Annotated in this window: 53 protein-coding genes and 1 pseudogene; 26 read left to right on the top strand and 28 right to left on the bottom strand. The window is 67.9% G+C overall.

The window, feature by feature from the left end:
• From E1J50_RS09755 to E1J50_RS09745, 3 genes are all read left to right on the top strand, one after another.
• Positions 1–1,054: divergent polysaccharide deacetylase family protein (locus E1J50_RS09755; RefSeq protein ID WP_132253014.1), on the top strand; the 1,054-nt coding region annotated here is incomplete at its 5' end.
• A gap of 60 nt (positions 1,055–1,114) precedes the next feature.
• Positions 1,115–1,672 (top strand): RNA pyrophosphohydrolase, encoded by a 558-nt coding sequence (locus E1J50_RS09750; RefSeq protein WP_132253011.1) that lies wholly within the window; start codon positions 1,115–1,117, stop codon positions 1,670–1,672.
• Positions 1,673–1,701: 29 nt separating this feature from the next.
• Entirely contained in the window at positions 1,702–2,373 is a 672-nt protein-coding gene (locus E1J50_RS09745) for a DUF2939 domain-containing protein (protein WP_132253010.1), read from the top strand.
• Between the two features lie 60 nt (positions 2,374–2,433).
• On the opposite strand, the gene E1J50_RS09740 is transcribed toward E1J50_RS09745, so the two are convergent.
• Positions 2,434–2,805, bottom strand: coding sequence for a photosystem reaction center subunit H (locus E1J50_RS09740; protein WP_132253008.1), 372 nt, complete (start codon positions 2,803–2,805; stop codon positions 2,434–2,436).
• 36 nt (positions 2,806–2,841) lie between these two features.
• On the bottom strand, positions 2,842–3,270 hold the full coding sequence (locus tag E1J50_RS09735) for a response regulator (protein WP_132253006.1): 429 nt from the start codon (positions 3,268–3,270) through the stop codon (positions 2,842–2,844).
• A gap of 205 nt (positions 3,271–3,475) precedes the next feature.
• On the opposite strand from E1J50_RS09735, the gene E1J50_RS09730 reads away from it, so the two are divergent.
• The 4 genes from E1J50_RS09730 to E1J50_RS09715 all read left to right on the top strand — a co-directional run bounded on the left by E1J50_RS09730 (position 3,476) and on the right by E1J50_RS09715 (position 7,201).
• Entirely contained in the window at positions 3,476–4,138 is a 663-nt protein-coding gene (locus E1J50_RS09730) for a YoaK family protein (protein ID WP_132253004.1), read from the top strand.
• A gap of 37 nt (positions 4,139–4,175) precedes the next feature.
• Positions 4,176–5,186: a WD40 repeat domain-containing protein gene (locus tag E1J50_RS09725; RefSeq protein WP_132253001.1), complete on the top strand. Its 1,011-nt coding sequence runs from the start codon at positions 4,176–4,178 to the stop codon at positions 5,184–5,186.
• A gap of 72 nt (positions 5,187–5,258) precedes the next feature.
• Entirely contained in the window at positions 5,259–5,783 is a 525-nt protein-coding gene (locus E1J50_RS09720) for a DUF2937 family protein (protein ID WP_132252999.1), read from the top strand.
• A 170-nt stretch (positions 5,784–5,953) separates the two neighbouring features.
• Positions 5,954–7,201: a peptide ABC transporter permease gene (locus tag E1J50_RS09715; RefSeq protein WP_132252997.1), complete on the top strand. Its 1,248-nt coding sequence runs from the start codon at positions 5,954–5,956 to the stop codon at positions 7,199–7,201.
• 3 nt (positions 7,202–7,204) lie between these two features.
• On the opposite strand, the gene E1J50_RS09710 is transcribed toward E1J50_RS09715, so the two are convergent.
• The 3 genes from E1J50_RS09710 to argB all read right to left on the bottom strand — a co-directional run bounded on the left by E1J50_RS09710 (position 7,205) and on the right by argB (position 9,370).
• The gene (locus tag E1J50_RS09710) at positions 7,205–7,615 is read right to left on the bottom strand and encodes a metallopeptidase family protein (protein ID WP_132252995.1); all 411 of its coding nucleotides are present in this window, start codon (positions 7,613–7,615) and stop codon (positions 7,205–7,207) included.
• On the bottom strand, positions 7,612–8,355 hold the full coding sequence (locus tag E1J50_RS09705) for a pyrimidine 5'-nucleotidase (RefSeq protein WP_132252993.1): 744 nt from the start codon (positions 8,353–8,355) through the stop codon (positions 7,612–7,614). The genes E1J50_RS09710 and E1J50_RS09705 overlap by 4 nt, the downstream gene beginning before the upstream one ends.
• A 121-nt stretch (positions 8,356–8,476) precedes the next feature.
• Positions 8,477–9,370 carry an acetylglutamate kinase gene (argB, locus tag E1J50_RS09700; RefSeq protein ID WP_132252991.1) on the bottom strand — a complete coding sequence of 298 codons (894 nt, stop codon included), beginning with the start codon at positions 9,368–9,370 and terminating at the stop codon, positions 8,477–8,479.
• Between the two features lie 365 nt (positions 9,371–9,735).
• On the opposite strand from argB, the gene E1J50_RS09695 reads away from it, so the two are divergent.
• Positions 9,736–9,945: a hypothetical protein gene (locus tag E1J50_RS09695; protein ID WP_132252988.1), complete on the top strand. Its 210-nt coding sequence runs from the start codon at positions 9,736–9,738 to the stop codon at positions 9,943–9,945.
• Positions 9,946–10,129: 184 nt separating this feature from the next.
• On the top strand, positions 10,130–10,369 hold the full coding sequence (locus E1J50_RS09690; RefSeq protein ID WP_132252985.1) for a hypothetical protein: 240 nt from the start codon (positions 10,130–10,132) through the stop codon (positions 10,367–10,369).
• Positions 10,370–10,396: 27 nt separating this feature from the next.
• On the opposite strand, the gene E1J50_RS09685 is transcribed toward E1J50_RS09690, so the two are convergent.
• A complete protein-coding gene (locus tag E1J50_RS09685) occupies positions 10,397–11,173 on the bottom strand; it encodes an MOSC domain-containing protein (RefSeq protein WP_132252983.1) in 777 nt (258 codons plus the stop codon).
• A 199-nt stretch (positions 11,174–11,372) separates the two neighbouring features.
• Here E1J50_RS09685 and clpB point away from each other — a divergent pair, with 199 nt between their 5' ends.
• From clpB to E1J50_RS09670, 3 genes are all read left to right on the top strand, one after another.
• Positions 11,373–14,003 carry an ATP-dependent chaperone ClpB gene (clpB, locus tag E1J50_RS09680; RefSeq protein WP_132252980.1) on the top strand — a complete coding sequence of 877 codons (2,631 nt, stop codon included), beginning with the start codon at positions 11,373–11,375 and terminating at the stop codon, positions 14,001–14,003.
• Positions 14,004–14,082: 79 nt separating this feature from the next.
• Positions 14,083–14,766: a metallophosphoesterase family protein gene (locus E1J50_RS09675; protein ID WP_132252977.1), complete on the top strand. Its 684-nt coding sequence runs from the start codon at positions 14,083–14,085 to the stop codon at positions 14,764–14,766.
• A gap of 233 nt (positions 14,767–14,999) precedes the next feature.
• Positions 15,000–16,145: a glycoside hydrolase family 191 protein gene (locus E1J50_RS09670; protein WP_132252974.1), complete on the top strand. Its 1,146-nt coding sequence runs from the start codon at positions 15,000–15,002 to the stop codon at positions 16,143–16,145.
• A gap of 25 nt (positions 16,146–16,170) precedes the next feature.
• Here the strand turns inward: E1J50_RS09670 and E1J50_RS09665 are convergent, their stop codons facing one another.
• Positions 16,171–16,734 carry a sugar O-acetyltransferase gene (locus tag E1J50_RS09665; protein ID WP_132252971.1) on the bottom strand — a complete coding sequence of 188 codons (564 nt, stop codon included), beginning with the start codon at positions 16,732–16,734 and terminating at the stop codon, positions 16,171–16,173.
• Positions 16,735–17,101: 367 nt separating this feature from the next.
• Here E1J50_RS09665 and E1J50_RS09660 point away from each other — a divergent pair, with 367 nt between their 5' ends.
• The 3 genes from E1J50_RS09660 to E1J50_RS09650 all read left to right on the top strand — a co-directional run bounded on the left by E1J50_RS09660 (position 17,102) and on the right by E1J50_RS09650 (position 22,908).
• Positions 17,102–19,057, top strand: a complete 1,956-nt coding sequence (locus E1J50_RS09660) for a putative bifunctional diguanylate cyclase/phosphodiesterase (RefSeq protein ID WP_132252968.1) — start codon at positions 17,102–17,104, stop codon at positions 19,055–19,057.
• Positions 19,058–19,176: 119 nt separating this feature from the next.
• Positions 19,177–20,652 (top strand): short-chain fatty acid transporter, encoded by a 1,476-nt coding sequence (locus tag E1J50_RS09655; protein WP_132252965.1) that lies wholly within the window; start codon positions 19,177–19,179, stop codon positions 20,650–20,652.
• 285 nt (positions 20,653–20,937) lie between these two features.
• Positions 20,938–22,908, top strand: coding sequence for a putative bifunctional diguanylate cyclase/phosphodiesterase (locus E1J50_RS09650; protein ID WP_132252962.1), 1,971 nt, complete (start codon positions 20,938–20,940; stop codon positions 22,906–22,908).
• 3 nt (positions 22,909–22,911) lie between these two features.
• Here the strand turns inward: E1J50_RS09650 and E1J50_RS09645 are convergent, their stop codons facing one another.
• The 10 genes from E1J50_RS09645 to E1J50_RS09605 all read right to left on the bottom strand — a co-directional run bounded on the left by E1J50_RS09645 (position 22,912) and on the right by E1J50_RS09605 (position 30,656).
• Positions 22,912–23,295: a DUF423 domain-containing protein gene (locus E1J50_RS09645; RefSeq protein WP_132252958.1), complete on the bottom strand. Its 384-nt coding sequence runs from the start codon at positions 23,293–23,295 to the stop codon at positions 22,912–22,914.
• A 12-nt stretch (positions 23,296–23,307) separates the two neighbouring features.
• Positions 23,308–23,961 (bottom strand): ribosome biogenesis GTP-binding protein YihA/YsxC, encoded by a 654-nt coding sequence (yihA, locus tag E1J50_RS09640; RefSeq protein WP_132252954.1) that lies wholly within the window; start codon positions 23,959–23,961, stop codon positions 23,308–23,310.
• A 49-nt stretch (positions 23,962–24,010) separates the two neighbouring features.
• The gene (gene yidC, locus E1J50_RS09635; protein ID WP_132252950.1) at positions 24,011–25,855 is read right to left on the bottom strand and encodes a membrane protein insertase YidC; all 1,845 of its coding nucleotides are present in this window, start codon (positions 25,853–25,855) and stop codon (positions 24,011–24,013) included.
• The gene (gene rnpA / locus E1J50_RS09630; RefSeq protein WP_132252946.1) at positions 25,845–26,375 is read right to left on the bottom strand and encodes a ribonuclease P protein component; all 531 of its coding nucleotides are present in this window, start codon (positions 26,373–26,375) and stop codon (positions 25,845–25,847) included. Before rnpA ends, yidC begins: the two co-directional genes overlap by 11 nt.
• A gap of 45 nt (positions 26,376–26,420) precedes the next feature.
• Positions 26,421–26,555 (bottom strand): 50S ribosomal protein L34, encoded by a 135-nt coding sequence (gene rpmH, locus E1J50_RS09625; RefSeq protein ID WP_012253788.1) that lies wholly within the window; start codon positions 26,553–26,555, stop codon positions 26,421–26,423.
• Between the two features lie 214 nt (positions 26,556–26,769).
• Positions 26,770–27,315, bottom strand: a complete 546-nt coding sequence (locus E1J50_RS09620) for an adenine phosphoribosyltransferase (protein ID WP_132252943.1) — start codon at positions 27,313–27,315, stop codon at positions 26,770–26,772.
• A 204-nt stretch (positions 27,316–27,519) separates the two neighbouring features.
• Positions 27,520–28,317, bottom strand: coding sequence for an inositol monophosphatase family protein (locus E1J50_RS09615; RefSeq protein WP_132252940.1), 798 nt, complete (start codon positions 28,315–28,317; stop codon positions 27,520–27,522).
• Between the two features lie 170 nt (positions 28,318–28,487).
• Positions 28,488–29,702 (bottom strand): NADP-dependent isocitrate dehydrogenase, encoded by a 1,215-nt coding sequence (locus tag E1J50_RS09610; RefSeq protein WP_132252937.1) that lies wholly within the window; start codon positions 29,700–29,702, stop codon positions 28,488–28,490.
• Positions 29,703–29,903: 201 nt separating this feature from the next.
• Positions 29,904–30,053: a hypothetical protein gene (locus E1J50_RS27220; RefSeq protein ID WP_165937825.1), complete on the bottom strand. Its 150-nt coding sequence runs from the start codon at positions 30,051–30,053 to the stop codon at positions 29,904–29,906.
• Positions 30,054–30,167: 114 nt separating this feature from the next.
• Positions 30,168–30,656, bottom strand: coding sequence for a hypothetical protein (locus E1J50_RS09605; protein ID WP_132252934.1), 489 nt, complete (start codon positions 30,654–30,656; stop codon positions 30,168–30,170).
• A gap of 626 nt (positions 30,657–31,282) precedes the next feature.
• Between E1J50_RS09605 and E1J50_RS09600 the strand changes: the two genes are divergently transcribed.
• Both E1J50_RS09600 and E1J50_RS09595 read left to right on the top strand, forming a co-directional pair.
• Positions 31,283–32,068 carry an RNA methyltransferase gene (locus E1J50_RS09600; RefSeq protein WP_132252931.1) on the top strand — a complete coding sequence of 262 codons (786 nt, stop codon included), beginning with the start codon at positions 31,283–31,285 and terminating at the stop codon, positions 32,066–32,068.
• A 52-nt stretch (positions 32,069–32,120) separates the two neighbouring features.
• Positions 32,121–34,454, top strand: a complete 2,334-nt coding sequence (locus E1J50_RS09595; protein WP_132252928.1) for a putative bifunctional diguanylate cyclase/phosphodiesterase — start codon at positions 32,121–32,123, stop codon at positions 34,452–34,454.
• Positions 34,455–34,463: 9 nt separating this feature from the next.
• Here E1J50_RS09595 and E1J50_RS09590 read toward each other — a convergent pair whose 3' ends face one another.
• The 4 genes from E1J50_RS09590 to E1J50_RS09575 all read right to left on the bottom strand — a co-directional run bounded on the left by E1J50_RS09590 (position 34,464) and on the right by E1J50_RS09575 (position 39,110).
• Positions 34,464–35,756, bottom strand: coding sequence for an O-acetylhomoserine aminocarboxypropyltransferase/cysteine synthase family protein (locus E1J50_RS09590; RefSeq protein ID WP_132252924.1), 1,293 nt, complete (start codon positions 35,754–35,756; stop codon positions 34,464–34,466).
• A gap of 34 nt (positions 35,757–35,790) precedes the next feature.
• A complete protein-coding gene (locus E1J50_RS09585; protein WP_132252921.1) occupies positions 35,791–36,174 on the bottom strand; it encodes a response regulator in 384 nt (127 codons plus the stop codon).
• Positions 36,175–36,300: 126 nt separating this feature from the next.
• Positions 36,301–37,188, bottom strand: coding sequence for a sensor histidine kinase (locus E1J50_RS09580; protein WP_245516504.1), 888 nt, complete (start codon positions 37,186–37,188; stop codon positions 36,301–36,303).
• A gap of 290 nt (positions 37,189–37,478) precedes the next feature.
• Positions 37,479–39,110: an ABC1 kinase family protein gene (locus E1J50_RS09575; RefSeq protein ID WP_132252918.1), complete on the bottom strand. Its 1,632-nt coding sequence runs from the start codon at positions 39,108–39,110 to the stop codon at positions 37,479–37,481.
• Between the two features lie 248 nt (positions 39,111–39,358).
• Between E1J50_RS09575 and E1J50_RS09570 the strand changes: the two genes are divergently transcribed.
• A complete protein-coding gene (locus tag E1J50_RS09570; RefSeq protein WP_132252915.1) occupies positions 39,359–40,639 on the top strand; it encodes an O-acetylhomoserine aminocarboxypropyltransferase in 1,281 nt (426 codons plus the stop codon).
• A gap of 87 nt (positions 40,640–40,726) precedes the next feature.
• On the opposite strand, the gene E1J50_RS09565 is transcribed toward E1J50_RS09570, so the two are convergent.
• The 6 genes from E1J50_RS09565 to E1J50_RS09540 form a co-directional block, all read right to left on the bottom strand.
• On the bottom strand, positions 40,727–41,662 hold the full coding sequence (locus tag E1J50_RS09565; RefSeq protein ID WP_132252911.1) for a GAF domain-containing protein: 936 nt from the start codon (positions 41,660–41,662) through the stop codon (positions 40,727–40,729).
• Positions 41,663–41,680: 18 nt separating this feature from the next.
• The gene (locus E1J50_RS09560) at positions 41,681–42,475 is read right to left on the bottom strand and encodes an ABC transporter ATP-binding protein (protein ID WP_132252907.1); all 795 of its coding nucleotides are present in this window, start codon (positions 42,473–42,475) and stop codon (positions 41,681–41,683) included.
• A 10-nt stretch (positions 42,476–42,485) separates the two neighbouring features.
• Positions 42,486–43,370: a nitrate ABC transporter permease gene (gene ntrB, locus E1J50_RS09555; RefSeq protein ID WP_132252903.1), complete on the bottom strand. Its 885-nt coding sequence runs from the start codon at positions 43,368–43,370 to the stop codon at positions 42,486–42,488.
• Positions 43,370–44,659 (bottom strand): CmpA/NrtA family ABC transporter substrate-binding protein, encoded by a 1,290-nt coding sequence (locus E1J50_RS09550; protein ID WP_132252899.1) that lies wholly within the window; start codon positions 44,657–44,659, stop codon positions 43,370–43,372. Before E1J50_RS09550 ends, ntrB begins: the two co-directional genes overlap by 1 nt.
• A 564-nt stretch (positions 44,660–45,223) precedes the next feature.
• On the bottom strand, positions 45,224–45,766 hold the full coding sequence (locus tag E1J50_RS09545; RefSeq protein ID WP_132252895.1) for a cyclase dehydrase: 543 nt from the start codon (positions 45,764–45,766) through the stop codon (positions 45,224–45,226).
• Positions 45,767–45,776: 10 nt separating this feature from the next.
• Positions 45,777–46,949 carry a zinc-dependent alcohol dehydrogenase gene (locus E1J50_RS09540; RefSeq protein ID WP_132252891.1) on the bottom strand — a complete coding sequence of 391 codons (1,173 nt, stop codon included), beginning with the start codon at positions 46,947–46,949 and terminating at the stop codon, positions 45,777–45,779.
• 199 nt (positions 46,950–47,148) lie between these two features.
• On the opposite strand from E1J50_RS09540, the gene E1J50_RS09535 reads away from it, so the two are divergent.
• Positions 47,149–48,423, top strand: coding sequence for an MFS transporter (locus E1J50_RS09535; RefSeq protein ID WP_132252888.1), 1,275 nt, complete (start codon positions 47,149–47,151; stop codon positions 48,421–48,423).
• A 66-nt stretch (positions 48,424–48,489) separates the two neighbouring features.
• On the opposite strand, the gene E1J50_RS09530 is transcribed toward E1J50_RS09535, so the two are convergent.
• The gene (locus E1J50_RS09530; protein WP_132252885.1) at positions 48,490–49,749 is read right to left on the bottom strand and encodes a TadE family protein; all 1,260 of its coding nucleotides are present in this window, start codon (positions 49,747–49,749) and stop codon (positions 48,490–48,492) included.
• 225 nt (positions 49,750–49,974) lie between these two features.
• Here E1J50_RS09530 and flgB point away from each other — a divergent pair, with 225 nt between their 5' ends.
• From flgB to E1J50_RS09495, 7 genes and pseudogenes are all read left to right on the top strand, one after another.
• On the top strand, positions 49,975–50,379 hold the full coding sequence (gene flgB / locus E1J50_RS09525) for a flagellar basal body rod protein FlgB (RefSeq protein ID WP_132252883.1): 405 nt from the start codon (positions 49,975–49,977) through the stop codon (positions 50,377–50,379).
• Between the two features lie 31 nt (positions 50,380–50,410).
• Positions 50,411–50,818, top strand: a complete 408-nt coding sequence (gene flgC, locus E1J50_RS09520; protein ID WP_132252879.1) for a flagellar basal body rod protein FlgC — start codon at positions 50,411–50,413, stop codon at positions 50,816–50,818.
• Positions 50,819–50,828: 10 nt separating this feature from the next.
• Positions 50,829–51,140: a flagellar hook-basal body complex protein FliE gene (gene fliE, locus E1J50_RS09515; RefSeq protein ID WP_132252876.1), complete on the top strand. Its 312-nt coding sequence runs from the start codon at positions 50,829–50,831 to the stop codon at positions 51,138–51,140.
• A gap of 30 nt (positions 51,141–51,170) precedes the next feature.
• Positions 51,171–51,437 (top strand): flagellar biosynthesis protein FliQ, encoded by a 267-nt coding sequence (gene fliQ, locus E1J50_RS09510; RefSeq protein WP_132252873.1) that lies wholly within the window; start codon positions 51,171–51,173, stop codon positions 51,435–51,437.
• Between the two features lie 32 nt (positions 51,438–51,469).
• Entirely contained in the window at positions 51,470–52,234 is a 765-nt protein-coding gene (gene fliR, locus E1J50_RS09505) for a flagellar biosynthetic protein FliR (protein WP_132252869.1), read from the top strand.
• 29 nt (positions 52,235–52,263) lie between these two features.
• Positions 52,264–53,329: pseudogene (gene flhB / locus E1J50_RS09500) on the top strand (flagellar biosynthesis protein FlhB).
• A 171-nt stretch (positions 53,330–53,500) separates the two neighbouring features.
• Positions 53,501–54,002: PAS domain-containing protein (locus tag E1J50_RS09495; RefSeq protein ID WP_132252866.1), on the top strand; the 502-nt coding region annotated here is incomplete at its 3' end.

Below are 54,002 nucleotides of genomic sequence, written 5' to 3'. Positions count from 1 at the left end.
GCGCGGCGGGGAGCCCCGAACGCATGCGGAGATCGCCCTACGCGAGGCGCCCGCCGACCAGCCGCGCCCGGCATCCATGGAGCAGCCGCGGATGGCGGAGGCCGAACCGGCTCCGCCGTTGCAGCGCAGCGCGGAGGAGGTCGAGAGCGCTTCCGGCGTCACGGTCTTCCGGCCCTCGGGGAGTGCCGCGCCGAGCGAGGCGGTGGTGATCCGCGTGCCGACAGTTTCGGTGAAGCTCGCGCCCGCGCCGGATGCCCGCCTCGTCGAGCGCGGTCGCCACGGCGCTATGCCGAAGGTCGGGGAGGGGCGGCTGCGCCCACTCGACCTGTACGCGCGGCCGGAGGAGCCCGGCTCGGGCCCGCGCATCGCGATCCTCCTCACCGGCCTCGGTACGGGGCAGGCAGCGACAGCCAGCGCCATCGTGAAGTTGCCGCCGCAGGTCAGCCTCGCGTTCTCGCCCTACGGTGAGGTCGAGCGCAGCGCCGCTCGCGCCCGCGATTTCGGGCACGAGGTGATGGTCCAGGTGCCGATGGAGCCGTTCGACTATCCCGACAGCGATCCCGGCCCACAGACCCTGCTGACCGGCGCGCGTCCTGCGGAGAATGCCGACCGTCTGGCCTGGGTGATGAGCCGCGTACCCGGCGCGATCGGTCTCGCGAACCTGATGGGCTCGAAGCTGATCACCGATGCGACGGCCCTGGAGCCGCTGCTACGCGAAGTCGCCGCCCGCGGCCTCGGCTTCGTCGACGACGGCACCGCTCAGCGCTCGCTCGTCGCGAGCCTCGCCGCCAAGACGAAGGCCCCGGCCGCACGGGCCGAGATCGTTCTCGATGCCGCCCCGCGGGCCGAGGCGATCGACGCGGAACTGGCTCGCCTCGAGGCCCAGGCGCGGGCGAAGGGCTTCGTGCTCGCCTCGGCGGGCGCCCAGCCGCTCACCATCGAGCGCGTCGCGCGCTGGGCGAAGGATCTCGATGCGCGCGGCATCCGCCTGGTGCCGGTCAGCGCGGCCCTCCGCACGCCGGCTGCGGGAACCCGGCTGTCCCGAGCTGAATAGGCGCGGCACGGATACTCGTGGACGTTGCCGCCGCGGGGCCGGCTGCTATGGTCGCCGGCGATGACGATTGAGCCTCCCGCCGGCCAACACCCGGCTCCGCCCGACCTTCCCTACCGGCCCTGCGTCGGCATCACCCTCGTCAACCGGGCCGGGCTCGTGTTCATCGGCCGCCGTCGCAAGGAGGGCGGCCCCGAGCATGTGTCCGGCGACTATTCCTGGCAGATGCCGCAGGGCGGAGTGGATCCGGACGAGGATCCGCGCGCGGCGGCGATGCGCGAACTCTACGAAGAGACGAACGTCGCGCAGAACTCGCTGCATTTCCTGGCCGAGATGCCGGGATGGCTTCCCTACGACCTGCCGCCCGACGTGATGAAGCAGGCCTGGAAGGGCCGATACCGCGGACAGACGCAGAAGTGGTTCGCCTTCGGCTTCCTCGGGCAGGATTCAGAGATCGACGTCGAGCGGCCCGGTGGCGGCCGTTTCCGGTCCGAGTTCGAGGATTGGCGCTGGGCGGAGCTGCAGGATCTCGCCCGCCTCATCATCCCGTTCAAGCGTCCCGTCTACGAGCGCGTGATCGCGGCCTTCTCGGACCTTGCCACATGGCACGCGGGCCGTTGAGCCCGGCCCCGCGGGCTTGAGGGACCGGCATGCGCTGGTGGTACGTCCCGGTCGTCCTGGCCCTCGCCTGGTTCGTCTTCACGCTGACGCCGCTCGTCTCGCTCTACAGCCTCGCCCGGGCGGTCGAGGCGCGCGACGTCGCGTATATCGATCGCCACGTGAATTTCCGGACCCTGCGGCTCTCCCTGGTGCGCCAGACCGCCAGCGCCGCCCGCGCAGCACTCAGCGAGAGCGGCGACCTCGATCCGCGCGATCAGCAGAAGCTGAACGAGGCCGCGGTCGGCCTCGCTTTGGCTCTTGCCGAGACCATGGTCACGGCCAAGACCGTGGTCGATCTGCTGGACGACGGCTGGCCGGAAAGCCTCGACGTCGCGAAGGCGCCGGGCGCGGGTGCCGCCTCGGGCCTGCGCATCGAGGGCCTGGAGCGGCTCGCCGCGTATTATCTCGCCACCGAAATGCGCGGGTTCCGGACGGTCGTCGTCGCGGTCCCGCCGGAGGCACCTCGTGCCCGTCAGTTCAGGATCCGGCTTCGCCTGCGGGCCTGGTCCTGGCGCCTCGTCGATATCGAGGTGACGGAGGATCTGCGCGCTCAGATGGCACAGAAGCTCGCGCGCACGCTCGCCCGCATGCGGGCCGGCGAGAAAGCGAAGGAGCCGGTGGCGCAACCCGAAGACCGGGCTCCCGCATCGCCGCCGCCCTAGCGTTGCGGCGACGCCGGAACGGACCGGCCGTCGTGACGGGGTGACGCCACCGTTGCCGCCTCAGCGCGGCTTCGCCGGGTCCTTGTCGGAGCCCGCGGCGGCCGGCGGCGCCTTCGGCTCGCGGGTCTCCTCGACGCTCTCGGCCTTTTCCTCGTCGGTATCGCCGCCCTGCTCGATCGCCTTCTCGGGATTGGCGGCAAGCGCCCTCACGATCTCGACGAGGCGCTCGCACTCGGCACCGTACTTGTATGCGTCGAGGACGATCGCCGCATCGCGCAGCGTGCGCAGATCGCGGACCGTCTGCTTGTTGGCGGCCTCGCGCAGCTCGGTCTTCTCGGCGATCCGCTCCTCCAGCCGGATCCCCTTGAGGTCGCAGGCGGCCTCGGCAGGGCAGGCGAGCAGGAGAAGAGGGAACAGGGCGAGGCGTCTCATCGATCGAACTCCGGCTGGCGGCCGGTGCGGGGCCGCTCAGGCGTGATGGGGATGGCTGCGGCGGAGGATGTCGTTCGTCAGGGCGACGAGATCGCTCGGGCGGTAGGGCTTCGGAACGAAGACCGATTGCGCAACGGCCTCGCCCTGCGAAAGGCTCCCGCGCCCGCCCGACGTATAGACGACGGGCAGGTCCGGTCGGTCCTGGCGGGCATAGCGGGCGAGCGCGATGCCGTTCGTGTTGCGGGCGAGGTCGATATCGGTGAAGAGCAGATCGACGCTCTCGCGCGCGAGGATCGCCTCGGCCTCGAGCGCGTCGGCCGCGGTGAGGACCCGGTAGCCCTCGTCGGACAGCGCCTCCGCGGCGAGTTCGCAGACGATGGCCTCATCCTCGACCACGAGGATGGTCTCGATCGCGCCGTCGAGGAAGGCGGGGACGGAGAAGGCAGCGCAGGCGTGGGGGATCATGACGCAACTCCAACTCACCCGGCGCGGGTCAACAGTCCCGCTGCCGGATCGGGTGACCAACGGAGGCCCCGTCCCGGCGTTCGCCGTGTTCCCATCGAATTGCTGAGGTTTGGTGAGCGAAGCTTTAACCCTGCGCGCGCCGCCCCGATGGAGCGCCCGAAATGATTAACAGGGCGTTACCCGAGCCCTCGGCGCGGATGAATTCATGAACCGTTCCTGGCAGCTAGCCTATGGTCTCGCGCTGACGGCGACCGCAGGCTATGTCGATGCCCTCGGCTTCATCCGACTCGGGGGGCTCTACACCTCGTTCATGAGCGGCAACACCACGCAATTCTCGGTCGCCCTCGGCCACGGCGAGTGGCGCCACGCGATCCTGCCCTGCCTCCTGATCGGGATGTTCTTCGTCGGATCCGTGCTCGGCAGCGGGCTCTCCCTGGTGGTGCCCCCGCGCTGGGCAAGCCCGGTCGTCCTGGCCTTCGAGGCGCTGACGGTGCTCGGTGCCCTGTCCCTCGGTCTCGCCACGCCGGATCTCGGCCTCGCCTCGCTCTTCATGGCCCTGGCCATGGGCACGCAGAATGCGGTCCTCGTGCAGGTTCAGGGTTTTCGCGCGGGCACGACCTTCGTGACAGGCGCGTTGTTCAGTTTCGGGCAGAAGGTCGCGCTCGCCCTGACCGGTCGCGGGCCCCGCTACGGCTGGGTGGGTGACGGAGCCGTCTGGTGCGCGCTCCTCCTTGGAGCCTTCGGCGGCGCGCACGCCTATGGTTCGTTCGGCCTCCTCGCCCTCGCGTTCCCCGCAGGGCTCACGGGCTTTCTCGCCGTCGCCGCCGCTCTCCACGTCGCACTCGGTCCGGCCGCCAAGGCTGCCTGATCCCCATCATTCCCGCTGCCGAAGGTCATCCGACACCATGTCCGCCACCGCCGCTCCCTCCCTCCCGAGCCACGTCGCGCCGATCGAGGCAGGGGCCCACGTGACTGCCGCGCACTGGTTGAAGGACACGCTCGCCCTGGCGCTGGGCGACGGCGGCGTCCTGCTGCACCGGGAGGGTGCGGACGAACGCCTCGCCGCGCATCCGGAGGGCGCCATTCTCTGCGCAGCGGGCGACGCGGCCCGGCTCGCCACGGGAGGCGATGACGGCCGCGTCGTCGAGATCCGCGCCGACGGACGCCTGACGGAGATCGCCGCCGCCAAGGGTGGTGCCTGGATCGATGCACTCGCCGTCCATCCGGACGGGGCGGTCGCCTACTCGGCCGGACGACAGGTATCCGCCCGCGACGCCAAGGGCCGCGAGCGCACGTTCCAGGCCCCCTCCAGCGCCCGCGGCCTCGCCTTCGCGCCCAAGGGCTATCGCCTCGCCGTGGCCCACTACAACGGCGCGAGCCTCTGGTACCCGAACCACGAGACGCCGCCCGAGGTGATCGAATGGAAGGGATCGCACATCGACGTCACGTGGTCGCCGGACGGACGTTTCGTGATCACCACGATGCAGGAGAACGCCCTTCACGGCTGGCGCCTCCAGCCCGATCGCGGCCACATGCGCATGTCGGGCTATCCGGGCAAGGTGCGCTCGACCGCGTGGTCGGCGGACGGACACTGGCTCGCCACCAGCGGCGCCGAGGCCGCGATCGTCTGGCCCTTCGATTCGAAGGAGGGGCCGACCGGCAAGGCTCCGCGGGAATGCGGCGTGCGCCCCGCCCGCGTCGCGCGGGTCGCCTTCCACCCGAAGGCGCCCGTCCTCGCCATCGGCTACGAGGACGGCTGCATCCTGCTCGTGCGCTTCACCGACGCCTCAGAGCTTCTGGTTCGCCCGGCCGTCAAGGGCAGCGGGATCTCGGCCCTTGCCTGGGACGCGCGCGGCGCGCGTCTCGCCTTCGGGTCGGCGGACGGTCAGGCTGGCCTCCTGACACTGCCGGGCTGACGAACGACCGCGTCGGCTGGAACCAGCCGCCGCGCCGTGCTCTTCTCCGGACACGCTTGGAGAGGTGGATTCGTGTTCCGTGTCTTTCGCACGCTGGGGCTTGCCCTCGGGCTCCTCGGAGGCGTCATCGCCGCGCAGGCTCCTGAATTCGCGCAGCAATATGCCCAGCGCCTCGGGGGCGCCGTCGACGAGTTGCGCCGGAGCGTCGAGACCTTCGAATCGGATGCCCGCGCCACCGGCAACAGCCGCGAGGGCGCCGTCGATCGCCTGCGCACCAATCCGGACAGCCTCGTCGCCCGGCGGGGCGAGGCGGCGCGGGCCGATATCCAGCGCCTCGCCCAGCTCAGCGCCCAGCAGCAGGCCCTGCGGGAGGCGACGAGCCCGCTCGGACGCTTGGCAACCGTGATCCGGGATCCCGACATGGCGGTCGCCCGAGCGACCTACCAGGATTATCAGCCGGCTGTGCCGACCACGGCCGACGGGATCGTCGCCGGTCTGATCGGCTTCCTCGCAGCCTGGGGCGGATGGAGGGTGCTCTCCGACGTCGGACGACGCGCCATGCGGCGGCGCCCACGGCCCGAGACGTCCGCGGCCTGACCGAGGCGCCTTGCCAAGCGATCAGCGCGGGGGTGGCCTGCACAGCCGGCGGCGGCTGTGACAGTATGTGTTGCCCAGGGTCTACAGCCGCTCGGTTTCGCCTGCTCTAGGAGAGAACGGCACGCGCGGTCGGAGGCCCCCGCGCCGGCTCACGGTCTGTCAGTCGCATCATGTCGCGCGCGTCCAACACCACCGTCGATCCGGCGCTCGATGCGGCGGCCCTCCTGCGTCGCGTCGGCTTCTTCGGCCTTTTCGTGATCATCCCGGTGGTCGCGCAGGTGGGCCGGCGTGCGACGGTCGTCCTGACACCGATCGCGATCGTCCTGCTGATCCTCGCGAGCGCCCTCGACGGGCGGCAGCGCTCGCTGCGCCCGGCCCTCGCCGCTCTCGTGCGCTCGCCCGCCTTCCTGGCCGGGGCCCTCGTGCTCCTCTGGGCGGCTCTGTCGCTCGCCTGGACGCCCTTTCTCGGCTCGGCCGCCGAGCGCGTGCTGAACATCCTGGCCACCATCCTGCTGACCCTCGCCGGCTACCTCGCCCTGCCGGACAGGATGCGCTCCGCCAATCTCTACCTGCTGCCGCTTGGGGTCACGGCGGGCGGCATCGTGGCTGTGATGATCGGCCTGTTCGGCGACAGCTTGGTCCGGAGCGGCGTGGAGGACGATCAGATCCTCGACCGCGGCCTGATCATGCTCTCGCTGCTCGTATGGCCGGCCATCGCTTGGCTGCGCTCGCGCCACCGCGACCGCGAAGCCCTCGTCACCGCGCTGATCGTGGCCGCCGCCATCGCCGCCTCGCCGAAGGCGACGCAGATCATCGCTCTGGCGGTCGGGGCCTGCGCCTTCCTCCTCACGACCGTCAGCCCGCGCATCGGCGTGGCGCTCACGGCGGCGATCACCGCGGCGCTCCTCGCGCTGGCGCCGCTCATCCCCTTCATCGGCCGGCCGATCGGCGCGACGATCCTGGGATCGGGCAATCTCGGCGTGCTCTCGCTCAAGGCGTGGCAGAAGGTGGTGACGTCGGAACCCGTGCGGTTGTTCACCGGCCACGGCTTCGAGACGGCCCTGCGCGGACGCGCCTACAACCTGCTGCCCGGCAATGCCCCCAGCACGATGCTGTTCGAGTTCTGGTACGAGCTCGGGGTGGTCGGCGCTTTCGCGGCGGCCTACGCCCTCTACGTCTCGATCCACCGGATCGGGCAGAACGCTCCGGCGCTGGCTCCGGGCGCGATGGCGGCCATCGCCACCGCCTACACGATCGCCTGCATCGGCATCGGGCTCGCCGTGATGTGGTGGTTCACGACGCTGACCGTCGCGATCCTCGTCTTCGTCTCGATCCAGCGGGGCCAGTTCCGCTCGCGCCGGCCGAAGATCAGCCTGCTGCGGCGCATCCGCGAGGATCGCGAGCCCGGCTCGCCCTGAGGCTCAGGGCGCGTCGACGGCCGCCTCGATCGCCTCCATATCCGCGTCCGACAGGCCGAAATGGTGGCCGATCTCGTGGACGAGGACGTGGGTGACGAGGTGCCCGAGGGTCTCGTCGTGCTCGGCCCAGTAGTCGAGGAGGGGCCGCCGGTAGAGCCAAACCATGTTCGGCATCTGCCCCGTCGCGATCTCGCCGGACTGGGCGAGGCCGATCCCCCGAAACAGCCCCAGCAGGTCGAACTCGCTCTCGCAATTCATTTCGGTGATCGTCTCCTCGTCGGGAAAGTCGTCGACGAGGATCTGAATGCCCGCGCACAGCCTGCGGAACGCCTCCGGCAATCGCTCGTAGGCGGCGAAGGCGAGTTCCTCGATCTCGGCGAGGCTCGGCGCCTTCGCCTCCGCGAGCGCGCTCACGCCGCTCGCCCCGTGCCGTCCGAGGGCAGCACGCGATCGGCCAGGAACCCGGCGAGGTCGTTCGTGATGTAGTCGATGTGCGGCTCCTTGACCGCCTCCTGCTCGAAGCGCTCGCGGAACGGGTCGAGGACCGGCGGCACCACCAGAACCGTCGCCATGCCGAGGTCGTGCGGCACCACGAGATTGCGGGCGATGTCCTCGAAGAGGGCAGAGCGACGCGGATCGACGCCGTGGCGGGTGAGGAAGCGCTCGTAGGTCGTGCGCTCCGGCTTGGGCACGAAGTCGGCCGCCGCGATGTCGAACACGTCCTCGAAATGGTCGAGGATGCCGAGCTTCCCCGCGACGTTCTCCGCATGGCGGCGCGACCCGTTCGTCAGGATCAGCTTGCGGCCGGGCAATCGCTCGATCGCATCGCCGAGGGCGGTATCGAGCTTGATCGAGGAATGGTCGATGTCGTGAGCGAAATCGAGGAAGTCGTGGGGCTCGACGCCATCCTCGATCATCAACGCCTTCAGCGTCGTGCCGTAGCGGTGATAGAAATGCTTCTGCAGGGCCCGGGCGGAGAGACCGTCGAGACCGTAGAGCCGCATGACGTAGAGCGTGATGCGCTCGTCCACCTGGGGCCAGACCCGCGCATCGCTCGGGTAGAGCGTGTTGTCGAGGTCGAACACCCAGGTATCGACGCCCTCGAATCGTCTGGCGTCGCTGGTGGTGAAGTGGCTGCTGGCCGGAGAGAACAAGGATTTGCGCTTCAGCTTGGGACGCCGCGAGGCGTCGGCCGGGCTCCTTAAGATGGACGCCTTGGCCGCAAAAGGAAAGCGCCCGGGCCGTCCCGGACGCTCCCAAGCCGGTGCGACCGGATCAATTCCGGCGGATCAGGGTGCCCGCCCCGTAATCCGTGAACAGTTCCAGCAGCACGGCGTGGTTCACCTTGCCGTCGAGGATGACCACCGCCTCGACGCCCTGATCGATCGCATAGATGCAGGTCTCGACCTTCGGGATCATGCCGCCCGTGATCGTCCCGTCGGCGATGAGGCGCCGGCAATCCTCAACCGTCAGTTCGGGGATCAGGTTCTTGTCTTTGTCGAGGACGCCGGGCACGTCGGTCAGCAGAAGGAGGCGCTTCGCCCTCAGAGCGCCGGCGATGGCGCCCGAGAAGGTGTCGGCGTTGACATTGTAGGTCAGGCCGTCGGCTCCGTAGGCGACGGGAGCGAGCACCGGGATCAGTTCCGCCTTCAGCACCGCATCGAGGACGCCGCGCTCGACGTGCTCCGGCTCGCCGACGAGGCCGAGATCGAGGGCCTTCTCCTCCTGGCTCTCAGGATCCTTCATGGTCCGCATCGCGCGCTTGGCGCGGACCATGTTGCCATCCTTGCCGCACAGGCCGATGGCCCGCCCGCCCTCCGCGGAGATCCAGCCCACGATCTGCTTGTTGATCGAGCCGGCCAGGACCATCTCGACGACCTCGACGGTGGCCTCGTCGGTGACGCGCAAGCCCCCGCGGAACTCGGACTGGATGCCCAGGCGCTCCAGCATCCGGCCGATCTGAGGGCCGCCGCCATGCACCACGATCGGCTTCAGGCCGGATTGCTCGAGAAGCACGACGTCCTCGGCGAAATCCTCCGCCGCCGCCCGGTCGCCCATGGCGTGGCCGCCATACTTGATGACCACGATCTCCTGATCGTAGCGCTGCATGTGCGGCAGGGCCTGAGCCAGAACTTCGGCACGCACGTGCACGTTCGGCAGATCGGTCATCGGTGCCTCTGAAACCGTTGGAAGAGGGACGGCGGACGCGCGCGGGCTTCTACATGACGCGGGGCGCCCTGCGAAGCCTGCGGCGCGCGAATCGATCGGCCACGAATCACGAGACGGCGAGCGGATCGGCGTCCCCCGCTCGGTGGGCAGCATCCCACGTTGCGCAACGTGAGTGCGAGAGCCGCCGAAGTTCGACAAGCCTGCGCTGTATCTGCGTCGGCGCGATCCTAGGGCTCTACTGACCTGCAGCAGAATTAGAGATCAAAAGTTGTATCTTTATGGAGCGGAACCGGGTTTTCGAACCGTAAACGACTTGTTAACCATGTCGGTGAATTCTGACGGAGCCGAACAGGACCAATTCTCCGATGTTGAACGCCGATCCGCTTCTCGCCCGCCCTGTTTTGACGAACGCGAACCTGCTCTCGACCGCTGTCGAGGGCATCCGCCTGAAAGCGGCGAGTTCCGCGGAGATCTGGCACCTCTTGACGCAGAACTTCACCGTCGATCTCGACGCCGTGGCCGCGCTGATCCCCTCGGAGGATCCGGAGCCGGCATGGCTGACCGTGCGGGACTGAGGTTCGGAAAGGCCGGCCCTCCCTGAGCAGGCCGCATCGGACGTTGCAGACACCGACGTGGCACCAGGCGTGCTTCGTCGATCAATGAGAACAGAGAGGACACGCCGAGGCAACAATCACGCGGCGGCTCGAACGCCAGAGCACCACCGCGGACCTTCTCGTCATCGCGATCAAGGGGTCCGTCATGCCTGAATTGCTCTCCGTCGCGCTCGTCTGCGCCGGCACACTGCTCGCCCGGGACTGCTCCCGCGAGACCGCCCTCGACGTCATCGTCACCCCCGCCCGCACGCCGATGGAGTGCCTGCTGCAGGCCCAGACGATTGCCGCCGCAGCCGGGCTCCCGGGTGGCGACCAGCGATATCTCAAGATCAGCTGCGAGCGCCGCCACGCAGATCCCGTGCGGACCGCGGGCCGCGCCTCGTGATCGGCGCGAGACAGGGGAGGGCGCGCCTCACCCAGTGACGGTGAGCGTGTCGCCGACCCGCAGCGTTCCGCCTGCGACGACATCGGCATAGACACCGCAATCGCGGTGGCCGAGGTGCCGGTCCAGGCTCCAGGGAATCTCCACGTTGCGCTCCCCGGTCGCGGGGTCGACGTTCGTCGCCGCGCAACGCTCGGTGCGCTTCGTCAGCCGGAGGCGCAAGCCGTCCGGTCCTTCGAGGACCGCACCGACCATCCCGAGTTCGGCCCAGGGCTCCAGGCCTGTCACGAACAGGTTGCCGCGGAAGCGCAGCGGGTCGACAGGCCGGCCCACCATCGCCTCCACGGCGCCCACGCTGGCGAGATTGATGATGGAGACGAATCCGGTCCGGGAATCGGTGAAGCGGTACTGCTCCGGCGCCGTTAGCACCTTTGGCTCGCCGCGCAAAGCGCCCGGCATGAAGCGACGCAGAAAATCCTCCAGGACCGCGCGCCCCTGCACGGTCGAGAGATCCGCGCACAAGCGCTCGCCGCCGCCCTCGACATGGAGCGTCGCCGTGGCGTCGTCGTAGCGTGTCCGAAGCTGTGCCAGGGCCTCGTCGCGCATCAGCATCAAGTACTTGATCTTCGGCAGGTGGCGCGGCGCCACGGCGTTGAACCCGGAAGGCCCGTTCTCGATCGCGTAGAGGCGGTCGCCCGGGAAGTATCCGCTCGTCTCCAGGCTCGCCGCATCGAGCGCTTCCGGACTGAACCCCTTCACCGGGTAGCGGTAGAGGGCGGAGAGGTGGAGGGTCGGACGCTGAGCCATGTGCGAAGCGTGACCCTGAAATTCTCCGGCGCGCAAGTCCCGGCCGAACCCTTGTGGTGCCGAATTGCAACACCACATCCCGGAGACCGGCGGCCCAGTGGCGCTGGGGCCCTCTGCGGCATGAGCCGGAGGGCGGCGTTTCGGCGAGGCCGTGCCGCGGGGCGGGCGGCGGATCGCCGGTACGGGGAGGTGCAGACACGTGAATTTCGAGAAGTACACCGAGCGCGCCCGCGGCTTCGTCCAGGCGGCGCAGAACCTCGCGATGCGCGAGGGACATCCTCAATTGCAGCCCGGCCACCTGCTCAAGGTGCTGCTCGACGACCCCGAGGGCCTGTGCTCGGGCCTGATCGACCGGGCTGGCGGCCAGTCCCGGGTGGCACTCGCGCAGGTCGAGGCGTGGCTGAACAAGCAGCCCAAGGTCTCGGGCAATGCGGCGCCCCCGCAGGCGACGCGAGAACTCGTGCGCCTGTTCGACACCGCCGAGAAGGCCGCCGAGAAGGCGGGCGACTCGTACGTGACGGTGGAGCGCCTGCTCCTCGCGCTGGCGGTGGAGAAGGACACGGAAGCCGGCCGCGCGCTCGCCGCCGCGGGCGTCACCGCGGCTTCGCTCAATGCGGCGATCAACGCGCTGCGCAAGGGCCGGACCGCCGACAACGCGAGCGCCGAGAACGCCTACGACGCACTCAAGAAGTACGCCCGCGACCTGACCGAGGCGGCCCGCGAGGGTAAGCTCGACCCCGTGATCGGCCGGGACGAGGAGATCCGCCGCACGATTCAGGTCCTGTCCCGGCGCACCAAGAACAACCCGGTCCTGATCGGTGAGCCCGGCGTCGGCAAGACGGCGATCGTGGAGGGCTTGGCGCTTCGCATCGTCAACGGCGACGTGCCGGAATCCCTACGCGATAAGTCGCTGCTGGCCCTCGACATGGGCGCGCTGATCGCGGGCGCGAAGTATCGCGGCGAGTTCGAGGAGCGGCTGAAGGGCGTGCTCTCCGAGGTCACGGCCGCGGAGGGCGGCATCATCCTGTTCATCGACGAGATGCACACCCTTGTCGGCGCCGGCAAGGCGGACGGGGCGATGGACGCCTCCAACCTCCTGAAGCCCGCGCTCGCCCGCGGCGAATTGCACTGCGTCGGCGCCACAACCCTCGACGAGTACCGCAAGCATGTCGAGAAGGATGCGGCCCTGGCGCGGCGCTTCCAGCCCGTCTTCGTGTCCGAGCCGACCGTCGAGGACACGATCTCGATCCTGCGCGGCATTAAGGAGAAGTACGAGCAGCACCACGGCGTCCGCATCCAGGACTCGGCGCTGGTGGCGGCCGCCACGCTCTCGAACCGCTACATCACGGACCGCTTCCTGCCCGACAAGGCGATCGACCTCGTCGACGAGGCGGGCTCGCGCCTGCGCATGCAGGTCGACTCGAAGCCCGAGGAACTCGACAACATTGACCGCGAGATCGTGCGGCTGAAGATCGAGGCGGAAGCGCTGAAGAAGGAATCGGATTCCGCCTCCCGCGACCGTCTCCAACGGCTGGAGAAGGAGCTCGGCGACCTTGAGGAGCAATCCGCCGCGATCACCGCGCGCTGGAAGGCGGAGAAGGACAAGCTCGGCGCCGCGGCCGACTTGAAGCGCAAGCTCGACGAGGCCCGAACCGACCTCGCCAACGCCCAGCGCCAGGGCCAATACCAGCGCGCAGGCGAACTCGCCTACGGCGTGATACCGGGGCTGGAGAAGCAGCTCGCCGAGATCGAGGCGCAGGCCGAGAGCGCGGTGGCGCGTGACGGGATGATGGAGGAGGCGGTGACGCCGACCCACATCGCCGGCGTCGTCTCCCGCTGGACCGGCGTGCCCGTCGACAAGATGCTCGAGGGCGAGCGCGAGAAGCTCCTGGCCATGGAGGAGGCCCTGTCGAAGCGAGTCGTCGGCCAGCGCGAGGCGGTCGAGGCCGTCGCCACGGCGGTCCGCCGGGCGCGCGCCGGCCTGCAGGACCCGAGCCGGCCGATCGGATCGTTCATGTTCCTCGGGCCGACGGGCGTCGGCAAGACGGAGCTGACCAAGGCGCTCGCCGGCTTCCTGTTCGACGACGATACGGCGCTCGTGCGCATCGACATGTCGGAATACATGGAGAAGCACGCCGTCGCCCGGCTCATCGGCGCGCCCCCGGGCTATGTCGGCTACGAGGAGGGTGGTGCTCTGACCGAGGCCGTGCGCCGGCGTCCCTATCAGGTCGTCCTGTTCGACGAGGTCGAGAAGGCGCATCCGGACGTGTTCAACGTGCTCCTCCAAGTGCTCGACGACGGGCGGCTCACGGACGGTCAGGGACGGACGGTCGACTTCCGCAACACGCTCCTCATCATGACCTCGAATCTCGGGGCGGAGTATCTCGTGAACCAGCCCGAGGGGCAGGACACCGATGCAGTGCGCGACGAGGTGATGGGCGTGGTGCGCAGCCACTTCCGGCCGGAATTCCTGAACCGGGTCGACGAGATCATCCTGTTCCACCGCCTCAAGCGGTCGGAGATGGGCGCGATCGTCGACATCCAGCTCGCCCGGCTCGGACGCCTGCTCGAGGAGCGCAAGATCACCCTCGACGTCGACGAGGAGGCCCGCACCTGGCTCGCCGACAAGGGCTACGACCCGGCCTACGGGGCGCGACCCCTGAAGCGGGTGATCCAGAAGAACGTGCAGGATCCGCTCGCCGAGCTGATCCTGTCCGGCAAGGTGCATGACGGCGAGACGGTGCCGGTGCATGTCGGCCCCATGGGCCTGATGCTCGGCGACACCACCGTCGGCGCTGAGCGGCGCCCGGCGAATGCCACGTTGAATTGAGCCGACGATGTGCCCCGGCGATCCTCAGTGGATCGCCGGGGCTTTTCTTTGTGCGCCCGCGCGGGAACAGTGCGGGGCGATGACCGACGCTCTCACCTACGCCATCGGCGACATCCACGGCTGCTGCGAATTGCTCGAGGCCCTCCTGGCAAAGATCGAGGCGCACCGGGCAGGCCGGCCCCACCACCTCGTCTTCCTCGGGGACTACATCGACCGCGGTCCGGACAGCGCGGGCGTGATCCGGATGGTCAGGCGCCTTCACTGGAACGATCCGGAGCGGGTGACCTGCCTCCTCGGCAATCACGAAGCGATGCTGCTCGCCTGCCTGCACACCCCGGGCGCCACCGAGCATTGGCTCCGCAATGGCGGGGGTGAGACGCTCGCCTCGTTCGGCCTCGACGCGATCGAGGATTTTCCGGGCGACGTGCTCGACTGGATCGAGACCCTTCCGAGCGTGCACGAGGATGAACAGCGCTGGTATGTTCACGCAGGGTTTCGGCCCGGCTGCACCCCGCCCGATCCCGACATCCAGAACCGGATCTGGATCCGTGAGCCCTTCCTGTCCCAGGATTTCGATTTCGGGCGGCACGTCGTGCATGGGCATACGCCCTTGTCATCGGGCCAGCCGGACGTGCAGCGCCACCGGACGAACCTCGACACGGCGGCAGTCTACGGCGGCGCGTTGACGGCAGGCGTATTCACCGATCGGCAGGGCCCGGCCGTGGATTTCCTCAGCGCCACCGCGCGCCGGTACGAGGGATGATGTCCTGACCGGCTCTCGGATGGATGAGCCTTGCCGTCCGATGGGGCGGAACCCGAGCAATTGCGGATAACCTGCTCTCAGCCAAGGTATTTCGCTTGGCTCACTCGCAGACATTTCAGCAAATCTTCTCAGTCCGAATGAGTACCGTTGATCACAGATGTTTGCTGTGCCGCCGTTTCGCCACAATTGATTCTTGTAAAGCGCGCCCTTCATTTGTTATTGACGAGGATTAAATGCCGAAGACTGGCCTCTATCTTCTGCAGGGCATCTCGCCCGCGCAAGTCGCAGCCTCGCCCTTCGACGTTCGCGTGATCGACGCCTACGACGAGGACGGCACGCTGTGGACGCGGGATCAGGTGACGCAGATGGGAGGCGGCTCGGCCGACCCGCACCTGTTGCTGGGCTATTTCAGCATCGGCGAAGCGGAGACATACCGCGACTATTTCAAGACGATTCCGGCCTCGGCGCTCGGACCGGAGAATCCTCAATGGAAGGGAAACTTCGAGGTTGCGTACTGGACGGATGCCTGGAGGCAGGTCGCGACGACGTACGTCGATAACCTCATTAAGGCAGGCTACGACGGCGCCTATTTCGATGTCGTCGACGAGTATCAGACCGCCTGGGCGAAGAGCCACGTCGCCGACCCGGCTCAGGCAATGGCCGACCTCGTGAAATACCTAGCCGATCATGCGCGAGCTCAGAATCCGAATTTCAAGATCTGGGTGAACAACGCGGAAGAACTTCTGACGAAAGACACCTACTTCAATGCCATAGACGGCATGTTCAAGGAAAATCTCTACTACACCGATTCCGGCCAAAAGCAGCCCTCAGACGAGACCGCCCACAGCCTCGGGCTGATGAACAAGATGCTCGCCGCCGGAAAGGACGTCATCGCGATCGAGTACGTCAGCGGTTCGGACAAGGTCGCCGATGTTCACGCCCAGGCCGACCGCGACGGACTCGGCAGCTATGTGGCCCATCTCGACCTCGACGGCATCGACTACGAGGGTGTCCGACCCGGCGTCGGCGCGCCCACCAACCCGGCCGAGCCGGCATCCCCGGCGCCGGCGGATCCGGTCACGGGGCCTGATGCGCCGATTGCCGGGACTCCATCCACGCCCGCTCCCGAAGACGGGACCGAGCGCGGCACTGACGAACGCCCGGGCGCTCATCACCACCGGCATGACGGTCATTCCGGCGGTGAGGATCCGCTGGCGAGCCTCGACGATTCCTTCGTCTTCCGCGGCTCCGACGAGGCTTGCGGCTCCGGGCGCGGTTCGCATCGATCGGGAGAGGTCGATGCCGGCCTCGACCCGATGGGCCTCTACCTGCAGCATGGCTGGGGCAGCCACCATCACGGCCACCACGACGCCGCCTGACCGCGGCGTCTGCCCGACTGCGAGGTCAGGGAGAACGGGGCGCCACGGCGCGGGCGGGATTGCCGACCACCGTGGCCCCCACCGGCACGTCGCGCGCGACCACGCTGCCGGCTCCGATGATCGCGTCATCGCCGACGGTGACGCCGGGAAGGATGATCGCCCCGCCGCCGATCCAGACGTTGCGCCCGATGCTGATCGGCCGCCCGAACTCAAGGCCGGACCGCCGGACCTCCGGATCGCGCGGATGGTCCGCGGTCAGGATCTGCACGAGCGGCCCGATCTGCGTGGCATCGCCGATCCGAACGGAGACGACGTCGAGGATCACGCAGTTGAAGTTGAGGAAGACGCCGGCGCCGAGCGCGACATTGTAGCCGTAATCGCAGAAGAAGGGCGGCCGGATCACCGCATCCGGCCCCACCTCGGCGAGGCGCTCGGCGAGCAACCGCCGCCGGTCCGACGCCGGGAGACCGAGCGAGGCATTGTAGCGCACGAGCCAAGCCCGGGTCTGCGCAAGATCGGCCTGAAGCTCGGGACATCCCGCGTGATAGAGATCGCCCGCGAGCATCTTCTCTTTCTCGGTCCGACTCATCGCGCTCCCCGCCTTGCCGCCCTTCCGCAGGGCTTCGCCACTCCCATCGCACGGGCACCACACGATCTGAAGCGCGCTCGCGGATCGGTGATATTTCGAGGCTGGGGGACATAAACTGCGGCTGGCGCGCGGATCTGAAATCCCTGACTTCACGCGCCGTCAGCATCCCGGCAGATTGAAGCAAATTCCGCCACATCATCCGATCGCCTCGGCGAGTGCGCTGTCAGATTCGATAGCGATGAGCATAATCTGCTCGAAAGCAGATTGACTCACCTCGTGTCGATCAAGCGGGCCTTCACGCGTTGAATGCTAAACGTCAACACGGCGCGCTGAGAATGCTGTCCAGAGCAGTCACGAGACGACAGGCATGCGACATCTCGTTACTTTCCTCAGCCTGTTCCGGATAGCGCCCGATCGTCCGGACCTGCACATCGCGCAGATCAAGTCCGTCAGCCGACAGGCGCCGCTCTTCTTCGGCATCATGACCCTCAACGCCGCGCTGCTCGTCTACACGCATGCCGGTGTCGCGCCGGCGTATCTCACCTACCTCCCGATGGCGGTCGTGGGATCCGTGTCCGTCATTCGGTGTCGGGCCTATCATCGGCTCTCGAAGGCCACGCTCGATGCGGCGGTCGCCTACCGGCAGTTGCGCATGCTCAACGCGATGGTCGTCGTGCTGCTGGTCTCGCTCCTGATCTGGTGCCTCGCATTGATGAGCTTCGGCGACGTCTACACGCGCATGCACGTGATGTTCTTCGTCGTGTTCGGGATCATGGCCTGCGTCTTCGGCCTGCTGCATGTCCGCTCGGCGGCGCTGATGGCCGTGACGATCGCACTCCCGGCGAGCCTGTACTTCTTCGCGACGGGCAACGGGACGCTGCGCGCCATCGCGGTCGCGTTCCTCGCGCTCGCTGTCACGACCTCCTATCTCGTCTTCGTGTATCATCGGGTCTTCACCTCGCTGGTGCAGCAGACGAGCGAACTTCGGCGGCTCAGCGACGACAATCTGCGCCTCGCCAACGTGGACCTCCTCACGAACCTCCCGAACCGCCGCAGCTTCTTCTCGAAGTTGCAGGCTGTGCTGAGCGAACGGAAGGAAAGCGGCTTCGAGGTCCAGGTCGGTCTGATCGACCTCGACGGGTTCAAGCCCGTCAACGACACCTACGGACATCCGGCAGGGGACGCGCTGCTTCGCGAGATCGGCAGCCGCCTGCACGCGTTCTGCGACGAGCATGTCTTCCTGGCGCGCCTCGGCGGCGACGAATTCGGCATCGTCGTCGCGGCACCCGGTGGGTGCGTACCGTCCGCCGAACTGGGAGCATCGCTCGCGGCAGCCCTGTCGCAGCCGATCCGCTTGGCAAAGGGCGTCGTCCATGTCGGTGCGACGATCGGCTTCGCGGCGGCGCTCGCCCACGAGGACAAGCCCGACCGCATCATCGAGCGGGCCGACAGCGCGCTCTACCATGCCAAGGCGAATGCCCGCGGATCGACGATCGTGTTCACGCAGGATCTCGACCAAGCCCTGCGGCGACGAGACCTGATCGTGCAGGGCCTGCGCCAAGCGGACTTGGAGGCGGAACTCCTTGTCCTGATGCAGCCGATGGTGGACGTGGTGCGCAACCGGGTGGTCGCCTTCGAGGCCCTTGCGCGCTGGCACAGCCCGTTTCTCGGACTGGTCTCGCCCTCGGAGTTCATCCCGGTGGCCGAATCCTCGGACCTGATTCAACCGATCACCGAACTCCTCCTTCGGAAGGCGCTGGCCCCGGTATCCCTCTGGCCCCTTGATATCGGGCTCTCCTTCAACCTGTCGGCGCGCGACATCATCTCGCCCCATCTCGTGCGCCGGATGGGGCGCATCATCGCCGAGAGCGGCGTCACACCGGAGCGCATCACCTTCGAGGTGACGGAAACCGCGCTCATTGGTGACTTCGAGCAGGCCAAAGCGAACCTTGAGGGCTTGAAGGCGATCGGTTGCCGCATCGCGCTCGACGATTTCGGCACCGGCTTCTCAAGCCTCAGCTACGTTCATCGCCTGCCCCTCGACAGGCTCAAGATCGACCGATCCTTCACGAGCGAGATGGAGAGCGTCCCGGTCTGCCAGGACATCGTGGAAACGATGCTGCTCATGAGCCGCAATCTCGGCCTCGGCTGCGTGGCCGAGGGTGTGGAGAGCGGGGGGCAGATGGCTCTCCTGCGGTCTCTCGGCTGCGAGACCATGCAGGGCTTCTACTTCCACAGGCCGATGCCGATCGAGCGCGTGGCCGGGTTCCTGGAGCGCTTCGCCGATTCCGCCCTCGTCCCGGGAACCGCCTGCGCCGCATGAGCGGCGGATTGTCAGGGGATCCGGCGCCGCCGGCCGCGGCGGCGCTTGAGGCGCGGCCCGGCCTCCGCGAAAGTGGCGCCGTGGGCCCGATCCTGACTCGAGCCCGGACGAGGCGCTCGATGCAGAACCAGACGACAGAGAGCGGACAGATCGCACCGCACCCACCCGGCGCGCCGGCCACCGGCCGCGAGGAGGGCCGCTTGGCGCAACTCGGCATCCGCTTCACGGCGTGGGCCGAGCGCTGGTTTCCGGACGCTTTCATCTTCGTCGCCATCGCCGTCGTGATCGTGGCACTCGGCGCCCTGCTCAACGGCGCCCCGGCGATGGCGGTCGCCAAGAGCTTCGGCGACGGATTCTGGAGCCTGATCCCCTTCACCATGCAGATGGTCTTCGTCACGATCGGCGGATACGTCGTGGCGACCTCGCCACCCGTTCAGGCCCTGATCGACCGCCTCGCGCGCCTGCCCAGGTCGGGGCGCGGCGCCGTGGGCTTCGTCGCGGCCGCCACCATGCTCTCCTCGTTCCTCAGCTGGGGCCTGAGCCTGATCTTCGGCGGCCTCCTCGCCCGCGCGCTGGCGCGGCGCACGGACCTGCGCATGGACTACCGTGCGGCGGGTGCCGCGGCCTATCTCGGCCTCGGTGCCACCTGGGCCCTCGGTCTCAGTTCCTCGGCCGCGCAGCTCCAGGCGAACCCGGCGAGCTTGCCGAAGGCGCTCCTCGCCATCACCGGCGTTATCCCGTTCAGCGAGACGATCTTTCTCTGGCAATCCATGCTGGTGGCGCTGATCCTCTTCGTCATCTCGGTGGCCATCGCCTACGTGTCGGCTCCCGGTCCGGCGAACGCGGTGACCGCCGAGGATCTGAACGTCGATGTCGCCAAGGAGGGCGACGATCTCGGCCGTCCGAAACAGCCGGGCGACTGGCTGGAGCACGCGCCGCTCCTCACCGTGCTCCTCGTCGCCATCGCGGCGGGCTGGATCGTTCAGGAATTCGCGCGGCAATCCTGGATTACCGCGATCTCGAACCTGAACACCTACAATCTCCTGTTCCTGACGCTCGGCTTGCTGCTGCACTGGCGCCCGAAGAGGTTCTTGGTTGCGGTCGCGCGTTCCGTGCCCGCCACCGCCGGCATCCTGATCCAGTACCCGCTCTACGCGGCGATCAGCGCCATGCTGACCGGCGCCAAGAACAGTGCCGGTGTCTCGACGTCGGACGTCATCTCCCACGCCTTCGTCAGCCTGAACACCACCGGAAGCTTTCCGCTCTCGATGGGCGTCTATTCGGCGGTGCTGGGCTTTTTCGTCCCCTCGGGCGGCGGCAAGTGGCTGCTCGAAGCGCCCTACGTGATGCAGGCGGCCAACGAGCTGAAGGTCCATCTCGGATGGGCGGTGATGGTCTACAATGCCGCCGAAGCCCTGCCCAACCTGATCAATCCGTTCTGGATGCTGCCCCTGGTGGGGATCCTCGGCCTCAAGGCGCGGGACATCGTCGGCTTCAGCTTCCTGCAACTGCTGATCCATTTGCCGGTGGTATTATTCCTGCTCTGGGCGCTCGCCTTCACGCTGACCTATCACCCGCCGGTGATTCCCGGCTGACCTGTACCGCAGATCGCGGGTAAACCGGCTCGGCGGATGTCCTCTGAGGATGCCGACAGATCGCGGCCGATCTCACCACGTCAGATCGGCCGCATGGCGCTCGCAATCAACCTCTGATTTCAGCAGCACAGCAGGCGCGATGACCAGCATTGAGAAGATCAGGCATCTTTGAACATTTAATGTTCTGAGACTAGAATTCCGCCAGAGATACCTTTCCTACGGATATTCATTGTTCCTTGTCAGTTCAATGCGACCGTCGATCAAACTACCGTACTTGATCGGTCGATGGCATTGGCGAAGATGGCCTTATCACCCCATGAGACCGTCCCGGCAGCGACCGAGACCACGTTGCGCGTCAGGCTCGCGCAGGCGAGGGCACTCTCGAAAAATGCGCCCTTCTTCTACGCGGTGCACAGCTGCAACGCCCTCTTTCTCAGCTACGCCTATCTGGACGTTGCTCCGCTCTGGCTGACCGCAGGCCCGCTCGCCGTCCTGCTCCTCGCCTTCGCCCTCCGGAGCGGCCGTCATCTGCAGCTCGCCCGACGCGAAACCAGGCCGGCGACGGCAAACCGGCAGATCATCAAGGTCAACCTGCTGACCGGCCTTCTCGTGCTGGCGACCTGCGTGTGGAGCTTCAGCCTCGCCCCCTACGGAACTCCAGAATTGCGGATGCTGGGGCTGTTCTATGACGCATTCACGATCATCCTGTGCGCGGTCAGCCTCATGCACGTGCGCTCGGCGGGGTTCACTGCCCTATCGGGCCTCGTTCCCGTCTCGATCGCCTCCATGGCCATCGGAAGCGACACGATGCAGGCGGCGGCGGTCACCTTTCTGGTCAGCGGCGTGGCGGTCCTGTACCTGATCCTGCTGTACTCGAAGAGCTTCCATCGATTGGTCGGGCAGCATGGTGAGCTGAAACGTGTCAGTGCGGAGGCGCGAAATTTAGCTCGGCTCGACCTTCTGACGAGCCTGCCGAACCGGCGCAGCTTCTTCGCGGATCTCGAGGCTATCGTCGCGTCGGCTGCTCCCGATGCCGAGATTCACCTCGCGGTCATCGACATCGACGGCTTCAAGACCGTCAACGAGATGTACGGCCACGCGGTCGGGGATGAGATTCTCCGAGAGGCGGCGCTCCGGCTCGTCGGCATTTGCGGCGCCCCGCACACGCTCGGTCGCCTGGGCGGCGACGAATTCGGCCTGATCTTCGGGCTCGGACTGAGCGGAGACGAGGCGTTCGCACGCTGCACAGAGATCGAAGAGGACTTGCGGGCGCCCTTCCTTTTGCCGGACAGGATCGTCCGTATCGGCGTCTCGATCGGACTCGCGAGCGCGCAGGTTGCGAGCAGCGATGCGGCTCATCTTCACGAGCAGGTCCACTACGCCCTCCGCGAAGCCAAGCTCGATCCGCGAGCAAGCTGCCAGCGTTTCACCCGCGAGCAGGAGGAGCGAATGAGCCGCGCGAATCGTGTGGCGGCAGCCCTGCGGAACGCGGATTTCCGGCGCGAGCTGAGCCTTGTCTTCCAGCCGGTGATTGATGCTGAGCGCAATGGCATCATCGCCTTCGAGGCTCTCGCCCGGTGGACCAGCCCGGAGATCGGGGCGATCTCACCCGTCGAGTTCGTGACAGCCGCCGAGAAAACCAGCCTCATCGGCTTGATGACCGATGTGCTGCTGACCAAAGCTCTGGAGGCTGCCGCGACATGGCCGCCGACTGTGCACCTCTACTTCAACCTGTCAGCGCGCGACATCACGATGCCGGATTTCGCCGTTCGGGTCGCCGACATCGTCCGTGCGAGCGGCGTCACACCTGGCCGGATCGCCTTCGAGGTGACCGAGACGGCGATCATCGGAGACTTCGCAGCCGCGAAGCAGACTTTGGACGCCCTCAAGGAACTCGGGGTGTCGATCGCCCTCGACGATTTCGGCACGGGCTTCTCCAGCCTGAGCTACGTCCACCGGCTGCCGATCGACAAGCTGAAGATCGACAGGTCCTTCACGAGCGAGATCCTGACGAACCGCACCTGCCGCGACATCGTGCGGTCGGTGATCGGACTATGCCAGCAACTCGGGATCGACTGCGTTGCGGAAGGCGTGGAGACCCACACGCAGATGATGCTGCTCGGCCGCCTCGGCTGCCGCAGCATGCAAGGCTTCTACTTCGCGAAGCCGATGCCCACCGAGGAGGCGGCCTGCCTCGCGCGGACACCGCGCGCCCCCGGCTCCGGAGTGCGCACCGAAGTCATCCCGGCGGCCTGATCCTCAGCGTCCGCGGCGAGGCAGCAGCGGAGCGAGAGCAGCCAGGAGCCAGCCGAGCATCAGCAGGATGCCGCCGCTCGGCGCCGCTTTAGGGAACAGGGGGACTTGCGCGAGCGCCCGCAAGGCAAGGTCCCCACAGAAGAGGGCGAGGCCGAGGAGCAGGATCGCCGCGGCGGCTCGCGCGACGGGCGGCCCCATCAAGCCGGCGCGACCGAGGCCGACGATCGCGAGAATGGCGGGCGCATGGAAGAGGAGGAACTGCGCCGCGATGCGCAGCGAATCGCCCTCCGTCGGCCTGTGCGCGGCCGCTGCACTGCCAACGACGCCGAGCAGTCCCGCGGACGCGCCGAGGGCAAGGAGGAGGCGATCGGCAAGGCTCGGCGTCATCGCGCGGACGCCTCAGCCGCCATGCTCGGCGATCAGCCGAGCGATGCTCGCCCGCAGCTCGGGAATCCCGCGGGAATCACGGCTCGAGGTCAGGAGCACGTCGGGATAGGCGGCCGGACGGCGGGCGATCGCAGCCTCGGTGCCGCGGATGCGCGCCTCGACCTCCGACTTCTTGAGCTCGTCGCCCTTCGTCAGCACGATCTGATAACTCACCGCCGCCTTGTCGAGGCCGTCGAGGACATCGGTGTCGATCGCCTTGAGGCCGTGGCGGCTGTCGATCAGCATGAAGACCCGGGCGAGATTGGCCCGGCCGCGCAGATAGGCGTGGATCAGCTCCGTCCACGCGGCGACCTTGGCCTTCTCGACCGCGGCGAAGCCGTAGCCCGGCATGTCGACGAGGGTGAAGCGGCCGCCAATGTCGAAAAAGTTGAGCTGCTGCGTGCGCCCCGGCGTGTGCGACGTGCGGGCGAGCGTGGTCCGTCCGGTCAGCGCGTTCACGAGGCTCGACTTGCCGACGTTCGAGCGGCCGGCGAAGGCGACTTCGACACCCTTCATCGGGGGCAGGCTGCCCAGGGAGGGCGCGGCCGAGAAGAAGTCGGCCGCACCCGCGAAGAGCAGACGGCCGGCCTCGATGAGGGTGGGATCGATCTCGGAAGAATCTGTCATGTCGCTAGCGAGGCCGCGGCTCACGCCGCGGCCCTGGATGCCCTCACGGTCAGCTCTTGGCCGCCGCCTTCTCGGATGACGAGCGGCGGAACGTGCTCTTCAGATTGTCCCATAGCTCAACCTTCACGCCGTTGCGGCGCATGATGACGTATTGCTGGATCACCGAGAGGAGGTTGTTCCAGGCCCAGTAGATCACCAGACCCGCCGGGAACGAGCCCAGCATGAACGTGAAGATGATCGGCATGAAGGTGAAGATCTGCGCCTGAACCGGGTCCGGCGGCGCGGGATTCATCTTCATCTGGACGAACATCGTCACACCCATGATGAGGGGCCAGATGCCGAGATGGATGAAGTCGGGCGCCGCGAACGGGAGCAGGCCGAAGAGGTTCAGGATGCTCGTCGGATCGGGTGCTGCAAGGTCCTGGATCCAGCCGAAGAACGGCGCGTGCCGCATCTCGATCGTTATGAACAGGACCTTGTAGAGCGCGAAGAAGACCGGGATCTGGATCAGGACCGGCCAGCAACCGGCGACCGGGTTGATCTTCTCCTTCTTGTAGAGCTCCATCATCGCCTGCTGCTGCTTCATCTTGTCGTCCGCATAGCGCGTGCGGATCGACTGCATCTCCGGCTGGACAGCCTTCATCTTGGCCATGGAGACGTAGGAGCGATTGGCAATCGGAAGGAAGAAGATCTTCAGGATCAGGGTCACGACGAGGATCGAGACACCGAAATTGCCGAAGAGGTGGAAGAAGAAGTCCAATGCCCGGAACATCGGCTTCGTGATGAAGTGGAACCAGCCCCAGTCGATCATCAGATCGAACTGCTTGATACTCAGGTCCCGCTCGTAGGCATTGATGGTGTTGACCTCCTTGGCGCCCGCGAACAGGCGCTGGGTCGAGGCGACCGTGGCGCCCGGCTCGACGCTGCGGCCGTCGGCGCGCACGCTGGCCTGGTAGACCTTGGTCGCGCCCTCCGAGCGCTCGGTGAAGGCGCCGGTATAGGCGGTCGCCTGATCGGGGATCGCTGCGGCGGCCCAGTACTTGTCGGTGATGCCGACGAAGCCTCCGGTCACGTTTGCCCACGCCTTGCCCTTCGTGGTCGGGCCACCGTAGGCGGGCTCCTTGGCAAGGTGGTCGTAGGTGTATTCCTGCAGGCCATCGGCGCCGAGCACGCCGATCAGGCCCTCGTGCAGCACGTAATAGCCCTGGGTGTGCGGCTTACCCCAGCGCGAGACAAGGCTGTAGGGAAAGAGGGTCAGCGCATTCCCGCCCTTGTTCTCGACCTCGTCGCGGACCGTGAACATGAACTTGTCGTCGACGGCGAGGATGCGGCGGAACACGAGGCCGGCGCCGTTCTCCCAGCTGAGCGTGACGGGCTTGCCGGGAGACAGCACCTCCCCATCCGCCTTCCAAACCGTCTCGTTCGTCGGCAGCGCGCCCGCATTCTGGCCGACCCAGCCGAACTCGGCATAGTAGGGCGTCTCGGTTCCGGCGGGCGAGAAGAGGACGATGCGCGGGCTCTTGTCGTCCACGGTCTCGTGGTAGTTCTTCAGCGAGACATCGTCGATGCGACCGCCCTTCAGGGCGACCGATCCGCTGAGAGCCGGGGTCTCGATGCGGATGCGGGGCGAACGGGCGAGCGCGGCCTCGCGCGGCTCGGGTGCACCCTGGTTCGGCAGGGTTCCGGGAGCGGGTGCGGCGGGGCCGCCCTCCTTCGGGCTCGGAGAGGGGATGCCGTCCGGCGTCACGCCGGGGCTCTGCTGAGCGGCGGCGTTCTGCGCCGTCGCCTGCCGCTGCTGCTCCACGCGGGGCGCCGCGACAAAGTAGGTCCAGCCGAGCAGGACCACGAGCGACAGCGCGATCGCCACGATCATGTTGGTCTTGTCATTGCCCATTGCTGGATCCGTCGCACGCGTGAGTATCGGGGGAGGGGAGGCGGCGCTCCGCCTCCGTCATCGGCCGAGCGTCCGCCCGGGGACCGCTATGGCGGGTAGGTGTGGATCCACGATCGCCCGCACCAGGGGCGCGGCCCTGCGACCCGCCGGGCTTCGGCCCGCGCGGCTTCGTGACCGCTGCAAGCGCGCGACGCAGGTCGTCCTTCAGGGTCTCGAAGGGGGCGGTGAGCGCCGGGCGGCGCGCGATCAGGACGATATCGGCGGAGGTCACCGGTGCTTCCTCGGCCACGGCATCGACGGCCTGACGCAGGCGCCGCCGTATGCGGTTGCGCTCGGTGGCGTGGCCGACCCGCTTCGTGATCGTGAAGCCGAGATGCAGTCCCGTGGCGGGCACACCGTCGCGCAGCTCACCCGATTCGCGGATCCGGCCCTGAGCCGTCATCCGCTCGGTATGGAAGCGGCGGCCGGCGGCCGCCGCCAGGAAATCGGCCCGTCGCCGCAGCCGTTCGATCGTTGCCACCGGCGCGCGGCCGTCGAGCGCGCCGCAACGGGCGCGCCGATCGGATTACGCCGAGAGGCGCTTGCGGCCGTGAGCGCGCCGGGCCGCGATGACCTTGCGGCCGCCAGCGGTGGCCATGCGGGCGCGGAAGCCGTGACGGCGCTTCCGCACGAGCTTGCTCGGCTGATAGGTTCTCTTCATGGCTCAAGGCCTCCAAAGGTCGAGGCGCGATCGCGGGCGGCAGGTTCCGCGCCGGACCTTCGCGTCCTGAAATTGTCTGCAAGCGCGAAGGGCGCCCAAACGGGGCGCCACGTCGCGACGAGGCGGCTTATGGCGGAAGGGGTTTCGGGAGTCAACGTTCAGGGCAGGGTTCAGGGCAAGGCGCGGGAGGCTTTCCGCGAGCCGCGGACCCGGCTCAATGCCCCTCGAATTCCATCAGGGTCCGCACCGGGACGCCGAGGTCGCGCAGCCGCTGAGCGCCGCCGATCTCCGGGAGGTCGATGACGAAGCAGGCGGCCACCACCTCGGCGCCGGCCTGTCGCAACAGGGTCACCGCCGCCGTCGCTGTGCCGCCCGTGGCAATCAGATCGTCGACGAGCACCACCCGGTCGCCCGGCCTGATGGCGTCGACGTGGATCTCGATCTCGTCGGTGCCGTACTCGAGCGCGTAGGCGATCGAGACGGTCTTGTGCGGGAGCTTGCCCTTCTTGCGGATCGGCACGAAGCCCGAGGAGAGCTGGTGGGCGACCGCGCCGCCCAGGATGAAGCCCCGTGCCTCGATCCCCGCGACCTGATCGATCCTCCCGCCCGCATAGGGGTGCACCAGCGCGTCGACGGCGCGGCGGAAGGCCCGCGGGTCGCTGAGCAGCGTGGTGATGTCGCGGAAGATGATCCCGGGCTTCGGGTAATCGGGAATCGAGCGGATCGATTCCTTCAGGGCGACGTGGCGACGGGCGTCCATGCGGCAGGCTCTCTCAGCGGTCGGCAGCGCGGGTTTTGGCAGATGCCGCGCTCGCTGACCAGCTTCGCAGCGGCACGCACCATCGGCCCCTCGCTCGTGGTCGATGACGCGGATCGGCTAGCCGCGGATCTAGTCGCCAGTCGTCGGCATCTCCGTCTGCCGGACGATGCCGAGGGCCGCCTGACCGGAGGGGTGTTTGGCGCCTCAGGCGGCGCCGCACTTGCGCAGGATGCCGACGAGTTCGCGATGCAGGATCTCGTTGCCGCTGGCGACCGAGCGCGACGCCAGCGGCTCGGTGGCGCCGTCGGCGGAGGTGACGAAGCCGCCGGCCTCGCGCACCAGGATCACGCCGGCTGCCATGTCGTAGGTCTGGAGGTCCCGCTCCCAGTAGAGGTCGAGCCGGCCGCAGGCGACGTAGGCGAGGTCGAGGGCGGCCGAGCCGAGGCGGCGCGTACCGCCCGTCACCGCCATCACGGCGGCGACCTCGCGCAGGAGGCGGGGATGATTGCCGCGGCCGAGATAGGGCGTGCCGTAGGCCGCGAGGGCGTCGGCAAGGTCGGTCCGCCCGGACACGCGCAGGCGCCGGTTGTTCAGGTAGGCGCCCTTGCCGCGCTCGGCAACGAACAGCTCGTCCTTGATCGGGTCGTAAATCACGCCCGCCACGATCTGGCCGTCGCGCTCGAGACCGACCGAGATCGCGAAATGCGGGATTCCGTGCAGGAAGTTGGTAGTGCCGTCGAGGGGATCGACATGCCACGTGTGGCTCTTGTCCTGGCCCTCGATGATCCCGTTCTCCTCCAGCACCAGGCCGTAGCCGGGGCGCGCCCTCATCAGCGCGTCGCGCAGCACCTCCTCGGCCTTGCGATCGGCGGCCGAGACGAAGTTGCCCGGCCCCTTGCGGGAGACCTGCAGGTTCTCGACCTCGCCGAAGTCGCGCTTCAACCCGCGCGCGGCCTTGCGCACGGCATCGACCATCACGGTCATGAGAGGGGAGGAGATCATCGCTGTCCGAACGCTCGCCGGGGTCTGAGGGTTGGCGCGGGTTTAGCGCAAACCGCGAAAAGATCGACCCCGGCTCGCGGGTGGCCGGCATGCGGACGGATCGCCAAGCACGGGTCCCCGCGCGCAGGCGTGAGAGGACCCGGCGCCTGTTCAGGCGGGATCGCCGCGCCTCACTTCGTCATCGCTACGCGCAGGTTCTCGTCGATCTTGTCGAGGAAGCCCGTCGTCGAGAGCCAGCGCTGGTCCGGACCGACGAGGAGGGCGAGGTCCTTCGTCATGAAGCCCGCCTCGACCGTGTCGACGCAGACCGTCTCCAGCGTCGTCGCGAAGGTCGCGAGCGCCGCATTGTCGTCGAGCTTCGCCCGGTGGCTCAGGCCGCGCGACCACGCGAAGATCGAGGCGATCGAGTTCGTCGAGGTCTCCTTGCCTTTCTGGTGCTCGCGATAGTGCCGGGTCACCGTCCCGTGGGCGGCCTCGGCCTCAACGGTCTGTCCATCGGGGGTGAGCAGCACTGAGGTCATCAGGCCGAGCGAGCCGAAGCCCTGCGCCACCGTGTCCGACTGCACGTCGCCGTCGTAGTTCTTGCACGCCCAGACGTAGCCGCCGGACCATTTCAGCGCCGAGGCAACCATGTCGTCGATCAAGCGGTGCTCGTAGAGGATACCCGCGGACTCGAAGCGCGACTTGAACTCGTTGTCGTAGACCTCTTGGAACAGGTCCTTGAAGCGGCCGTCATAGGCCTTGAGGATGGTGTTCTTCGTCGACAGATAAACCGGGTACTTCCGGTTCAGGCCGTAATTCATCGACGCGCGGGCGAAATCGCGGATCGAATCGTCAAGGTTGTACATCGCCATCGCGACGCCGGCCTCGGGGAACTTGAACACCTCCTTCTCGATGACGGTGCCGTCGTCGCCTTCGAACTTGATGGTCAGCCGGCCCTTGCCGGGCACCTTGAAATCGGTGGCGCGATACTGGTCGCCGAAGGCGTGGCGGCCGACGACGATCGGCTGCGTCCAGCCGGGCACCAGACGCGGCACGTTCCGGCAGATGATCGGCTCGCGGAAGATGACGCCGCCCAGGATGTTGCGGATCGTGCCGTTGGGCGACTTCCACATCTCCTTGAGGCCGAACTCCTTCACCCGCGCCTCGTCGGGAGTGATGGTGGCGCATTTCACGCCGACGCCGTGGCGCTTGATGGCGTTGGCGGCATCGACCGTGACCTGATCGTGGGTGGCATCCCGATGCTCGACACCGAGGTCGTAATAGTCGAGATCGATGTCGAGGTAGGGGTGGATCAGCTTGTTCTTGATCTCTGACCAGATGATCCGGGTCATCTCGTCGCCGTCGAGTTCGACGACGGGTTTCGCCACCTTGATCTTGTTCATGGTCGCCTGCGCCTTCCTGGTCCTGAGACTGGCCCTGAGCCCTCGGGCGGCGCCCTCGCAAGCGGGATGCCGCGCTCGGCGCCGTCCATAGCGCGCTGCAGCGCATCGTGGAAGGTTGGGCCGGGGCCGCTCCCTCTGACAAGCAGCGGCCGTTGTCATCCCCGATCCGGCCGACCCGCCGCCGACGATGAGGGCCGGTCGCTACTGCGTGAGACGGGCTACGGCGGTCGCCTGCACGAACATGGCCTGGAGCGCGTCGTTGATCTCCGTGTCGGTGCTTGCCGAGCGGTAGAAGCCGGGAGAGGCGCAACTCTGGAGTATCTTCGGCAGGCCGGGGATGAGAGCGTTCACCTTTACGTTCTCGTATGCGACGTTCTGGTTGTGCGTTGTGACCAACTGCTCGTACGGGATGTAGAGGATCGAGATCGTCACCCCGCGTGCCTTCAGAGCCGCGCAATTGGCCGTTTAGATCTGCTTCGGCTGCGAGCCCGTCCAGCCCGTCCCGTTGTCCCAGTACTGGTCGTTCTGCAGCCCGTCGGTCACGAGGAACACGAACGGTATCGGCGCGGCGGAACTGGTGCCGTTGCCGATCCGAGTGATCTTCTTGTTGATCGCGGGCAGCACGTTCTCGAAATGCGTTCCGCCGCTGCCCTGCGGTTTCGTGGAATCACCGACGTCCATGCAGTTTTTAAGATTGGACGCCGCGCTCTTGAGGCTGTCGAGATCGTTCGTCGAGTCGCCCGCCACCGCCATGTAGCTCACGAACAGGCGCCAAATCGGGCTGAAGACGGGCAGGGCGTAGAAGATCTGCAGATATTCGTACGAGCCGGGCTTGCCGGGGCAGTAGGCCGTCGCGCCGTTGTTCATCGGCACGGCCACGAGCCCGCTCTCGTCAGGCTTCACGAAGGCGTAGTAGCCCCCGGCCGAAGGATCCGCCGTCTTGAGGCTCGTCACGATGTTCGCGCAGGTGAGTCCGATCCCGAGCTGGGGGCGGATTTCAGCCGAGCGGAAGCCGTCTGCTGTCGCCGAATCGGTACCGAGCGCACCGACCATGATCCGGCGTGCGGATGTCGCAGCAGCGCGCTCCAGGCCGGCATAGGCGTAGAGGAAGAGCGCCGCCTACATGATCTCGAGGAGAGCCAGGAAGAGGATCGGCGAGACGAGGGCGAATTCGAGCGCGGTGGCGCCCCCTCGCTCCCGGCGAAGGTCGCGGCATGCGCCGATCCATCGAGCAAGGTGTGCCCCATCGTGACAGGACCTGAGATCGGATGCAGTCCCTGCAGATCCGCGCCATGCGAGCCCCTTGGCCCCGGACGACCGCTTCTCAGATTGAGCGACATGGATTGATAGAGCGGTCAGCCGCGCGCCCACATTCCGCCGGTTCACTGGGAAAAACCGGTCAGATTGCACAAAATCGAATTGTCCGCCGCCTGAGCCACCCTGAAAAGAGAAAAAATCGCTCTTTAACGCGGCACCACACGCGGGCCAGGCGCGGCAGCCTCTGGATTCGTCGAGCGGGAGCGCGCAGAAGGTCGCTGCCAAGGCGCCGGAGGGCGCCTACGATCCCGTCCACGCCGCCCATGCCACGAGAGACCTCAACCGAGATCCCGCTCGGGATCGCCCCCGTCATCATCCTCGTCGAGCCGCAACTCGCCGAGAATATCGGCATGACCGCCCGCGCCATGGCGAATTTCGGGCTGTCGGAGCTTCGCCTCGTCAATCCGAAGAACGGCTGGCCCAAGAAGGGCGTGCGTGAAGCCGCCTCGGGCGCCACGCACGTCCTCGACACGGCGCGGATCTACGCGGACGTTCCGGAGGCGATCGGGGACCTGAACTACGTGCTCGCCACGACGGCCCGGGAGCGCGGACAGATGAAGCGGGTTTTGGGACCGGACGAGGCCATGCGCGAGGTCGTGGCGCGCGACGGGCAGCGCGTCGGCATCCTGTTCGGCCGCGAGCGTGTCGGCCTCAGCAACGAGGAAGTGTCGCTGGCCGATGCCATCGTCACCTTCCCGGTCTCGCCGGACTTTCCCTCCCTCAACCTCGCCCAGGGCGTGCTCCTCACCGGCTACGAGTGGCGGCGCGCAGCGGGGCGCGCCCGTCTGCCCTTCTCCGGTGAGATGCTGTCGCCGCCGGCGACCCGAGAAGCCCTGCTGTCGCTGTTCGACAGCCTGGAGGCGGCGCTCGGCCGAGCTGGCTACTACCCGGCCGACAAGCGCGAGATCATGGCCCGCAACATGCGCGACATACTCCACCGCATGTCCATGACCGAGCAGGACGTGCGCACCCTGCGGGGTGCCCTTCGCGCGCTGACCCTGCCGCGAAGGAGCGGACGCTCCGACGAACGCGGGCGGGACGGGGATTAACACCCGGCATTAACGCGGCCTCTAGGATTTCCACCGGACAATCCGGGCCGCCATGGATCGTAGAAACCTGAAGAGCATCAGCGGAGAGCTCGCCTGCGCGGAGCGCGAGGCGGCCTTCCAAACGGCGCGCCTGCCGGAGACGCTACGACACGCCCGCCTGCTGTTCGGCCTTTCGGTGGTCCTGAACTTCATGTTCCTGGCGAGCGACTGGCGGTTCTACGGGGATCCGCACTTCCTCGTGGCGGTGCCGGCCCGGCTCGCCCTCGTCATCACCTCTGTCCTCTGCCTCGGCGGCGCCCCCTACATCCGCAGCTTCCCGGCCCTGCAACGGCTTCTTCTGGGCTGGGAAGCTGTGACGGCGCTCGGCGTCGCACTCCTCGTCTCGTCCCGCTCCGACATCGCCCTCTACGTGGTGCTCCTCCTGCCGGCGATCTTCCTTCTCGTCGTCCCGACGAGCTTTCGCTGGACGATTCTGGTCGGCACCGGCACGTCGAGTTTGCTGCTGGCGAGTTACATGCTGCCTCCGCCGCTGCCGGCCACCGCGCTCGGCCTCGCGCTCGCCGCAGCCATCGCCAACGCCGCGCTTCTCCTCGTCGTCGTGCGATCCAACAGGCTGCGGCGCCTGGAATGGCTGGCCATGCAGGCCGAACGGCATGCTCATGAGAAGCTCGACGAGAGCCGCCAGCTCTTCGAAACCCTGTTCAAGGCCGTCCCGATCCCCGTCAGCGTGACCGACCTGCCCGACGGGCGGATCATCAGCATGAACGACGCGGCGCTGCGCTTCTTTGGCATCGACGAGGGTAGCGACCCGTCGGGCTGCACGACGCGGGACCTCATCGCCCTGTCGGAACGACGTCAGATCCGGGACGAGCTCGAGCGGAACGCCTCCGTGCGCGATCTCGAGACGTCCGTTCGGACCGTCGGGGGCGAGGCGCGCGATGTCCTGCTCTTCGCCGATCGGGTCGAGATCGGAGGTCGCGCGGGGGTGATCGCGAGCCTCGTGGACATCACGAGCCGCAAGGCCGTCGAGGAGGCGATCCGCGAGGCAGCCAACCACGACGTGCTCACCGGGCTACCGAACCGTGCCCTGTTCCAGGCGACGCTCGACAACGCCCTGCGACGCGCGGAGACGCACGGCTCGCGCGTCGGGCTCATCCTCCTCGACCTCGATGCCTTCAAGGAAGTCAACGACACGCTCGGCCACGATGCGGGCGACCTGCTTCTGAAGGAGGTGGGACGGCGCCTGTCGAGCCTCGTCGGACCGGGCGATCTTGTTGCGCGGCTCGGCGGCGACGAGTTCGTCGTCATCGCCGCCGGCGAACCCGATCTGGCGGAGCCGAGCCGGCGCGTGCACGATCTGGCGCAGGCTGTGCTCGACGGGCTCACCACTCCGATCGCGATCGGCGGCCGCAGCGTCTCGCCCCGGGCAAGCCTCGGGGTCGCGCTCTTCCCCGAGCACGCCCGCAGCGCGGCCGATCTTCTGACAGACGCCGATCTCGCGCTCTACGCGGCCAAAGCCGCGGGGCGCAACCGGGTGACCGTGTTCGCGCCGGCTCTGCGCGCCAGCATCGAGGAGCGGGTCACGGTCGCGCGCGAGGTGCGGGCAGCCCTCGACGAGGGCTGGATCGTGCCCTTCTACCAGCCGAAGGTCTGCCTGGAGACGGGACATATCGTCGGCTTCGAAGCGCTCGCGCGCTGGCGCCATCCGAGCCGTGGCCTCCTCTCGCCCGCCGCCTTCGCCTCCGTCTTCGACGACGCCGAGATCGGCGCACAGCTCGGCTTCCGCATCGCGGAGCAGGTGGCTCGGGACATCCGCCGCTGGATCGGCCTCGGCCTCGATCCCGGCCGGGTCTTCGTGAACCTTTCGACCGCACAATTCGCGGAGGACGATCTCGCCGGACGCCTCCTCGCGATCTTCGCCGCGGCGGGCGTGGACCAATCGCGCTTCGGCGTCGAGGTCACCGAGACGGTCCTGATCGGCGGCCAGGGCGACCGCGTCGCCGGCACGCTGGAGCGCCTGCACGCGGCCGGCGTGCGGGTCGCCCTCGACGATTTCGGGACGGGCTACGCCTCGCTGACGCACCTCAAGAGATTCCCGGTCGACGAGATCAAGGTCGATCGCAGCTTCGTCAACGACCTGACCCACGACGCGAACGACGCTGCGATCGTCACTGCCGTGCTGCAACTCGGGCGCAGCCTCGGCCTCGCGGTCACGGCGGAGGGGATCGAGACGCCCGAGCAGGTCGAGTTCCTGCGCGGCGGCGGGTGCACCTTCGCGCAGGGCTACCTGTATGGGAAACCTGTCGCGGGGAGCCGCGTGCCCTGGCTCCTCGCCCAAGACGCGCGAGACCGGGAGCCGGCACACCTCCTCGCCCAGGCCAGTTGAACGCGCCCGTTAGCCGACCTTGGCCAGGGCCTGCTCGATGTCGGCGATGAGATCCTCGACGGATTCGAGGCCGATCGAGAGGCGCACCGTCTCCGGCCCGACGCAGGCAGCGGCCTTCTCGTCGTCGGCAAGTTGCCGGTGCGTCGTGGTGGCGGGATGGATCGCCAGCGACTTGATCTCGCCGATGTTCACGAGATGGGAGACGAGCTCCAAGCTCATGATGAAACGGATTGCGGCCGCCTCGCCGCCCTTGAGGGCGAAGGTGAAGATCGAGCCCGGACCCTGCGGGACGTAGCGCTTGGCGAGGGCTTCGCCGGGTTGGCCGGGGAGGCCGGGATAGCTCACCCAATCGACCTTCGGATGGTCCTTCAGGTAGGCCGCGACCGCGCGGGCGTTGGCGCAGTGCCGCTCCATGCGAAGCGGCAGTGTCTCGATGCCGGTGAGCGTGAGGAACGCATTCATCGGCGAGAGCCCGGGTCCCAGATCCCGCAGGCCGAAGAGGCGGCAGGCCACCGCGAAGCTGATCTCCGGAAAGCGCTCGGTGATCACGAGCCCGTCGTAATCGGGCCAGGGATCGGTGATGAGGTTGTAGGCGCTGGTCTTCGTCCAATCGAACGAGCCGGCATCGCAGATGACGCCGCCGATCGTCTGGCCCGATCCGCCGAGGAACTTCGAGGTGGAGTGCACCACGATGTCGGCGCCGTACTCGATCGGCCGGATGAGGGCCGGCGAGGCGAGCGTATTGTCCACGACGAGCGGCAAGCCGTGCCGGCGCGCCACCGCGGAGATCCCCTCGAGGTCCATCACCGTGGCGCAGGGATTGACGATGGACTCGCAGACGATCGCGCGCGTCTCCGGCGTGATCGCCGCCTCGAAATCCGCCGGTGACAGGCCCTTCGCGAATTGCGGCTTGAGGTCGTAGCGCCCGTCGAGCCGGCGCATCAATCCGAGCGAGCCTCCGAAGAGCCGCGGCGATGCGACGTAGGCGTCCCCGCTCTTCATCAGCGTCATCAGGACGAGCAGCACCGCCGACTGGCCGGAGGAGACCGCCACCGCAGCCTTCGCGCCCTCCAACGCGGCGACGCGCCGCTCGAGCGCGGCGACCGTCGGATTCGAGCCGCGCGAGTAGGAGAAGCCGGTGCGGCGCATCGCGAAGATGTCGGCCGCCTGCTCGGTCGAGTCGAAGACGAACCCGTTCGTGAAGTAGATCGGCTGGGCCCGCGCGCCGGTCGCGGGGTCCGGAGCGGCGCCGGCATGAATCGCCTGGGTCGCGAAACGGGGGGTACGGGATTCGGCGGACATCGATGGGGACTCGCGCTTGTCTCGGGCGAGGGCGTCAGGCGGCGCGGCGCACGAAGGCACGCAGCGTCCGCACGAGGGTGGTCGGCTCGTAGGGCTTCGGGATGAAGCGGGCGCCGTCCGGCATGTCGTTGGGGCCGGGCATGCCCATGCCGGACACGACGAGAACCGGGATCCGGGGCCAGCGGTCGGCGACGAGGCGGGCGAGGGCGAAGCCGTCCATCGAGCCCTGCGGCATGTCCACGTCCGTCATCAGGACGCCGACATCATCGCGATTCTCCAGTACCTTCAAAGCCTTGTCGGCGTGGGTCGCCTCGACGACAGTGAAGCCGGCATCCGCGAGCGTGTCGGAGGCTTCCATCAGGAGAAGGCCGTCATCCTCGACGAGAAGCACGACGGGTTGCTCGGGGGTATCAGTCATCAGGCCTGAGGTGATCCCTTGAACCGGAACCCGCGGCCTATTCCCCATGCTCCCCGGCGTCAAGGAGCGCGGTCGAACCGCTCTCGGTCGGTTTGACGCGGCGCAGCATGAACCCGGCCCGGGCGCTCAGCCGGTTCCGGCTAGGACCGCCGAGAGCGGCGCCCGCAGGGCGAGGATGGCGCCCGTCTCCGGATAGGTCAGGCTGACCGACCCGCCGAAGCCCTGGACCAGGCTGCGCTCGATCAGCCGCGAGCCGAAGCCGCTGCGGGTCGGCGGCGCGACCGGGGGGCCGCCGCGCTCCTCCCAGCGGAAGCGCAGCTGCGCTTCCCCGCCGTACTCCTCGACATCCCACTCGATCGCCACATGGCCGGATGCCGTCGAGAGGGCGCCGTACTTCGCGGCGTTCGTGCCCAGTTCGTGCAGCATCAGGGCAAAGGTCAGGCCCGGGCGGGGGCCGAGCGTCAGGTTCGGCCCCGTGACGCGGAAACGCTCCCCGTCCCCGTGTAGCGCGATCGTCCCTTCGACGAGGCCGTGCAGATCGACGCTCGACCACGAGCCCTGGATCAGCACATCGTGCGCCTGCGCGAGAGCGGCGAGACGCGCGCCGAGGGCTTCCGCCGCCGCATCGAGGGAGACGGCATTGCGCAGGGTCTGCGCGGCGATGGCCTGGACCATGGCGAGCGTGTTCTTCACCCGGTGCGAGAGTTCCTGCATCAGCAGGGTCTGGCGCGCCTCGGTCTCCTTCAATTCATCGAGATCGAGCTCGTAGACCTCCGCGGCCCGCTCCGCCTCGCGGCGGATGCGGAGATTCTCGGCGGCGACCCGGTCCGCTGCGGCACGGTTTGCGTCGCGCTCGGCCAGGAAGAATCGGCCGAGACGCTCGTGGCGCTGAGCGATCATCACGGTCTGGCGGCGGGCGTGGCCGAGCAGCGCGCGCAGGCGGGCGTTCTCGGCCTCCAGCGCCGTCAGGCGCGGCTCGTTCGCTGCGGAATTGGAAATGGTGCTCGTATACACCCTCGCGCTCCCCGTCCGCGCCGAGCACCGGTCGCTCGCAGGTCGCCCCGTGAGCCGCCGGACATGACGCCTCTCCCCGCCGACCGGCGAGCCGTGGCGACTTCAGCGTCAATTCATCGACGGGAACCGGCGGTTTGCCCGCTTCTCGCTCTCGACGACGGCTCGACGTCTCGCGATTCGGTGGTGAATCGACCGTATCGGGCCGGATCACGATCGGCAAGTAACGATAAAAATGCCCAGAAGAAATCAGCGGTCCGAAAACTTGCCTAAGGGCGTACCGGATCGTGCCATCATTTGTTGCGGCCGAGGAGCACCAGCCAGCCGACGCCGAGGGTGAAGACCATCAGACCGATGGTGATGAAGACCGGCGTGCCGAGATCGATCAGGCGCGGCGCGAGCTGCGTGGCGAAGGCCGCCACCACCAGTGCGACGGCGACGCGGGCGGCAGCCCGCTCGATGCCGCGGGTCACCTTGTCGAGGCCCTTCACCTCGATCTCCACCGTCACGCGACCCTGCTTGAGGCGCACCAGCATGAGGTGAATCAGGGTCGGCAACTCGGAGGCCGCGCCGAACAGGCCAACGCCGAGGGCCTCGGCCTTCCGCCTGATGCCGCGCAGCGAGAACTGCGTCTGCATGGTCGAGCGGACGGTCGGGCCGGCCGCGGCGAAGAGGTCGAAGTTCGGATCGAGGTGGCGCATCACGCCGTCGGCAGTGACGAGCCCCTTGAACAGGATCGCGAGATCGGTCGGCATGGCGAGGTCGTTCTCGCGCGCCATCGTCATGAAGTCCGTCAGGACGAGACCGAGATTGAGCGGGATCGCGGAGTGACTCTCCACGAAGGCCTGCGCCGAGGCTTCGAGCTTGGTGAGGTCGGGGTTCGACGTACCGGTCCAGTCGAGGAGAACGGCCATCAGGCCGTCCGCATCCTGCTTCAGCATTGCGCCGATGAGCACGAGGAGCTGGCCACGCCGCTTCTGCGAGAGCCGGCCGACAATGCCGAAATCGATGAAGCCGATCCGGTTGCCGGGCATCGCCAGCAGGTTTCCGGGATGCGGATCGGCGTGGAACACGCCCTCGATCAGTGCCATGCGCAGGAAGGCGTCGGTGCCCTTCTGGGCCAGCAGCTTCTTGTCGACACCGGCCGCGCGCAGGCCGGCCTCATCGTTCGGCGAGATGCCGTGGATGAACTCTTGGACGAGGACGCGCTCGGAGCACCATTCCCAGTAGATTTTCGGGAAGACGATGTCGTCGCGATCGTCGAAGATGGCCGCGAGCAATTCGCAGTTGCGCGCCTCGTTGAGGAGGTCCAGCTCACCGTTCAGGCCGGCCGCGAGGTGGCGCATCTGCTCGCGCGGCTGGTAGCGGGCCATGTCCGGCCATTCGGTCTCGACGATCCGGGCGCCGTGAGCCATCAGCCGCAGGTCCGCCTCGATAATCTTCCGCAGACCCGGCCGCAGGACCTTGACGACGACATCCTCGCCCGAATGCAGGCGCGCCCGGTAGACCTGGGCGATCGAGGCGGAGGCGATCGGCTCCACGTCGAACTCGGCGAAGACCTCCGAGGGCGGAGCACCGAGATCGGCTTCCAGCTGCGGGCGGATCTGATCCCAGTGGACGGGCGAGACCTGGCTGTGAAGCTTCTCCAGTTCCTCAGTCCAGGCGGGCGCGAGGAGATCCGGGCGACTCGCCAGCACCTGCCCGAACTTGATGAAGGTCGGACCCAGGGCTTCGATGGCCCGACGCAGCCGCTCCGGCTGCGACAGGCGCGTGACGTCGACCCGAGGACCGCGCTTTGGCAGGAGGGGAATGTATCGGAGCCCCAGGCGGTCGACGACCTTGTTCACGCCGAAGCCGATCAGGATCGTGGCGATCTCCGAGAGGCGCTGGCGATCGCGCGCGGCAACGAAGGCGGTTTTCAGCATGGAGGATCACGACCTGTGGCCGCGCGGTCCGACGGCCTCAATGGGCGGGACATCATGCGGGTTCGACTTTTTTAGGGACGGGCCCCGGCCGGCGAAAGCGTGTGCGGGCGAATGCGCGGTGCCGCACGGCGCGCCCCATCGCCGCGCGTGAGCGACGGCCCCGCCATTCGCATGTCCCGGGCTGCCTTGCGCTGCTCTCGCGCAGGGGCGTAAACGCAACCGGGCAGCGTATGCCCGAGGAGAGACCGATGACCGACCGCCTGCCCGGCTTCAACACCCTGGCGATCCACGCGGGCGCGGCGCCCGACGCGGCCACGGGCGCGCGGGCGACGCCGATCTACCAGACCACGAGCTTCGTCTTCGACGACGTGGACCATGCGGCCTCGCTGTTCGGGCTCCAGGCTTTCGGCAACATCTACACGCGCATCACCAACCCGACGAACGCGGTGCTGGAGGAGCGGATCGCGGCGCTCGAAGGCGGTACCGCGGCGCTCGCCGTGGCCTCCGGCCACGCGGCCGAGTTCCTAACCATGCACGCCCTGATGCAGCCGGGCGACGAGTTCGTGGCGGCCAACAAGCTCTACGGTGGCTCGATCAACCAGTTCAACCACTCCTACAAGAACTTCGGCTGGTCGGTGGTCTGGGCGGACACCGACGATCCCGCCTCGTTCGAGCGGGCGATCACGCCGCGCACGAAGGCGATCTTCTGCGAGTCGATCGCCAATCCGGGCGGCGTCATCACGGACATCGCCGCGATCTCGGCCATCGCGAAGCGCCACAACATCCCGCTCGTCGTCGACAACACGATGGCGACGCCGTACCTGATCCGGCCCTTCGAGCACGGCGCCGACATCATCGTGCACTCGGCCACCAAGTTCCTTGGCGGTCACGGCAACTCGATCGGCGGCCTGATCGTCGACGGCGGCAGCTTCAACTGGGCGGGCGACGCGCGCTACCCGATGCTGAGCGAGCCGCGGCCGGAATATGCCGGCATGGTGCTCTCGGAGACGTTCGGCAATTTCGGGTTCGCCATCGCCTGCCGGGTCCTCGGACTGCGCGATCTAGGGCCGGCGCTGTCGCCGTTCAACGCCTTCCTGATCCTGAACGGCATCGAGACCCTGCCCCTGCGCATGCAACGCCACTCGGACAACGCGCTGACGGTCGCGACGCACCTTGCCAACCACGCGGCGGTTGACTGGGTGAGCTACCCGGGCCTCGAGTCCGACAAGTACCATCAGCTCGCCCGCCGCTACACGCCGAACGGGGCGGGTGCCGTCTTCACCTTCGGGCTGAAGGGCGGCTACGAGGCGGGCGTGAAGCTCGTTTCGCACCTGCAGCTCTTCTCGCATCTCGCCAATATCGGCGACACCCGCTCGCTCGTCATCCACCCGGCCTCCACGACCCACCGCCAGCTCACGGACGCTCAGAAGACCGCGGCGGGCGCAGGGCCCGAGGTGGTGCGCCTCTCGATCGGGCTCGAAGATCCGGCGGACCTGATCGAGGATCTCGACGCGGCCCTGACGGCGTGAGAGCCCTATGGCGCACTTTACTGATCCCAATCCCGGTCTCACAGCTCGAGGCCGGGGGTCGAGCGCAGTCCAGTCCCCCGGCTTCGCTCAGAACCGCCAGGCCGTGACAGCCTTCAGGTTCCCGTAGCCGGACAGGGTCGGGATCGCGATCGCAGCGTGGGCGACACCCCGTTCGGCGGGTCCGACGAGCCAAGGCGCATCCACCGTGCAATTCCCGGTGATCGCGGGGAGGCCGGTCGCGAGGACCCTGCCGAGGAGCCCGGCCTCCGGCCCGATCAGGCGGGGGCGCGGCGTGTCGCTCTCCTCGGAGAGACCGGCATCGTAGACGAGGCCGCCGCCCTCGGCAGCGGGGATCCAGATCTCGAAACGCCCGGCGAGCGGCGTGCCGAGGGCCGAGAGGAACAGCATCACCCAGATCCGGCCAGGGTCGTAGTTGCAGGGCAGTCCGAGCCCGAGGCTCAGCCCGACCTGCAGCGCCTCCTCGTGGCGCAGGAAACGCTCAGAGCGGTAGATCTCGCGGAACACCATCGGCATGTCGGAGGCCCAGACGCTGCCCGGAAGCCCGAAGCCGCGGCCGAAGCGTTTCAGCCGCGAGACCGTCTCGAACAGCTGGGCCCCACCGTAATAGCCGTCGTCGAGACCGATCTGCGCGTCGGCTTCGGGATCGTGCTTCCAGACCTCGATCGCTCCGACATGGCGCGCGTCGTCGCCGCAGAGAAATACGACCACGGCCTGGACGCTGTCGCCCGAGAAGATCGGCATCGCGATGCCGGAGGTGAGCCCGGCCTCCGCCGCCGCCTCGATGCGCCGGAAGGACGAGTCCTTCAGGCTCTTGATGACGATCGGGTGCCGGGCCGCCCAGGCCTCTCCGGGTAACCCTTCCCCCATGCGGAATCGGATGCCGCGGCTCGTCTCGGCAAAGGCGGTCAGGTCGCCATAGAGGCCGTCCCCGAAGACGAGTTCCGTGCCGTCGGGGCTGGGCAACCAGACTTCGGCGGCACGGATGAAGGACCGCATCGACATGCGAGAGTCCCCGGGCGGTCAGGCCGCGAGCGCGGGTCGCGCGTGGCGGGCGTAGAGGAACTCCAGCACCTCGGCTCGGCAATGGACGTAATCCTTGTCCTCGACGAGTTCGAGGCGCTTGCGCGGCCGCGACATCGGGACGGTGAGCACCTCGCCGATCGTGGCGGAGGGGCCGTTGGTCATCATCACGATGCGGTCGGAGAGGAGCACCGCCTCGTCGACGTCGTGGGTGATCATGATGACGGTGTTCTTCAGGCGCACCTGGATCTCCATGAGCTGATCCTGGAGATGCGCGCGGGTCAGCGCATCGAGGGCGCCGAACGGCTCGTCCATGAGCAGCACCGTCGGCTCCATCGCGAGCGCCCGGGCAATGCCGACGCGCTGCTTCATGCCGCCCGAGATCTCGTTCGGGCGCTTGTCGGCCGCGTGCATCATGTTCACGAGGGCGAGGTTGTGCTCGATCCAGGCCGCCCGTTCGGCCCGCGACTTGGTACGGGCCAGCACCTTGTCGACGGCCAGCGCCACGTTCTCCCGCACCGTCAGCCAGGGCAGGAGCGAGTGGTTCTGGAAGACGACGGCCCGCTCGGGGCCGGGGCTCGACACCTCCTTGCCGTCGAGGAGCACGACGCCGGTCGAGGCCTTGAGCAGGCCCGCCACGATGTTGAGCACCGTGGACTTGCCGCAGCCCGAGTGACCGATGATCGAGACGAATTCGCCCTTGGCGATCTTGAGATTCACGTCCCGCAGGACTTCCGTCGTCTTGCCGGCGCGCGTGAAGCTGATGCCGACCTGAGAGAGATCGAGATGTGCCATGGTGCCCTCCTCAGGCCGCGCTGGTGCCGCGGGTGACGAGCCGGCCGAGCCCTGCCACGACGCGGTCGAGGATGAAGCCGATGACGCCGACATAGACGAGCGCCACGATGATCTCGCTGATGTGCGAGGAATTCCAGGCGTCCCAGATGAAGAACCCGATCCCGACGCCGCCGATCAGCATCTCGGCCGCCACGATCGCGAGCCAGGACAGGCCGACGCCGATCCTTAGGCCCGTGAAGATGTAGGGCGCGGCCGAGGGGAGCATGATCTTCACGAAGAACTCGACCGGGTTGAGCCGCACCACCGCCGCGACGTTGCGGTAATCCTGCGGAATGTTCCGGATGCCGACCGCCGTGTTGATGATGATCGGCCAGATCGAAGTGATGAAGATCACGAAGATCGCGGACGGCTGCCCGTCGCGGAAGGCGGCGAGGGAGAGCGGCAGCCAAGCGAGGGGCGGGATCGTGCGCAGGACCTGGAAGATCGGGTCCAGGCCCCGCATCGCCCATTCGGACTGGCCGACGAGGGTGCCGAGCAGGATCCCGGCGATGGTGGCCAGCGCGAAACCCAGGGCCACGCGCTGCAGGCTCGCGATGATGTGCCAGAACAGGCCCTTGTCCGTGCCGCCGTTGTCGAAGAACGGATCCGAGATGATCGGCCACGCCTCCGAGAAGACGCGGGAGGGCGCGGGCAGGCCGGCGCCGGGACGCGAGCACGCCACCTCCCAGAACAGCAGGAAGGCCGTGAGCACCACCAGCGGCGGCAGGATCTGCGCGGCGAGCCGCGAGAGCCCCTTGCCCGAGATCCTGAGCAGGCTGCGGGCTTTGATTCCGGCCGCATCGCGGCCGGACGTGCCGAGGCTGACCTTGCCGGCGAGGGTTGCGGGAGAGGCCATCACGCGACCCTCTTGATGCCGAGGCTGGCGAGGTAAGCGGCTGGATCGGCAGGGTCGAAGACCTTGCCGTCGAACATCGTCTCCTTGCCGCGGGAGGTGGAGGTCGGGATCGAGGCGAGCCCGAGCGCCTTGGCCGCGTCGCGCCAGAGATCCTCGCGGTTCACCTTGCCGATCAGCGCCTTGGTGTCGGTCGTCGGGTCGAATTTGCCCCAACGGATGTCTTCGGTGAGGAACCAGAGATCATGGCTCTTATAGGGATAGGACGCGTTGTCCGCCCAATACTTCATGATGTGCGGGCTGTCCTCGACCTTCCGGCCGTCGCCATAGTCGAAATTGCCCTTCATGCGGTCGACGACGTCGTTGACCGCGACGTTGATCCACTGGCGCTTGGCGACGATGCCGGCGAGCTCGTCCCGGTTCTCGGGCTTGTCGCACCATTGTTGCGCCTCCATCACCGCCATCAGCAGCGCCTTGGACGCGTTCGGGTACTTGTCGACGAAGGAGGCCCGCATCGCGAAGGCCTTTTCCGGATGGTCCTTCCAGAGCTCGCCTGTGGTCAGGGCGGTGTAGCCGATGCCCTGGCTGATCAGCTGGGCGTTCCACGGCTCGCAGACGCAGAAGCAATCCATCGTGCCGACCTTCATGTTCGCCACCATCTGGGGCGGCGGCACGACGATGGTCTCGATGTCCTTGTCGGGGTCGATGCCGCCCGCGGCGAGCCAGTAGCGGATCCAGAGGTCGTGGGTGCCGCCGGGGAAGGTCATGGCGGCCTTCACCGACTTGCCGGCGGCCTTCTTCCTCTCAAGAGCCGCCTTGAAGGGCTTGGCGTCGAGGGCGACCTTGTCACCCATATGCTCCTTGGAGACCGAGATGCACTGCCCGGCGAGATTGAGCCGGGCCAAGATGTACATCGGCACCGGCACGTTGTTCTGCGTCACCCGCCCCGCGCTGATCAGGTAGGGCATCGGGGTCAGGATGTGGGCGCCGTCGATGCCGTTGCCCTCGGAGCCGAGGACGAGATTGTCGCGCGTAGTACCCCAGGACGCCTGTTTGACGACCTCGACATCCGGCATGCCATACTTGGCAAAGAGGCCCTTCTCCTTCGCTATGAACAGGGGAGCCGCGTCGGTGAGCGCGATGAAGCCGAGCTTGGCGCCCTTCACCTCCGGCCCCGCACCTTGCGCGAAAGCACCTCCCGGCAACGCGAGCCGCGCGGCGGCCGTGACGGAGAGGGCCGCAGCGGCGCCTTTGAGGAGGCTGCGCCGGGTTTTCATCTCACCCTTGTGCATCGATACCTAGTCCTGCTCTCGAGTCCCGACCGGCGCCTGGCTTGCGGCCGCGCGAACGCACCGCCCCGTCCGCGTGCGAGCGCGGCTGCGGAGCGTCGTTCAGCGGCGGTGCTGGCGGAGGCTGCCCGTCGCCATTGGCGGGCAGGAACGGAGCAGCAGGAACCGTGCCAATCTAATCGGGCGCCAGGATCGCCTACGAAGCACCTCGAACGGCGCCGCGGCATGGCCGATTGTGCGTGCAACATGCTGCTGCGCACAAAAGTTGTGCAGAGGAACAACGGCACGTCCGGGCTGGAGCCTCCCTCGATCCGAGAGAGACTCCCGGGTCATGAGGCTCCACACCCTCTCCAAGCGGACAGATCGCGCCCGCAGGACTCCGATCGAGGGAGAGCCTTCGGAGGGTCGAACGAAACATCCGGCCCTCCGACATTTCCTGGAGATCGCGAGGCTGCTCTCCCCATAAGGAAGAGTGCCTCGCGATCGTCATGCGACCCTTCGGATCAGCACAGAGGGCGGGCAGCGGCAGCAGAGCGGTGAGGACGCCGATCCTGAGCTTGCCTCGCGTCAGGCCGCGAAGGGCCTGAGGGCGTCCGGCTGGCGGAAGGCTCGCGGAACGTCGAGGTCGCGCGCAGCGCCGTGCGAGGCCCGGATCCCTTTCGGAAAGCCGCTTCGGCCGCGATAGTCGGCGAGCGGGCGCAGGGGCTCCCGCGTCTCCTGGCGGAGGGTCTCGGCGCAGATCACGTCGAGAGCGGTCACGCCCGCCACCGCCGCCATCGCGAGCAGCAGGTTGTCGCGATGGCGATTCCGGCCGTGCAGTCCCGTCGCCAGAGTCGCGAGATCGAGGGCATCGCCCGCGACCCGGCCCCAGATCCACGGGGCCGGATCCTCGGACGTGAGGATTCCCACGCCCGTCCCGATCTCTCGCACGCCATAGGCGCGCACGAGGTCCTCTCGCCCATCGAGGCCGAGATTGCGGGTCAGGCTGCGGGCGGCCGCGATCTCGAACAGGCCGAGACCGATCGAGAACCAGCCAAGACCGCGGGCCAAGCGGTCGGTCGCTTGGTCCGGATGCCCCCGGCGACGGGATTTGGCTCCTTCGTAGCGCATGGATCTCTCCTCAGGGACGGATCATGACCTTGATGCAGCCGTCCTTCTTGTCCCGGAAGGTGCGGTACATCTCGGGGCCGTCCTCGAGCCCGACGCGGTGGGTGATGACGAAGGACGGGTCGATCTTGCCCTCGTCGATCAGGCGCACGAGGTCGTCGGTCCAGCGGTTCACGTGTGTCTGCCCGGTGCGAAGCGTCAGGCCCTTGTTCATCAGCGCGCCGAAGGGAACCTTGTCGATGAGGCCGCCGTAGACGCCGGGCACTGAGAGCGTGCCCGCCGGGCGGCAGACATAGATCATCTCCCGCAGGACGTGCGGCCGGTCGCTTTCCAGCATCATCGCCTGCTTGGCGCGGTCGTACATCGAGTCGATCGTCGCGCTTGCGTGCGCCTCCATGCCGACGGAATCGATGCACTTCTCCGGCCCCTTGCCACCGGTCAGTTCGTTGAGGCGGGAGATCACGCTCTCCTCGGCGAAATTGATGGTGATCGCGCCGCCGGCGCGCGCCATGTCGAGACGCTCCGGAACGCGGTCGATGCAGACGACCTGCTTGGCGCCGAGCAGGATCGCCGAGCGGATCGCCATCTGACCGACCGGGCCGGCCCCCCAGATCGCTACCGTGTCGGTCGGCTCGATGTCACATTGCACGGCGGCCTGCCAGCCGGTCGGCAGGATGTCCGACAGGAACAGCACCTGCTCATCCGTGAGCGAATCCGGCACCTTGATGTGGGTCTTGTCGGCGAAGGGCACGCGCAGGTACTCGGCTTGCCCGCCGGCGTAGCCGCCCGTGAGGTGCGTATAGCCGAACAACCCCGCGGTGGTGTGGCCGAAGGCCTTCGAGGCGATGTGCTTGTTGCGGTTCGAGCGCTCGCAGACCGAGTAGAAGCCGCGTTTGCACTGGTCGCACTCGCCGCAGATGATCGTGAAAGGGATCACGATCCGCTCGCCCTTCTTGAGCGCGCCGTTGATGCCCTTGCCCACCTCGACGACCTCGCCCATCGTCTCGTGGCCCATGATGTCGCCGCTCTTCATGCCGGGCATGAAGTGATCATAGAGGTGCAGGTCCGAGCCGCAGATGGCGCAGGCCGTTACCTTGATGATCGCATCCCTCTCGTGCTCGATTTCGGGATCGGGAACGGTATCGCATCGAATGTCTTGCGTTCCGTGCCAGACGAGTGCGCGCATGTCCGCTTCCTCCGCTCGCCCGGTCCGGGCGGTTCTGCTCAACGAACCCGTGGGAAGCGCTCAGGTTTCAAGGAAAATACTCGGGTTGATCTAGATTAAGACATGTCGTCGGCGGGCGCGACGGCGCTCTCGGCCACGCTCTGGGCAAAGCCTGTGCTCCGGTCTAACGAGGCGCGCTCCCACAGCGTCAGCCGCGACCATGACCGACCTTCCACAACCCGGCGCCCGCCGCATCCTTGTCGCGAGCTTCGTCGGCACCGCGATCGAGTTCTACGATTTCTACGTCTACGCCACGGCGGCAGCCCTGGTGATCGGTCCGAGCTTCTTCCCGGCTGGGGAGCCCGGCGTGCAGCTTCTCAGCGCGTTCGCCACCTTCGCCATCGCCTTTGTCGCCCGCCCGATCGGGGCGGCGCTGTTCGGCCATTTCGGTGATCGGATCGGCCGCAAGGCGACGCTCGTCGCCTCGCTGATGATCATGGGCATCTCCACCGTGCTGATCGGCTGCCTACCGACCTACGCCCAGGCGGGCTGGTTCGCTCCGGCCGCGCTCTGCCTGCTTCGGTTCGGCCAGGGGCTCGGCTTCGGGGGCGAGTGGGGCGGAGCGGCGCTACTCGCCGTCGAGAACGCGCCGCCGGGACGCCGAGCGTGGTACGGCATTTTCCCGCAGCTCGGGGCGCCGGTCGGGTTCGTCTCGGCGAACCTCGCCTTCTTGACGCTCAGCCTCAGCCTCGACGCCGAGAGTTTCCAGGCCTGGGGCTGGCGCATCCCGTTCCTGGCTTCGGCCGCCCTCGTCGGCGTCGGGCTCTACGTGCGGCTGAAGCTCACCGAGACGCCGCTCTTCCGGCAGGCCCTGGCCCAGGCGGAGCCCGAGCGCGTGCCGCTCGCCACGATCCTGACACGGCACCGCCGGGCCACGATCCTCGGCACGCTCGCGATGGTGGCCTGCTACGCCGTCTTCTATCTTTCGACCGTGTTCGCGCTCGGCTTCGGCACGACGTCCCTCGGCTTCTCGCGTCCCGTCTTCCTGATGTTCGAGTGCGTGGCCGTCTGCTTCATGGGACTCGGCATCCCGCTCTCGGGCGCAGCCGCGGACCGGTTCGGGCGCAGGCCCGTCCTGATCACGGGGCTCTTCGCGACGATGGGGCTCGGGCTCCTGCTCGGGCCGATGCTCGGCAGCGGGCAGGGAACCCTGGTCCTCGGGTTCCTCTGCCTCGGTCTCCTGGCCATGGGTTGGCTGTTCGGACCGATGGGAGCCCTCCTGCCCGAGCTCTTTCCGACCCGTGTTCGCTACACGGGCGCCTCGGTCACCTACAATCTCGCCGGGATCATCGGAGCCTCCGGCGCGCCCTACCTCGCCCAGCGTCTCGTCGAGTGGGGCGGCATCGGCCTCGTCGGCGCCTATCTGGCCGCCGCTGCCGCGATCAGCCTCCTGGCGGTGGCGCTCATGCCGGAGACGGCGGATACCGGCGTCTGAAGCCCCCTCCTGTCCTCACCCATGAGCGTTTGAGGGCTGCACTCCGATCCAGCGGATGCGTCGATCTCAATTTTTCTTGTCGAGAGGCCGCCCGAGCAGGCGGGCGAACTCGGCCTCGATCTCCTCGACGGAGAACGGGTTGTTCGCGGCGGCCGGCTTCTGTGCAGGAGCCGGAGTCGCGGCCTGTGTCGGCTTCGTAGCCGGCGGTGCCGCCGGCACCGGCTGCGGCGGCGCCGGTGGAGGGGCTGACGGCGGAGGGGCAGCCGGCGGGGGCTCGGGCAGGAACGGCTTCGGATCAGCCGGCACAACCGCCGCAGGCTCGGAAGGCTTGGATTGCGGCGTTTGCGCAGGCTCGCCGACAGGAGCCTCCTGGGAGGCTGCCATCGCGGCCGCCATCGGGTCGATCGCGGATGCGGACGGCGGCGCCGGCGGCCGGGGCTTCGGGGCGGCCTCGGCCGGGGATGCCGGGCGTGGCTGCACGGGTGCGGCGGGCGGCGGGGTCACGCCGGAGGAGGGGCGCGAGAGCGCGATCTCAAGCTGGCGTGCCATATCCGACAGGATGTTGGCGTCGATGGTGCGCGGCTCGGACGGCGCCGAGACCGGCGGCGGCACGGCCGGAGTGGCGGGAGTGGGCGGGGTGGCCGGTTCTGGACCACGGCTCGGCGGCTCGCTCGACGTGGCGGTGAATTCGGGCTCGGTGCGCGCGCGCTCGGACGCGACGTCCGGGCGCGGATTGATCAGGGGCGGCGTGGTGCGGCTCAGGGACCGCTTCGGCGCAGCGTCCGGTCTACGGGGTGGCGCCTCCGGCGGGAGCGGAAGCGTCGCCGGGTCGCCCTGCGGCCCTTCCGGCGCCGGTACGAAGCCCGCCTCGTCGACGGGAACCGAAACGGGCGGCGCCCGATCCGGGCCGGGCACAATCACCGGCATCTCGAAGGCGGGCTCGAACAGCGGCTCGCCGCGTTGCGCCTCGATCTCGGAAGGCGCCTCCGCGATCGGCTCCGGCCGGAACGCGGTCTCGCCGCGCAGGCCGCGCTGGATATGTCGCTCGATCACGACGTCGTTGGGGCCGCCGACGAGGAGGAGGTGCTCCACATTGTCCCGACGCAGCAGGATGAGCTGGCGCTGGCGGTCGAGTTCGTACACGTCGACGATGCCGAGCCGCGGCTGCCGGCCGCGCCCGCCGGCCTTCGCCGAGGCCGAGAGGCCACTACCGCCGAGGAAGCGCCTCCCGAGCAGGACGATACCCGTCAGCACCACGAGGATGACGACGAAGATGATGGCAAACTGGAGGACGAACGAGCCATCCGAGCCGAAGAACGCTGACAAAGCGAAACTCTCTCGTTGCCGGGGCGGAGCGCCCCATCCGACATCCGTCTCCAATATCACGGCGGGTGCGGTACCGGGCAATCAACCTTAAGATTTCGTTAACAGCTTTGCCATGGCCCGGCAGTGCAGCCTCGGATCGTTGCTTAACTCGACGTTAACCATGAGCCCGGCAGATTTTGCCGACCGTGCGGAGCCTGTCCGGCGGAGTTCCTGCAAGGGCGTGCCGTGGCCGTCACCGATCTTCCGATCCTCGGCATGCTGCGGACCAAGATGCAGTGGCATCAGGCGCGCCAGAAGCTGATCGCCGAGAACGTCGCCAACGCCGACATGCCGGGCTTCCGCCCGCGCGATCTCGCGGGCCTCGACTTCGATCGGACGACCGGCGAGGCGAGGAGCGGCGGCGTCGGCCTCGCACGGACCTCCGAGGCGCACATCGTGCCGGCAGGCGCCGAGGGGGCGGGTACCGATCCGCGCCGGGTCAAGGGTTTCGAGATCCGCCCGAGCGGGAACGGCGTGAACCTCGAGGAGGAGATGATGAAGGCCGGCGACAACCAGTCGGATTATCAGCTCGCCGCCTCGCTCTACCAGAAAAGCCTCGACGCCCTGAAGATCGCGGTCGGCAAGCGATGATCCGCGGGCTGATCGCTGAGGAGGCTGCGCCATGGATTTCCTGAAATCGCTCACCATCGCGGCCTCTGGGCTGAAGGCGCAGTCCGGACGCATGCGGATCATCGCCGAGAACATCGCCAATGCCGATTCGGCGCCCACGAGCCCCAGCGCCGAGCCCTATCGGCGCAAGATCCCCACCTTCAGCCAGCATTTCGACCGGGAGACGGGCGCGACGCTCGTCGAGGCGGGCCGGGTCCGGCGGGACACGACCCCGTTCCGCGCGAAGTACGACCCCGGCAATCCGGCCGCGGACGCCAAGGGCGAGGTGCGGATGCCCAACGTGAGCGCGCTCATCGAGAACATGGATATGCGCGAGGCGCAGCGCTCCTACGAGGCGAACCTCAACATGGTCACGGCGACCCGCCGGATGATCTCCCGCACCCTCGAGATCCTGAAGTAGGGAGGCCGCCATGGCGACGAGCAGCTTCGCGGCGGGTGCCTACGCCGCCGTCCAGAATGTCGGGGGCATCAAGGCTCCCCAATCCGTTCAGGCGCCGCAGGGCGCCGGCAATTTCTCCTCGCTCCTGTCCTCCGCCCTCGACACGGTCGGCGAGGCGGGCCGACGAGCCGACGGGCAGGCGCTTTCCGTCGCGGCGGGCAAGGCCAATGTCGTCGACGTCGTCACCGCCGTCGCCGAGAGCGAGACCGCCCTCCAGACCCTCGTCGCCGTGCGCGATCGCATGATCTCGGCCTACGAAGAGATCATGCGGATGCAGATCTGACGCCGTGCTGCCGCACCTCCGAGAGCATCCATGACCGGCCTTGCCATCCTCGACGTCGCCCGCGACGGCATCTTCGTGTTCCTGAAGGTCGCCGGCCCGCTGATGATCGTCGCCCTCATCGTCGGCCTCGCGGTCTCCCTCGTTCAGGCGCTGACGCAGATCCAGGAACAGACGCTGATCTACGTCCCGAAGATCGTCGCGGTCTTCGCGGCCCTCCTCCTGATGCTGCCCTTCATGGGCGACGCGCTGGCGGGCTACATGACGCGCATCGCCGCGCGCATCGCGGCGGGTGGCTGAGACGGTGCCGTCGCGCCCTGCTATGAAGCGGCATGAACCTGCTCCTGCCGGGCATCGCGGCGGCCTACCTCCTGACCTTCGCGCGCGTCGGCACGCTGATCATGCTGATGCCGGGACTGGGCGAGCAGCTCGTCTCGGCGCGCTTGCGTCTCGCCTTCGCGCTTCTCGTCTCGCTGGTCCTGTTTCCGACGGTGCGCCCACTCCTGCCGCTGCAGAACGGGTCGCTCGCGGGTCCCGGCCTGATCGCGCTCCTGTTCGGCGAGACGCTGATCGGGCTGGTGCTCGGCCTCGCCGTCCGCATGGTGATCGCCGCCCTCCAAACCGCAGGGCTGATCGTCTCGCAGCAGCTCGGGCTCTCCTACGCCATGACCGTCGACCCGACGATGGGCGGGCAGCAGGCGGCGCTCGGCAACTTCCTGACGCTGCTCGGCGTCACCCTGATCCTCGCGGCGGACCTGCACCATCTCGCCCTCGACGCGATCGGGCGCAGCTACGCGGTGCTGCCGCCGAGCGGGGCGCCCGGGATGGGCGAGGCCGCGATGCTGGCGCTGAAGGCGATCGGGCGCGGCTTCACGCTCGCGGTGCAGATCTCTGCGCCCTTCATCGCCTTCGGGATCCTGTTCAACCTCGGGCTCGGGGTGCTGTCGCGCCTGATGCCGCAATTGCAGGTCTTCTTCGTCGCGGTTCCGGCCTCGATCCTGATCGGCATGGCGATCCTGCTCGGCAGCCTCGGCGTGATGATGGGCGTCTTCCTGGACGATCTCGGCCGCTACCTCGCGGAGTTCACCGGTCGCTGAGCCGCCTCGCGCGGATGGAGGCCTGAGCCGTGGCCGAGGGCACCGAGGACGAGGATCGTACGGAGGAGCCGACACAACGGCGCCTCGACCAGGCGATCGAGCGCGGCGACGTCGCCAACAGCGTCGAGATCAACACCTTCTTCATCCTGGGCACCTTCACCCTGGTCCTGCTCCTGGCGGGCGGACCCCTCGCCAAGGCGGCGCTCGGCGAGATGCGCGGCTTCCTGATGAACGCGCACGCCGTGCCCTCCGACCCACACGCTTATTCGGGGATCGCGGGCCGCGGCTTGCTGATCTGGGCCAAGGCGCTCGCAATTCCGGCTGGCGCCATCGTCGTGGCGATCCTGGCAGCCGGCCTCCTGCAGCATCCGCTCGTCTTCACCACCGAGACGATCATGCCGAAACTCGACCGCCTCTCGCCGATGGCGGGATTGAAGCGGATGTTCGGCACCGAAGCCCTGTTCCAGTTCGGCAAGGGCCTCGCCAAGATGGCGGTGGTCGGCGTCGTCGCGGGTACGATCCTGTGGAGCGATCGCGACCGGCTCGAGGTCTTCGCCCGCCTCGACCCAGGCTCCTGCCTGCCGGCCATCCTCTCGCTCGCCCTGAAGCTTCTGGGCGGTGTCCTGGCCGTGTTCCTCGTGATCACACTCGGCGACGCGCTGTATCAGCGCCACCGCTGGCGCCAGCGCCTGCGCATGTCGAAGGAGGAGCTGAAGCAGGAGATGAAGGAGAGCGAGGGCAGCCCGGAGGTGAAGGGCCGCATGAGGCAGCTCCGCGCCGCACGGGTGAAGAAGCGCATGATGGCCGCGATCCCGACCGCGACCGTCGTCGTGACGAACCCAACCCACTACGCCGTGGCGCTTCGCTACGAGGCTGGCATGCAGGCGCCGGTCTGTGTCGCCAAGGGCGTGGATTCGCTGGCCCTGCGCATCCGCGCCGTCGCGGCGGAACACGACGTTCCCGTCCTCGAGAACCCGCCGCTCGCGCGCGCTGCATGCCACCGTGGACATCGATGACGAGATCCCGGCCGAGCACTACAAGGCCGTGGCCGAGGTGATCGGCTTCGTTCTGAGGTTGCGCCGCCGCGCCGCCTGACCGCGATGGATGCCGATCCGCTATGGACGTGATTCGTGCCGGCCGATCCCGAAAAGCCACTGTTTGTCCACCTTTATTCGGGAAAGTCCGCCGCAGCTTCCGGAGACAAATCCCTTGCTGCCCGGGGAGGCTCGGGCGTAACCGGTTCGCGTACGGGTGGATTGAGGCCTGATGGCTGAGCTGATGGGATCACCGGCGCCCGTGTCGGGCTCGATCGACCGGTCCGAGCGTCCGGGCCGCGTCGGGCTCCTCCTCGTCCTGGCGGGCCTGCTCGTCGGCGCCGCGATCGGCCTCTCGTTCGTCGCCAACGAGCAGGCGCAGTCCCTGATCGTGTGGCTGCTGGCGCTGCTGGCCATGGCCGGCGTGTTCTTCCTGTTCGCGCTCGCCATCGGCGCGATCCAGCTGAGCGGGCAGGGCGCGCGCGACGACATCACCAAGGCGATCGTGGACGCGGCACCGGAGGCGGCCGTGGTGGTCGAGGAGGGCGGACGCCTGATCTACGCCAACGAGGCGTATCTGCGGATCGCCGGCGGCGACAATTTCTCGAACCTGCGCTCGGTGGAGCGGATCTTCGTGGGTTCGCCGGAGGTCTCGGAGGCCGTCTATCGCCTCGCGCAAGCGGCGCGCGAGGGCCGCAGCCACACGGAGGAGATCCGGATGGCGCCGCCGCCGA

It is taken from the genome of Methylobacterium segetis, assembly GCF_004348265.1.
GTDB lineage: Bacteria > Pseudomonadota > Alphaproteobacteria > Rhizobiales > Beijerinckiaceae > Methylobacterium > Methylobacterium segetis.
Note: the sequence above shows the minus strand (reverse complement) of the source record. Positions and strands in the feature narration are given on the sequence as shown.

Coding starts and splice junctions, on each gene's coding strand:
- E1J50_RS09725 (WP_132253001.1), top strand. CDS start 4,176: ATGTCCGCCACCGCCGCTCCCTCCCTCCCGAGCCACGTCGCGCCGATC.
- E1J50_RS09620 (WP_132252943.1), bottom strand. CDS start 27,315: ATGGACGCCCGTCGCCACGTCGCCCTGAAGGAATCGATCCGCTCGATT.
- E1J50_RS09750 (WP_132253011.1), top strand. CDS start 1,115: ATGACGATTGAGCCTCCCGCCGGCCAACACCCGGCTCCGCCCGACCTT.
- E1J50_RS09590 (WP_132252924.1), bottom strand. CDS start 35,756: ATGTCCGCCGAATCCCGTACCCCCCGTTTCGCGACCCAGGCGATTCAT.
- E1J50_RS09740 (WP_132253008.1), bottom strand. CDS start 2,805: ATGAGACGCCTCGCCCTGTTCCCTCTTCTCCTGCTCGCCTGCCCTGCC.
- argB (WP_132252991.1), bottom strand. CDS start 9,370: ATGACCGATCTGCCGAACGTGCACGTGCGTGCCGAAGTTCTGGCTCAG.
- E1J50_RS09570 (WP_132252915.1), top strand. CDS start 39,359: ATGACCGACCGCCTGCCCGGCTTCAACACCCTGGCGATCCACGCGGGC.
- E1J50_RS09595 (WP_132252928.1), top strand. CDS start 32,121: ATGGATCGTAGAAACCTGAAGAGCATCAGCGGAGAGCTCGCCTGCGCG.
- fliQ (WP_132252873.1), top strand. CDS start 51,171: ATGACCGGCCTTGCCATCCTCGACGTCGCCCGCGACGGCATCTTCGTG.
- yihA (WP_132252954.1), bottom strand. CDS start 23,961: ATGACAGATTCTTCCGAGATCGATCCCACCCTCATCGAGGCCGGCCGT.
- E1J50_RS09670 (WP_132252974.1), top strand. CDS start 15,000: ATGCCGAAGACTGGCCTCTATCTTCTGCAGGGCATCTCGCCCGCGCAA.
- E1J50_RS09730 (WP_132253004.1), top strand. CDS start 3,476: ATGAACCGTTCCTGGCAGCTAGCCTATGGTCTCGCGCTGACGGCGACC.
- E1J50_RS09585 (WP_132252921.1), bottom strand. CDS start 36,174: ATGACTGATACCCCCGAGCAACCCGTCGTGCTTCTCGTCGAGGATGAC.
- E1J50_RS09695 (WP_132252988.1), top strand. CDS start 9,736: ATGTTGAACGCCGATCCGCTTCTCGCCCGCCCTGTTTTGACGAACGCG.
- E1J50_RS09745 (WP_132253010.1), top strand. CDS start 1,702: ATGCGCTGGTGGTACGTCCCGGTCGTCCTGGCCCTCGCCTGGTTCGTC.
- fliE (WP_132252876.1), top strand. CDS start 50,829: ATGGCGACGAGCAGCTTCGCGGCGGGTGCCTACGCCGCCGTCCAGAAT.
- ntrB (WP_132252903.1), bottom strand. CDS start 43,370: ATGGCCTCTCCCGCAACCCTCGCCGGCAAGGTCAGCCTCGGCACGTCC.
- E1J50_RS09560 (WP_132252907.1), bottom strand. CDS start 42,475: ATGGCACATCTCGATCTCTCTCAGGTCGGCATCAGCTTCACGCGCGCC.
- E1J50_RS09665 (WP_132252971.1), bottom strand. CDS start 16,734: ATGAGTCGGACCGAGAAAGAGAAGATGCTCGCGGGCGATCTCTATCAC.
- flgC (WP_132252879.1), top strand. CDS start 50,411: ATGGATTTCCTGAAATCGCTCACCATCGCGGCCTCTGGGCTGAAGGCG.
- E1J50_RS09610 (WP_132252937.1), bottom strand. CDS start 29,702: ATGAACAAGATCAAGGTGGCGAAACCCGTCGTCGAACTCGACGGCGAC.
- E1J50_RS09650 (WP_132252962.1), top strand. CDS start 20,938: ATGGCATTGGCGAAGATGGCCTTATCACCCCATGAGACCGTCCCGGCA.
- E1J50_RS09690 (WP_132252985.1), top strand. CDS start 10,130: ATGCCTGAATTGCTCTCCGTCGCGCTCGTCTGCGCCGGCACACTGCTC.
- E1J50_RS09615 (WP_132252940.1), bottom strand. CDS start 28,317: ATGATCTCCTCCCCTCTCATGACCGTGATGGTCGATGCCGTGCGCAAG.
- E1J50_RS09565 (WP_132252911.1), bottom strand. CDS start 41,662: ATGTCGATGCGGTCCTTCATCCGTGCCGCCGAAGTCTGGTTGCCCAGC.
- E1J50_RS09535 (WP_132252888.1), top strand. CDS start 47,149: ATGACCGACCTTCCACAACCCGGCGCCCGCCGCATCCTTGTCGCGAGC.
- E1J50_RS09655 (WP_132252965.1), top strand. CDS start 19,177: ATGCAGAACCAGACGACAGAGAGCGGACAGATCGCACCGCACCCACCC.
- yidC (WP_132252950.1), bottom strand. CDS start 25,855: ATGGGCAATGACAAGACCAACATGATCGTGGCGATCGCGCTGTCGCTC.
- E1J50_RS09550 (WP_132252899.1), bottom strand. CDS start 44,659: ATGCACAAGGGTGAGATGAAAACCCGGCGCAGCCTCCTCAAAGGCGCC.
- E1J50_RS09715 (WP_132252997.1), top strand. CDS start 5,954: ATGTCGCGCGCGTCCAACACCACCGTCGATCCGGCGCTCGATGCGGCG.
- E1J50_RS09685 (WP_132252983.1), bottom strand. CDS start 11,173: ATGGCTCAGCGTCCGACCCTCCACCTCTCCGCCCTCTACCGCTACCCG.
- fliR (WP_132252869.1), top strand. CDS start 51,470: ATGAACCTGCTCCTGCCGGGCATCGCGGCGGCCTACCTCCTGACCTTC.
- rpmH (WP_012253788.1), bottom strand. CDS start 26,555: ATGAAGAGAACCTATCAGCCGAGCAAGCTCGTGCGGAAGCGCCGTCAC.
- E1J50_RS09600 (WP_132252931.1), top strand. CDS start 31,283: ATGCCACGAGAGACCTCAACCGAGATCCCGCTCGGGATCGCCCCCGTC.
- E1J50_RS09540 (WP_132252891.1), bottom strand. CDS start 46,949: ATGCGCGCACTCGTCTGGCACGGAACGCAAGACATTCGATGCGATACC.
- E1J50_RS09735 (WP_132253006.1), bottom strand. CDS start 3,270: ATGATCCCCCACGCCTGCGCTGCCTTCTCCGTCCCCGCCTTCCTCGAC.
- E1J50_RS09575 (WP_132252918.1), bottom strand. CDS start 39,110: ATGCTGAAAACCGCCTTCGTTGCCGCGCGCGATCGCCAGCGCCTCTCG.
- E1J50_RS09645 (WP_132252958.1), bottom strand. CDS start 23,295: ATGACGCCGAGCCTTGCCGATCGCCTCCTCCTTGCCCTCGGCGCGTCC.
- E1J50_RS09545 (WP_132252895.1), bottom strand. CDS start 45,766: ATGCGCTACGAAGGAGCCAAATCCCGTCGCCGGGGGCATCCGGACCAA.
- E1J50_RS09675 (WP_132252977.1), top strand. CDS start 14,083: ATGACCGACGCTCTCACCTACGCCATCGGCGACATCCACGGCTGCTGC.
- E1J50_RS09660 (WP_132252968.1), top strand. CDS start 17,102: ATGCGACATCTCGTTACTTTCCTCAGCCTGTTCCGGATAGCGCCCGAT.